48 protein-coding genes (2 of these 48 cut by a window edge) are annotated in these 56,705 nt (G+C 72.1%); 30 read left to right on the top strand and 18 right to left on the bottom strand.

Annotated elements, in window-relative coordinates; genetic code table 11:
* Positions 1 to 254, bottom strand: the 5' portion of a protein-coding gene (locus DFJ67_RS31480) for an SDR family NAD(P)-dependent oxidoreductase (protein WP_116071738.1). 631 nt of this gene lie to the left of the window's left edge; the window shows 254 of its 885 coding nt (coding positions 1-254); it begins with the start codon at positions 252 to 254; the stop codon falls past the left edge of the window.
* A 107-nt stretch (positions 255 to 361) separates the two neighbouring features.
* On the opposite strand from DFJ67_RS31480, the gene DFJ67_RS31475 reads away from it, so the two are divergent.
* Positions 362 to 3,043, top strand: a complete 2,682-nt coding sequence (locus DFJ67_RS31475) for an ABC transporter permease (RefSeq protein WP_239097517.1) — start codon at positions 362 to 364, stop codon at positions 3,041 to 3,043.
* Positions 3,044 to 3,092: 49 nt separating this feature from the next.
* On the opposite strand, the gene DFJ67_RS31470 is transcribed toward DFJ67_RS31475, so the two are convergent.
* Positions 3,093 to 4,859, bottom strand: coding sequence for a discoidin domain-containing protein (locus DFJ67_RS31470; RefSeq protein ID WP_116071736.1), 1,767 nt, complete (start codon positions 4,857 to 4,859; stop codon positions 3,093 to 3,095).
* A gap of 189 nt (positions 4,860 to 5,048) precedes the next feature.
* On the opposite strand from DFJ67_RS31470, the gene DFJ67_RS31465 reads away from it, so the two are divergent.
* Positions 5,049 to 8,132, top strand: coding sequence for a discoidin domain-containing protein (locus DFJ67_RS31465; protein WP_116071734.1), 3,084 nt, complete (start codon positions 5,049 to 5,051; stop codon positions 8,130 to 8,132).
* Here DFJ67_RS31465 and DFJ67_RS31460 read toward each other — a convergent pair.
* Together DFJ67_RS31460 and DFJ67_RS31455 are read right to left on the bottom strand one after the other, a co-directional pair.
* Complete coding sequence (locus DFJ67_RS31460; RefSeq protein WP_116071732.1) at positions 8,129 to 8,500, bottom strand: VOC family protein; 372 nt, start codon at positions 8,498 to 8,500, stop codon at positions 8,129 to 8,131. The two genes, DFJ67_RS31465 and DFJ67_RS31460, sit on opposite strands and share 4 nt — an antisense overlap.
* Positions 8,501 to 8,539: 39 nt before the next feature.
* Positions 8,540 to 9,109 carry a septum formation family protein gene (locus tag DFJ67_RS31455; protein ID WP_116071730.1) on the bottom strand — a complete coding sequence of 190 codons (570 nt, stop codon included), beginning with the start codon at positions 9,107 to 9,109 and terminating at the stop codon, positions 8,540 to 8,542.
* A 195-nt stretch (positions 9,110 to 9,304) separates the two neighbouring features.
* Here DFJ67_RS31455 and DFJ67_RS31450 point away from each other — a divergent pair, with 195 nt between their 5' ends.
* The 9 genes from DFJ67_RS31450 (at position 9,305) to DFJ67_RS31410 (ending at position 19,964) form a co-directional block, all read left to right on the top strand.
* Complete coding sequence (locus tag DFJ67_RS31450) at positions 9,305 to 10,432, top strand: hypothetical protein (protein WP_116071728.1); 1,128 nt, start codon at positions 9,305 to 9,307, stop codon at positions 10,430 to 10,432.
* Between the two features lie 84 nt (positions 10,433 to 10,516).
* Positions 10,517 to 11,788: an O-antigen ligase family protein gene (locus DFJ67_RS31445; protein ID WP_116071726.1), complete on the top strand. Its 1,272-nt coding sequence runs from the start codon at positions 10,517 to 10,519 to the stop codon at positions 11,786 to 11,788.
* Positions 11,778 to 13,172, top strand: a complete 1,395-nt coding sequence (locus tag DFJ67_RS31440) for a lipopolysaccharide biosynthesis protein (RefSeq protein WP_116071724.1) — start codon at positions 11,778 to 11,780, stop codon at positions 13,170 to 13,172. Before DFJ67_RS31445 ends, DFJ67_RS31440 begins: the two co-directional genes overlap by 11 nt.
* On the top strand, positions 13,169 to 14,266 hold the full coding sequence (locus DFJ67_RS31435; RefSeq protein WP_116071722.1) for a polysaccharide pyruvyl transferase family protein: 1,098 nt from the start codon (positions 13,169 to 13,171) through the stop codon (positions 14,264 to 14,266). The genes DFJ67_RS31440 and DFJ67_RS31435 overlap by 4 nt, the downstream gene beginning before the upstream one ends.
* A complete protein-coding gene (locus DFJ67_RS31430; protein WP_147315673.1) occupies positions 14,263 to 15,390 on the top strand; it encodes a glycosyltransferase family 4 protein in 1,128 nt (375 codons plus the stop codon). Before DFJ67_RS31435 ends, DFJ67_RS31430 begins: the two co-directional genes overlap by 4 nt.
* Entirely contained in the window at positions 15,387 to 16,211 is an 825-nt protein-coding gene (locus tag DFJ67_RS31425; protein WP_116071718.1) for a glycosyltransferase family 2 protein, read from the top strand. Before DFJ67_RS31430 ends, DFJ67_RS31425 begins: the two co-directional genes overlap by 4 nt.
* Positions 16,208 to 17,380 (top strand): glycosyltransferase, encoded by a 1,173-nt coding sequence (locus DFJ67_RS43410; RefSeq protein ID WP_203784212.1) that lies wholly within the window; start codon positions 16,208 to 16,210, stop codon positions 17,378 to 17,380. The genes DFJ67_RS31425 and DFJ67_RS43410 overlap by 4 nt, the downstream gene beginning before the upstream one ends.
* Positions 17,380 to 18,648 carry a DUF1800 domain-containing protein gene (locus DFJ67_RS31415; protein ID WP_116071716.1) on the top strand — a complete coding sequence of 423 codons (1,269 nt, stop codon included), beginning with the start codon at positions 17,380 to 17,382 and terminating at the stop codon, positions 18,646 to 18,648. Before DFJ67_RS43410 ends, DFJ67_RS31415 begins: the two co-directional genes overlap by 1 nt.
* Entirely contained in the window at positions 18,648 to 19,964 is a 1,317-nt protein-coding gene (locus DFJ67_RS31410) for a DUF1501 domain-containing protein (RefSeq protein ID WP_116071714.1), read from the top strand. Before DFJ67_RS31415 ends, DFJ67_RS31410 begins: the two co-directional genes overlap by 1 nt.
* A 10-nt stretch (positions 19,965 to 19,974) precedes the next feature.
* Here DFJ67_RS31410 and DFJ67_RS31405 read toward each other — a convergent pair whose 3' ends face one another.
* From DFJ67_RS31405 to DFJ67_RS31390, 4 genes are all read right to left on the bottom strand, one after another.
* On the bottom strand, positions 19,975 to 21,276 hold the full coding sequence (locus DFJ67_RS31405) for a sugar transferase (protein WP_203784218.1): 1,302 nt from the start codon (positions 21,274 to 21,276) through the stop codon (positions 19,975 to 19,977).
* A gap of 215 nt (positions 21,277 to 21,491) precedes the next feature.
* Positions 21,492 to 22,544, bottom strand: a complete 1,053-nt coding sequence (locus DFJ67_RS31400) for an LCP family protein (RefSeq protein ID WP_116071710.1) — start codon at positions 22,542 to 22,544, stop codon at positions 21,492 to 21,494.
* Positions 22,545 to 22,616: 72 nt separating this feature from the next.
* Positions 22,617 to 23,486, bottom strand: coding sequence for an expansin EXLX1 family cellulose-binding protein (locus DFJ67_RS31395; RefSeq protein ID WP_239097516.1), 870 nt, complete (start codon positions 23,484 to 23,486; stop codon positions 22,617 to 22,619).
* A gap of 142 nt (positions 23,487 to 23,628) precedes the next feature.
* A complete protein-coding gene (locus DFJ67_RS31390) occupies positions 23,629 to 25,164 on the bottom strand; it encodes a DHA2 family efflux MFS transporter permease subunit (RefSeq protein ID WP_116071706.1) in 1,536 nt (511 codons plus the stop codon).
* Between the two features lie 220 nt (positions 25,165 to 25,384).
* Between DFJ67_RS31390 and DFJ67_RS31385 the strand changes: the two genes are divergently transcribed.
* The 3 genes from DFJ67_RS31385 (at position 25,385) to DFJ67_RS31370 (ending at position 29,239) form a co-directional block, all read left to right on the top strand.
* The gene (locus DFJ67_RS31385; RefSeq protein ID WP_116071704.1) at positions 25,385 to 25,756 is read left to right on the top strand and encodes a hypothetical protein; all 372 of its coding nucleotides are present in this window, start codon (positions 25,385 to 25,387) and stop codon (positions 25,754 to 25,756) included.
* Positions 25,753 to 27,480, top strand: a complete 1,728-nt coding sequence (locus tag DFJ67_RS42985) for a caspase, EACC1-associated type (protein WP_170216070.1) — start codon at positions 25,753 to 25,755, stop codon at positions 27,478 to 27,480. The genes DFJ67_RS31385 and DFJ67_RS42985 overlap by 4 nt, the downstream gene beginning before the upstream one ends.
* Positions 27,481 to 27,550: 70 nt before the next feature.
* On the top strand, positions 27,551 to 29,239 hold the full coding sequence (locus DFJ67_RS31370) for a caspase, EACC1-associated type (protein ID WP_116071702.1): 1,689 nt from the start codon (positions 27,551 to 27,553) through the stop codon (positions 29,237 to 29,239).
* Here the strand turns inward: DFJ67_RS31370 and DFJ67_RS31365 are convergent.
* A complete protein-coding gene (locus tag DFJ67_RS31365; RefSeq protein WP_116071700.1) occupies positions 29,226 to 31,406 on the bottom strand; it encodes an MMPL family transporter in 2,181 nt (726 codons plus the stop codon). The genes DFJ67_RS31370 and DFJ67_RS31365 overlap by 14 nt on opposite strands.
* Before the next feature lie 143 nt (positions 31,407 to 31,549).
* On the opposite strand from DFJ67_RS31365, the gene DFJ67_RS31360 reads away from it, so the two are divergent.
* The 5 genes from DFJ67_RS31360 to DFJ67_RS31340 all read left to right on the top strand — a co-directional run bounded on the left by DFJ67_RS31360 (position 31,550) and on the right by DFJ67_RS31340 (position 35,875).
* Positions 31,550 to 32,170 carry a DUF998 domain-containing protein gene (locus tag DFJ67_RS31360; RefSeq protein WP_170216069.1) on the top strand — a complete coding sequence of 207 codons (621 nt, stop codon included), beginning with the start codon at positions 31,550 to 31,552 and terminating at the stop codon, positions 32,168 to 32,170.
* A gap of 71 nt (positions 32,171 to 32,241) precedes the next feature.
* The gene (locus tag DFJ67_RS31355; protein WP_116071696.1) at positions 32,242 to 33,387 is read left to right on the top strand and encodes an alpha/beta hydrolase; all 1,146 of its coding nucleotides are present in this window, start codon (positions 32,242 to 32,244) and stop codon (positions 33,385 to 33,387) included.
* A complete protein-coding gene (locus tag DFJ67_RS31350) occupies positions 33,384 to 34,463 on the top strand; it encodes a sensor histidine kinase (protein WP_116071694.1) in 1,080 nt (359 codons plus the stop codon). Before DFJ67_RS31355 ends, DFJ67_RS31350 begins: the two co-directional genes overlap by 4 nt.
* Complete coding sequence (locus DFJ67_RS31345; RefSeq protein WP_203784211.1) at positions 34,460 to 35,068, top strand: response regulator transcription factor; 609 nt, start codon at positions 34,460 to 34,462, stop codon at positions 35,066 to 35,068. The genes DFJ67_RS31350 and DFJ67_RS31345 overlap by 4 nt, the downstream gene beginning before the upstream one ends.
* Positions 35,069 to 35,110: 42 nt before the next feature.
* Complete coding sequence (locus tag DFJ67_RS31340) at positions 35,111 to 35,875, top strand: isocitrate lyase/PEP mutase family protein (protein ID WP_116071692.1); 765 nt, start codon at positions 35,111 to 35,113, stop codon at positions 35,873 to 35,875.
* Here the strand turns inward: DFJ67_RS31340 and DFJ67_RS31335 are convergent.
* A complete protein-coding gene (locus DFJ67_RS31335; RefSeq protein ID WP_116071690.1) occupies positions 35,872 to 36,444 on the bottom strand; it encodes a GNAT family N-acetyltransferase in 573 nt (190 codons plus the stop codon). The genes DFJ67_RS31340 and DFJ67_RS31335 overlap by 4 nt on opposite strands.
* Positions 36,445 to 36,762: 318 nt before the next feature.
* Here DFJ67_RS31335 and DFJ67_RS31330 point away from each other — a divergent pair, with 318 nt between their 5' ends.
* The 3 genes from DFJ67_RS31330 (at position 36,763) to DFJ67_RS31320 (ending at position 39,583) form a co-directional block, all read left to right on the top strand.
* A complete protein-coding gene (locus tag DFJ67_RS31330) occupies positions 36,763 to 37,110 on the top strand; it encodes a DUF3040 domain-containing protein (RefSeq protein WP_308442580.1) in 348 nt (115 codons plus the stop codon).
* A gap of 2 nt (positions 37,111 to 37,112) precedes the next feature.
* Positions 37,113 to 38,699 (top strand): non-homologous end-joining DNA ligase, encoded by a 1,587-nt coding sequence (ligD, locus tag DFJ67_RS31325; protein ID WP_170216068.1) that lies wholly within the window; start codon positions 37,113 to 37,115, stop codon positions 38,697 to 38,699.
* A 110-nt stretch (positions 38,700 to 38,809) separates the two neighbouring features.
* Positions 38,810 to 39,583 (top strand): D-Ala-D-Ala carboxypeptidase family metallohydrolase, encoded by a 774-nt coding sequence (locus DFJ67_RS31320; RefSeq protein ID WP_116071688.1) that lies wholly within the window; start codon positions 38,810 to 38,812, stop codon positions 39,581 to 39,583.
* Between the two features lie 508 nt (positions 39,584 to 40,091).
* Here DFJ67_RS31320 and DFJ67_RS31315 read toward each other — a convergent pair.
* Entirely contained in the window at positions 40,092 to 40,952 is an 861-nt protein-coding gene (locus DFJ67_RS31315; protein ID WP_116071686.1) for an SDR family oxidoreductase, read from the bottom strand.
* A 94-nt stretch (positions 40,953 to 41,046) separates the two neighbouring features.
* Here DFJ67_RS31315 and DFJ67_RS31310 point away from each other — a divergent pair, with 94 nt between their 5' ends.
* Positions 41,047 to 41,502, top strand: coding sequence for a MarR family winged helix-turn-helix transcriptional regulator (locus tag DFJ67_RS31310; protein WP_116071684.1), 456 nt, complete (start codon positions 41,047 to 41,049; stop codon positions 41,500 to 41,502).
* A 458-nt stretch (positions 41,503 to 41,960) separates the two neighbouring features.
* On the top strand, positions 41,961 to 42,698 hold the full coding sequence (locus DFJ67_RS31305) for a DUF899 family protein (RefSeq protein WP_116071682.1): 738 nt from the start codon (positions 41,961 to 41,963) through the stop codon (positions 42,696 to 42,698).
* Here DFJ67_RS31305 and DFJ67_RS31300 read toward each other — a convergent pair.
* Complete coding sequence (locus DFJ67_RS31300; RefSeq protein ID WP_116071680.1) at positions 42,695 to 43,555, bottom strand: arylamine N-acetyltransferase family protein; 861 nt, start codon at positions 43,553 to 43,555, stop codon at positions 42,695 to 42,697. The genes DFJ67_RS31305 and DFJ67_RS31300 overlap by 4 nt on opposite strands.
* Positions 43,556 to 43,629: 74 nt before the next feature.
* Here DFJ67_RS31300 and DFJ67_RS31295 point away from each other — a divergent pair, with 74 nt between their 5' ends.
* The gene (locus DFJ67_RS31295) at positions 43,630 to 45,216 is read left to right on the top strand and encodes an MFS transporter (protein WP_170216067.1); all 1,587 of its coding nucleotides are present in this window, start codon (positions 43,630 to 43,632) and stop codon (positions 45,214 to 45,216) included.
* 204 nt (positions 45,217 to 45,420) lie between these two features.
* Here DFJ67_RS31295 and DFJ67_RS31290 read toward each other — a convergent pair whose 3' ends face one another.
* Positions 45,421 to 46,530 carry a pyridoxal phosphate-dependent aminotransferase gene (locus DFJ67_RS31290; RefSeq protein WP_116071676.1) on the bottom strand — a complete coding sequence of 370 codons (1,110 nt, stop codon included), beginning with the start codon at positions 46,528 to 46,530 and terminating at the stop codon, positions 45,421 to 45,423.
* A gap of 182 nt (positions 46,531 to 46,712) precedes the next feature.
* Between DFJ67_RS31290 and DFJ67_RS31285 the strand changes: the two genes are divergently transcribed.
* Positions 46,713 to 48,110, top strand: a complete 1,398-nt coding sequence (locus DFJ67_RS31285) for an OFA family MFS transporter (protein ID WP_116076852.1) — start codon at positions 46,713 to 46,715, stop codon at positions 48,108 to 48,110.
* Positions 48,107 to 48,205, top strand: coding sequence for an MFS transporter small subunit (locus DFJ67_RS44775; protein WP_425321071.1), 99 nt, complete (start codon positions 48,107 to 48,109; stop codon positions 48,203 to 48,205). Before DFJ67_RS31285 ends, DFJ67_RS44775 begins: the two co-directional genes overlap by 4 nt.
* On the opposite strand, the gene DFJ67_RS31280 is transcribed toward DFJ67_RS44775, so the two are convergent.
* Both DFJ67_RS31280 and DFJ67_RS31275 read right to left on the bottom strand, forming a co-directional pair.
* The gene (locus tag DFJ67_RS31280) at positions 48,180 to 49,157 is read right to left on the bottom strand and encodes an SLAC1 family transporter (RefSeq protein WP_203784510.1); all 978 of its coding nucleotides are present in this window, start codon (positions 49,155 to 49,157) and stop codon (positions 48,180 to 48,182) included. The genes DFJ67_RS44775 and DFJ67_RS31280 overlap by 26 nt on opposite strands.
* Before the next feature lie 41 nt (positions 49,158 to 49,198).
* Positions 49,199 to 49,849 (bottom strand): O-methyltransferase, encoded by a 651-nt coding sequence (locus DFJ67_RS31275; RefSeq protein WP_116076851.1) that lies wholly within the window; start codon positions 49,847 to 49,849, stop codon positions 49,199 to 49,201.
* Positions 49,850 to 49,896: 47 nt separating this feature from the next.
* Between DFJ67_RS31275 and DFJ67_RS31270 the strand changes: the two genes are divergently transcribed.
* Entirely contained in the window at positions 49,897 to 50,739 is an 843-nt protein-coding gene (locus tag DFJ67_RS31270; protein WP_116071672.1) for an SMP-30/gluconolactonase/LRE family protein, read from the top strand.
* Positions 50,736 to 53,507, top strand: coding sequence for a glycoside hydrolase family 2 TIM barrel-domain containing protein (locus DFJ67_RS31265; protein WP_116071670.1), 2,772 nt, complete (start codon positions 50,736 to 50,738; stop codon positions 53,505 to 53,507). The genes DFJ67_RS31270 and DFJ67_RS31265 overlap by 4 nt, the downstream gene beginning before the upstream one ends.
* Here DFJ67_RS31265 and DFJ67_RS31260 read toward each other — a convergent pair.
* Both DFJ67_RS31260 and DFJ67_RS31255 read right to left on the bottom strand, forming a co-directional pair.
* Entirely contained in the window at positions 53,504 to 54,493 is a 990-nt protein-coding gene (locus DFJ67_RS31260) for an IS481 family transposase (protein ID WP_116071668.1), read from the bottom strand. The two genes, DFJ67_RS31265 and DFJ67_RS31260, sit on opposite strands and share 4 nt — an antisense overlap.
* A gap of 122 nt (positions 54,494 to 54,615) precedes the next feature.
* Positions 54,616 to 55,344: an SDR family oxidoreductase gene (locus DFJ67_RS31255; protein ID WP_116071666.1), complete on the bottom strand. Its 729-nt coding sequence runs from the start codon at positions 55,342 to 55,344 to the stop codon at positions 54,616 to 54,618.
* Positions 55,345 to 55,449: 105 nt separating this feature from the next.
* Between DFJ67_RS31255 and DFJ67_RS31250 the strand changes: the two genes are divergently transcribed.
* A complete protein-coding gene (locus DFJ67_RS31250; protein WP_116071664.1) occupies positions 55,450 to 55,632 on the top strand; it encodes a hypothetical protein in 183 nt (60 codons plus the stop codon).
* Here the strand turns inward: DFJ67_RS31250 and DFJ67_RS31245 are convergent.
* Positions 55,629 to 56,705, bottom strand: the 3' portion of a protein-coding gene (locus tag DFJ67_RS31245; protein ID WP_147315672.1) for an alpha/beta hydrolase. The gene runs 51 nt beyond the window's last position; only the last 1,077 of its 1,128 coding nucleotides appear in the window; the start codon falls outside the window, past its right edge — the gene reads right to left on this strand; it ends in the stop codon at positions 55,629 to 55,631. The genes DFJ67_RS31250 and DFJ67_RS31245 overlap by 4 nt on opposite strands.

Below are 56,705 nucleotides of genomic sequence, written 5' to 3'. Positions count from 1 at the left end.
AACGGCCCCCGCCAGCGGTCGGCGAACTCGCGCACCGACTCGAGGTCGGCCAGGTCGAGCCGCTCGGCGGTGAACCCAGCGGTCCGCTTCGGGTCACGCACCGCGATGGTGACCTCGGCGCCCGCGGCGGCCAGCGCCCGCGCGGTCTCCCGGCCGATGCCCGAGGAGCCGCCGGTGACCACCGCACGCTGCCCGCGGAGGTCGATGCCCGCCACCACCTCGGCCGCCGTGGACCGCGCGTCGAAAGCCATCATCTCGACTTCCCCGGCCTCGGGGATCGAAACCGGTAGGGCAGGCCCTACCCGGGGGACGCCCGCCGGCCGGGTGTCCATCGAGAGGGCTTTCGACCAGGCTTGAATCCATGATCAGCAGCCCCATCCCGCGCCTCGCCGCCGGCACGCTCGGCCGCCACAAGGGTGTCTACGCCGGCACCTTCGTCGCCGCCATCCTCGCCATCGCCCTGCTCGCCGCCGGCGGCACCCTGCTCTTCTCGGTGCTGACCGCGAAGCCGACCGCCAACCGGTTCGCGGCCGCCGACGTCGTGGTGTCCGGTGCCCGTGCCGTGGAGGCGACCAGCGTCAAGCAGAAGAAGAAGGGCAAGACCAAGAGCAAGACCAAATCCGAGCGACTGACCGGCGCGGGTACGCTGCCCGCCGACCTGGCCGGCAAGCTCGCCGCGCTCCCGGGTGTCGACGCGGCCGTGCCGGACGCGGCGTTCCCGGTGCGGGTCACCGTGGACGGTCGCCCGGTCCTCGGCGCCGACGACGCCCCGGTGATCGGGCACGGCTGGGCCTCGGCGACGCTGGCGCCGTTCACCCTGCGGGACGGTGCGGCGCCGGGGCGGGACTCGGTGGTGGTCGACGCGGACGTGGCCGGCCGGGCCGCGCTGGCGGTCGGTGACGAGTTGACCGTGACCACGAAGACCGGCGACCACCGGCTGACCGTGGCCGGCATCGCCGCGGAGCACCTGGCCGGTCAGGCCGCGCTGTTCGTCTCCGACGGCGCCGTCGAGGCCGTTTCGGGGCTGACCGGGCCGACCGCCATCGCAGTGCGCACGAGGGATGCCGCGGCGTTCGAGGCCGCGGCGGCACCGTTGGTCGCTGGCGCTCCGATGTGGACCGGTGTCGACCGGGTGCGGGCCGACCTGCCCGGCGCGCTGCCCGACTACATCGGCCCGATCTCGGTGTTCGGCATCCTGATCGGCGTCACCGCGTTCGCGGCGGTGTTCGTGCTGGTCGGCACCGTCGCCCTGGCGGTGCGGCAGCGGTTGCGGGAACTCGCCCTGCTGCGCGCCGTCGGCGCCACGCCCGGCCAGTTGCGGCGCCTGGTCGGCGTCGAGGCGGTGCTGCTCGCGGTGCTCTCGGCGGTCCCGGGCCTGCCCCTGGGCATGCTGATCGCCCACCTGATCGCGGGCCGCTTCCGGGACCTGGGCGTGGTGCCGCCGCAGTTCGTCGTGGTGCTCTCTCCCATCGTGCTGCTCCTGGCAGCGTTCGCCGGGCTGGTCCTCACCTTCGTCGCCGCGCGGCTGGCGGCCCGGCGGGCAGCCCGGATCGCGCCGGCACAGGCACTGACCGAGGCGGCGCTGGCACCGGCCGGCGGCGGCGTCCTGCGCACGGTGATCGCGGTGCTGACCGCCGGCGGTGCGGTCGCGGTGCTCGGTTTCGTCCCCCTCGGCGGCAACCTCGGCCTCGGCATGAGCTTCGTGGCCAGCGCGCTGCTGGTCTGCGCGGTCGCGGCCGGCGCGCCGCTGCTGGTGCGGCCGCTGACCGCCATCGCCGGCCGGCTGGCCCGGCTCGGCGGCGCGTCCGCCTGGCTGGCCGGCACCAACTCGCGGGCCCAGGCCCGTCGGGTCGCCGCCGTCGCGGTGCCGCTGGTGCTGCTGTTCGGCATCACCGCGACGATGCTGCTGACCGGGAAGCTGAGCGAGAACGTGGTGGCGAAGGAGAGCGCCGCCCGCAATGCCGCCGCGACCGTGCGGGTCGGCGATCCTGGGGGCCTCTCCCCCGCGGCGGCCCGCGAACTCGCCGCGACACCCGGCGTCAGCGGCGCGGCCATGACGATCCCGACCCGGGTGATCGCGGTCAGCGGCGGAAAGCCCGAGGACTACCCGGCCCAGGGCCTGGCGACGACCGGCAAGCCGGTCCTCGACCTGGCAGTGCGATCCGGTGCCCTGAGCGCTGAAGGCACGGCGCCGCCAGCCGGCACCCAGGGCGGCAACGACACCGCCGCGCCCAACGACCCGCCAACCGTGCCCGGCGGCGCCCAGGACGGCAACGACACCGCCGCGCCCAACGACTCGCCAGCCGTGCCCGGCGGCGCCCAGGGCGGTAAGGACACCGCCGCGCCCAACGATTCGCCAGCCGTGCCCGGCGCCGGGGTGGGCGACGGCACGTTCGCGGCCAGCGGTTCGCTGGCGACGGCTCAGGACTGGGCGGTGGGCGACGACGTGAAGCTGTGGTTGGCCGACGGCACCGCGACCACCCTGCGGTTGACGGCGATCTACGAGCGGGCCCGCGGCTTCGGCGACCTGGTGCTGCCCGCCGCGCTGGTCGCCGCGCACGACCCGCGCGGCCTGGTCTCCGCGGTCTACCTGCACACCGACGACCCGGCCGTCGCAAACAAGATCCGCGCCGGCTGGCCCGCCGCGACCACCCCCAAGGCCGGCGACGCGTCCACCCAGCAGGCCGCGTGGGAGCTGCTGGTCGCCATCGCACTGGTCTTCACCGCGGTCGCGGTGGTCAACACGTTCGCGATCGCCACGGTGGGCCGCCGGACCGAGTACGCCACCCTGCGCCTCACCGGTGCCACGGTCGCCCAGGTCCGCCGGATGGCCACCATCGAGGCCGGCATCGCGGTCGCGGTAGCGCTGTTCTGGGGCGTGCTGGTCACGTCGATCGTGCTGGGCGCCTTCGGCCTGGCCCAGGACGGCGGCCTGCATCTGATCGTCGACCCACTGCGCTACGCCGCCCTGGTCGGCACGGTGGTCGTCCTCGGCGTGCTGGCCGGCGCGGTGCCGATCCGGGCCGTGGTCCGCGGCCGCTGACCGCCGAGCGGCGACCCGGTCCGCGCACGCGGACCGGGTCGCCGCACCGTCACCAGCCGACGGCCACCAGCAGCCACTGCGGGTTGCCGTGCGAGATGAACGAGGACTGTTCGGCGTAGTCGTCGTACGGGAACCCGTACGCCTTGCCCCCGATCGCCCGGTCGTGCCAGAACTTGGCGTAGTAGTTGGCCGGCGGGGCCTGGTAGAACAGCGCCGGGTTGGACCACGACGACTGCGGCAGGTGTGCCACGTGCCGGTTCAGCGCGGCGCAGCCGCCGGCGTTGTTGGCCAGCGGGCCGGCACAGCCGAAGATGTCCGATGTGGACGCGGCCAGGCCGTTCTGCGACGCGTACGCCGTCATGTAGTTCTGGTATTGGCCCCCGGCACGGAATTGCGGCGAGTTGCCGGGTGACGGGATCCGGTAGGGCGCCTGGATGTCGGCGAGGTGCTTGAACTCCGCCGGCATCGCGTCGGCGAAGCGCTGGAACGTCACCGCGCGGTCCTCGGCGAACGTCGCCTCCGTCTCGCCGACCGAGGCGTCGTAGCCGTCGCGGGCGTGCAGCCGCATCGCGAGTTTCAGCGCGAACGCGTCGACCCGGGTGGTGTTGCCGTTGAACACCGCCGGCCCGACCGTGAACTCGATGAAGTCGTTGTATTGGCTGGTCGGCGAACCGAGGTAGAAATACATCCGGCCGGCGGTGTTGGCCGGCATGTCGAAGTAGGGCTGCTCGGCGATCGAGTGCACCTGGCCGTTGTAGCTCCAGTAGACCTGGCTGTCGGGGTAGCGGCCGTTGGTGCGGTTGAGCACCTTGACCATGACCACGTTCTGCGCGGCCGGGATCGTGGTGGTGTCACCCCAGAAGCCACCGGTCGGCGGCGGGTTCGTGGTCGGTGGCGGCGTCGGTCCACCACCGGTGGTACGCACGACGAACTCCCACAGCGAGTAGCCGTAGGCGGTGGCCCGCGCGGTGCCGTTCATCCGCACGTAGCGCCCCGAACCGGAGACGGCGAGGGTCTGGGTGCCGCCGGTGCCGGTCGTGGTCGAGTAGACGGTCGTCCAGGGACCATCGGGCCCGGCGGAAACCTGGACCTGGAAGGAGCGGGCGTACGCCGCTTCCCACTGGAGCACCACCTGGCAGAGCGTCTGGGTGCTGCCGAGGTCGACGCGCAGCCACTGCGGGTCGGCGAACAGGCTCGACCAACGGGTGCCGGCGTTGCCGTCGAAGGCCGCGGCGGCGCCCAGTGTCGCGTTCTCAGCTGACGACGCGGCCGCCGGCCGGTTGAGGGCGGCGTTGCCGGAACAGCCCGATGGGTCGTTGACCACGCCGTAGACCTGGAACTCCCAGAGCGAATAGCCGTAGGCCGTGCCGCGCGCGGTGCCGTTCATCCGCACGTAGCGGCCGGTGCCGGTCACGGTCAGCGTCTGGGTGCCGCCGGCACCGGTGGTGGTCGAGTAGATGGTCGTCCAGGGACCGCCGGCGGCACCGGCGACCTGGATCTGGAAGGAGCGGGCGTAGGCCGCCTCCCACTGGAGCACGACCTGGCCGACCGAGGTCGTGGCGCCGAGGTCGACCTGGATCCACTGTGGGTCGCCGAACGCGCTCGACCAGCGGGTTCCGGGGTTTCCGTCGACGGCCGCCGACGCCGGCGAGGCGGCGTTCTCGGTGGACGAGGCGGTGGCCGGCTTGCCCTGGGAGACCAGGACCAGTGCGGCGTCGGCGCGCGACCGGGTGGTCACGACGAACAGCGCGGTGATGAGGGTGACCGCGGCGAGCACGGCGAGTGCTGCGCGGCGGCGGGACAGGGCAACGGGCATCGCGACTCCTGCGGGGACGGAAGCAGGGTGAGAGAGCGCTCTCACGCGGAGACATTCGTCCCGCCGGGCGAGCTTGTCAAGAACCAATTCGACTACGGCGGATATTCGTGTCCTTGACTCCGTGCCGGGTGACCGCGAAGCTGTGGGAGAGCGCTCTCCAAATCGTCCGTCCCCGTATTGGAGTGCCAGATGCCCGCACCACCCCGTCGCCGGCTGCTCGTCGCCGGCGCGATCCTCACGCTGCTCGTCGCCGGCGGCTCCGCCGCCGTCTCGTCACCCGCCGCGGCCGCCGGGCCGTTGATCTCGCAGGGCAAGACGGCCACCGCCTCGTCGGCGGAGAACGCCGGCACCGCCGCCTCGGCCGCCGTCGACGGCAACGCCGGCACCCGCTGGTCGAGCGCCTTCACCGATCCACAATGGCTCCAGGTCGACCTGGGCGGCACCGCCGCGGTCGACCAGGTCGAGCTGGTCTGGGAGACCGCCGCCGCGCGGGCGTTCCAGATCCAGGTCGCCGCCGCGGCCGGCGGGCCGTGGACCACGATCTACTCGACCACCACCGGCGCCGGTGGCACGCAGACCCTCGCGGTGTCCGGCTCAGGGCGCTACGTCCGGATGTACGGCACCGCCCGGACCACCGGCTACGGCTACTCGCTCTGGGAGTTCCGGGTCTTCGGGACGATCGGAGGCGGTGGTGGCCCCACCGATCCGCCGCCGCCAACGGGCACCCCGATCTCCGCGTTCAAGCCGGTCAACGCGTCGTCGTTCGAGGGCGGCAACGCGCCCGGCGCGGCGGTCGACGGGCGCACCACCACCCGCTGGTCGAGCCAATTCGCCGATCCACAGTGGATGAGCATCGACTTCGGCGGCGTCGCGACCATCAACCAGGTGGTGCTCAACTGGGAGTCCGCGTACGCCAGCGCCTATCGCCTGGAAACCTCGAACGACGGGGTGGGGTGGACGCCGATCTACACCACGGCGGCCGGCCGCGGCGGCATCGAACGGCTCGCGGTCGCCGGCACCGGCCGTTACCTGCGCCTCTACGGCACGGCCCGGGCCACCGGCTACGGCTACTCGCTCTGGGAGTTCCAGGTCTTCGGCACGGTGGACACGAGCGCAAGCACCCCGCCGCTGCTCTCCGGGCCGACCCGGCCTCCGGCGACCACCGGCCAGTTCGCGCTGAACGCGCCGGCCGACGCGGCCATGGTCACCACCACCCGCCGTCCGGCCCTGTCCTGGGCGGCGGTCGGTGGCGCGGTCCGCTACCAGGTCTGGATCAACGTGAGCCGGACCGACTACGACTTCGCGGCGACCGGCAACCTGATCGACCTCTACACGAAGGTCGCCGAGCCGACCGGCACGTCCTACACGCCGAGCTGGGACCTGGCCGACCGGTGGACCTACAAGTGGTATGTGGTGGCGGTGCCGGGCTCGGGCGCGACCAGCACCTCGGCGATCCGCCGCTTCAGCGTCTACGTGCCGACCCTGGAGACGGTCGCCGACGGGATCAACATCGTCGCCGGGGCCCGCGATCTCGACCGCAACGGCACGATCTCGCCGTATGAGGACTGGCGCCAGCCGGTCGAGACGCGGGTCAACGACCTCATGGGCCGGATGACGGCCGAGGAGAAGGCCTACCAGATGTTCTACAACGCGCAGGCCTTCCCGCGCTCGGGCTGGCACTTCGGCCCGGCCGGCGCGCAGGACCTGCACAACACCCTGCTGGCTTCGGCCGGCACCCGGCTGGGCATCCCGTTCGTCTCGGCCGGCGACACGATCCACGGCTACCAGACCACGTACCCGACCCAGAGCGCCCTGGCCGCGGCGAAGGACTACGCGCTCGACTACAAGCTCGGCGACATGCAGCGCCGGGAGCAACTCGAGGTCGGCACCCGCGGGGTGCTCGGCCCGCTCGCCGAGGTCGGCACGAAGGTGCTCTACCCGCGCATCCAGGAGGGCAACGGCGAGAACGCTGTTGTCGCCGCGGCACAGGTGCGGGCGCTGGTGGCCGGGTTGCAGGGTGGGCCCGAGCTCAACCCGCGCTCGGTGCTCGCGACCGTCAAGCACTGGCCGGGCGAGGGCGCCGGCGGCGAGGCCCTGATCGTCTACGACGGGGTCACGATCAAATACCACATGATCCCGTTCCGGGCCGCGATGGAGGCGGGTGCGGTCAACATCATGCCTGGGTACGCCGGTTCGTCCCTACTGGACCCCGGTGGCCCTGGTGCCGGTGACAGCGCGCCGATTCTCGCGTACCTCCGGCAGAATCTGGGTTATCAAGGTCTGATCACGACCGACTGGCTGCCCTCGGGCTCCTGGATCGGCGCGGCGAAGGCCGGCTCCGACGTGATGGGCGGCGCCGACCCCGGCGCGGTCGGCTTCACCATCGCGGGCTTCACGGCCGGCGTGCCGGCGGCCCGGATCGACGACGCCGTCCGCCGGGTGCTGCGGATCAAGTTCCAGCTCGGCCTCTTCGAGAACCCCTACGGCGATCCCGCCAACGGTCCCTACCGGATGCACACGCCGGCCTACACCGCGCTGGCCAACCAGGCCTCACGCGAGGCGATGACCCTGCTCAAGAACGACGGCGCGGTGCTGCCGCTTCGGCTGAACGCCGGGGACACCGTCGTGGTCGCCGGCCCGCGGGCCACCGACACCTCCGCCTGCTGCATCTGGACGAGCTACTTCCACCAGGAGTACGGGTCGCAGACGATGCTCCAGGCCATCCAGGCCCGGGGTGCGCAGGCCGGGGTCAACGTGGTCAGCGGTGACGCGCCGTCACCCAAGGTGGCGATCGTCGCGGTCGGCGAGGGCTCCTACACGCACGCGACCCAGTGGGTGAAGGAGCAGCCCTACCTGCCGCCGGACCAGGTGGCGCTGATCCAGAACTTCCGCGCCCGGGGCATCCCGGTGGTGGTCGCACTGGTCATGCCGCGCCCCTACGTGATCACCGACTGGCACGACCAGGCCAACGCGATCGTCGTCACCTACCGCGGCGGCGAGGAGATGGGTCCGGCCCTGGCCAGCCTGCTCTTCGGTGACTACGCACCAACGGGCAAGCTGCCCTGGCAGTTGCCGCGCAGCCTGGCCGACGTGCTGCGACCCGGCGGCACGGATGTGCTGGCCGACGCCACCGAGGCCTGGGACCTGCCCTACGACCTGGGCGCCACCGCGGCACAGCGCACGACGCTGCGGTCCCAGATCGACGCCGGCCAGCAGCCGACGCCGACGGGTAACCCGCTCTACCAGTACGGAGCCGGAAGGAGCGGCTTCTAGGGCTTCTTCGTTTCCGTGATCGCGAGATTGTGGCCGTCAGGGTCGCGGAAGAAGCTCATCCACAGCTCGCCCTGATCGTCGCGGTGCACCACATGCGGCTCGTCGAGGAACCTGACCCCTTCCTCGACGAGCCGCTCCCGCTCGGCGACGAGGTCGACGACGTCGAAGTAGAGCGTCACCCGGCTGGCGAACGCCTCGGACTCGGGCACGCCGAGGTAGAGCCGGACGTCGCCGCTCTGGAAGAACGCCATCGACTGGCCCGGCACGTCGAACAGGAACGGCACCCCGAGCACATCCCGGTAGAACCGCACGGACCGCTCGAGATCGCTGACACTGACGTGGATCTGCGAAACCGCACCGACAGTCATGTGCCCAGCTCACCAGCCACACCGGACGCGCGCAAGCGCTCAGTGCAGCGACCCGCTGCGCTTGTTCGCCGGGTCGCCCGCCAGGCAGGTGACACCGCGGTCGCCCGCCCCCCAGGCGAGGATGTCGGGATAGAGGTAGTTGATCTCGATGTGCTCGTCGTCGACGAAGCCGGGCGCGTAGTCCTCGAACGCGTCGAAACATTGCGGTGAGATCTCCTGGTCGATCTCGTCCAGGTGCGGATACTCCGACCACTCCCGCATCCGCAGCGTCGCGAACACCTCGGCCTCGTGTGGCTGAGCACAGTCGACGACCATCACCTTGCCGATCAGGGCGCGGTCGTTGAACTCGTTGACACACTGGCCGCGGCTCAGTTCGATGACCTCGGCCCGGTCGCGGTCGGCCTTGATCTCGTCTTCGCCGTGCCAGAACAGGAACCCGCACCCGAGCAGGACGACGCCGACAAGCACGCCGAGGGCCACCCGCGCCGAGCTGACCGACGGGCCGCTCACCAGGTCGTCGCCGTCGGCGTTGCCGCCACGCCGCCAGCGGGCCAGACCGCGACGCGGCGGCGGGGTGGGGTCGAACATGCTCGGTGTCGGATCGCTCACGAGCGCCGACCCTAGGCGCCCCCGACGGCTAGTGGATCATCTAAATAGATCAACAATGCGGCCGGGGCGACAACCGATCGGTCAACGGTGCGATTTCCCGCACTCCGCCGCAAACCGGCCGTGGAGGTCCCGGCGGATCTCCCGGTGCGGTCCTGGGCCGTTAGCATCCTTGCGGTTACCGGGGAGGGTGGACACATGCGGCCGGAGATTCCCTATCGCGTGATCGGGCGATTGGGCACCTGCGACATCGGCACGGTCTGGCTGGCCGTCGACGACTTCGAGCATCAGGTCACCGTCGCGGTGCTCAACGAGGCGGTCGCCGCCGACCAGCAATGGCGAGACGCCTTCGCCGCCAGCACCACCGTGTCGACCGAGCCCGAGCAGCGCACCGGGTTTCTCCAGGCCGACTTCACCACGACCGAGCCGTGGGTGGCCTACCCGGGCGAGCAGGACCCGGGCGCCGAGCGCGTGTTCATCGCGCTCGGCCGCGACTACCGGTCCGACGCGCCGAAGGAGGTCTCCTACGACGACGAGCCGCCGGAGATCACCAGCCCGGCTCCCTACCAGGTCGAGCCGGCCACGCCGTTCGACGCCGGGCCCGACCCGTTCTCCTCGCCGGGCCGGCGGATCGTGCCGTCGACCCCGAAGAAGCGCCGGCCGCGCGGGCTGCTGGTGGGCATCGCCGTCGGCGTGGTCCTCCTGCTGGCCGCCGGCGGTGTCGTGTTCGCGGTCGTCAACGGCGGCGGCGGCGATCCCGACCCGACGCCCAGCACGGGCGGCACGGTCGCCGCGTCGCAGCCGACGACCGAGCCCGTGCACCCGGGCCTCGAACCGCCGCGGCCGGGCGACTGGCCCAACAAGTGGCCGGTGTTCGGGCCGACCAACCCGGTCCGTCCGGTCAACCTCGACGGTCTCGGCTTCACGCTGACCCTGCCCGCCCGCTGGGAGTGCGTCGCGGCCGCGGTCAGCCCGGGCAACGCCCGTTACAACTGTGGCCGCAACACCGACAACGGGCAGATCGGCGGCGAGCTCACCGTTCGCGCCTGCACCCCGGTGTGCGACGAGGCGCATCGCGACGAACTCCGCAAGGTCGAGGAGGCGTGGGGCGCCCAGTGGCGCTACGCCGGCGCCAACGCGACGCTCGCCGAGACGCTGACCCTCGACGGCGCCGACCGCTACGGGCTCGTCGTCATCGGCTACTGGGCCAGCACCCCGGGCAGCGCCATCGACCGGCAGCTCGTCCTGCGGATGACCGCGCCGCCCAACTGGGTCGACGACATCCGGCGGGTCGCCAACGGCGTACGCGATTCGACGAAGTTCTGACCGGTGCCATCGGGGCATCGACCCCTGTGGCAGACTCGCTCCGCGCGAGGCAGGCTCGCGTTCCACGGGGCTCGGGAGTTCGTCATGCCGTCCGGCACTTCGCAGGCGCACGTCGCGGCGCCGGCCGGCGAGCAGGCCGACGACCTGCGGGCCTGGCTGCGCGATCCCTGGCCGCCACTCGCGATCGGCCTGCTCGTGGCCACTGTCGCGGTCGGCCCGATCGCGCTGTTGCCGGCCGACAGCCCGATCTACTCCGGCATCGCCAACCTGCGCCCGACCGTCCACACCTACACGGTCGGGGTGGCGGCCGCGGTCGCCGTGTTCGCCTGGCGCGCGCCCCGCGCTGTCGGCCGCGCGCTGCTGCTGTTCGCCCCCTTCGTGGTCTGGCTGGCCGCGCTCGGCCTGTGGGCCTGGCCGCGGTCCGCGCTGACCGTCTCCGGGCTGATCGCCTTCGTCATGGGCATCGCCGCGTTCGCGGTCGGCGCGGCGGCCGGCCGGCTGCGCGCACCGCTGTGCTGGGCCCTCGCCGGCGTCGCCTGGCTGCAACTGCTCGCGGTCGGGCTCGCCGCGGTCGGCCTCCCGCTGCGCCGGGTCGAGGGCGCGCAGGCCCTCGACGTGCTCGGCCGCGCGACCGGCCTGACCGCACACCCCGGCGAGCTGTCCAAAGTGCTGTTCTTCTGCGGCCTGGCGGTCCTCGCCCTGCCGCAGCACAGCCGCTGGCAACGGTGGGCGACCTGGCTGACGCTCGGCGCGGTGTTCGTCGGCGTCTGGCTCACCCAGAGCCGCACCGTGCTGGTCGCCGTGGTGGCGCTGGTCGCCGGCTGCGTGCTGCTGGAGTCGATCGCCGCCGGCCGCTGGCAGCGACGCCAACTCGCCGTGGTCGGCATGACCGCGGCCCTGGGCGCGCTGTCGTTGCCCTGGTTGATCGCTCGCTTCGCCTCGGATCCGGGCGGCGGTGCCCGCGGCCACGTCGCCGCCGTCGCGTTCGACGCGATCGGCGACCACCCGTGGGCCGGCGTCGGCCCCAACGGCTACGTCGACGTGGTCGGCGAGACCGACCGGCTCACCCAGACCGGCGTGCCCGTGCACAACATGTTCCTGCTCACCGCGGCCGAGACCGGCATCGCCGGCGCGCTGCTGTTCTGGGCGCCGGTGTGTGCGGTGCTCGTGCTGGCCGCGGTCCGGGCCTGGCGAAGTCGCGGCGCCGACCTGCCGGCGCGGGTGCTGGTCAGCGCGACCCCCGGCATCCTGCTGATCGGGATGACCGGGTGGGGCCTGATGCAGGGGCCCTACCTGCTGCTGTTCCTGCTCGTGGTGGGCTTCTTCGGCGGCTGGCTGCGCTCCGATGACCGCTGACACCGCGCGCCGCCCGTCGCTGACGGTCGCGTCCGGACTGCTCGGCCTCTCCAGCATCGCCAGCCGGCTGACCACCCTGGTGGTGATGGCGCTGCTGGCCCGCGGCGCCGGTGCCGAGGCGGTCGGCTACTACGGCCTGGCCACGCTCAGCGCCTCGTTCACCGCGGCCGCGCTCTCCTTCGGCCTGGTCACCCACCTCACCCGCGAGGCCGCCGCCGGTCAGATCGCGCCCGACGAGGTGGCCCGACTGCACGCCGGCCGGTTGGCCCTGCTCGGCCTCGCCGTGCTGGCCGCGTGGCCGATCACCAGCGTCGCCGTCTCCCCCGCCCTGCGCGGCGCGTTCCTGTTGTTCTTCGCGGCGAGCCTGCTCGAGCAGTGGAACGAGACAGGCTGGGTGCTGGTCCGCGGCACCCGCCGGGCCTGGCGGGAGGCCGCCGTCAACGGGGGTACCGGAGCCCTGCTGGTCGCCGCCTGCGCGGTCGCCGCCACCCGGGGCGGGCTCACCCTGGACCGCGCCGCCGTGCTGGTGTTGGCCGCCGCCGGGCTGCGTTCGGTGGTGGCGCTGCTGGCGACCGGCGCCTGGCGGGTCCGCCCGGCCCGGGTCGACGTGCGGACGCGGCTGCGCGCCTCGCTGCCCTACTTCGCCGCCGACCTGCTCGGGCTCATCTACTTCCGGGGCGACGTGTTCGTGCTCGCCCTGTTCGTCACCGCGGCCGAGGTCGGCTCCTACGTCTCGGCCGCCAGCATCGTCGGGCCCGCGGTGCAGGTCGCCGCCTCGATGGGCGTGGGCGCGCTGGCGTACGCGGCACGCCGGGGCCTGGCCGGCGACGCCGCCGAGCCGCTCACCATCTACCGATTCTTCCGGCTTGCCGGAAACCTCGCCGCCGGCGCGCTGTTCATCGCCCTCCCCCTCGGCGTGACCATCCTGTTCGGATCGGCGCCCGACGTCGTCGCGCTCAGCGCGGTGCTCGGCCTGTTCCTGGCGCTGCGGTTCGCCAACTACGGCCTGTCGGCGATCCTGCTCGCCGAAGGACGCGCCGGTGGCCGGCTGCTCGTGCTGGTCTACAGCATCGGCGGCAACCTGCTGCTCAACCTGCTCCTCGACGGCCGCTACGGCTCGGCCGGCGCGGCCTGGTCCACCGTGCTCACCGAGCTGATCGTGGCGACGTCGATGCTCTGGTTCATCCGCGACCGCGGCCTGGTCCGCCCGGTGCTGGCCGGTGTCGGCATGGTCGCCGCCGCGGCGGCGGTGCTGGTCGGTGTCGGCAGGTTCGGGCAGACACCGGCGGTGCTGGCGACCGGCGCTCTGCTCTTGGTGCTGGCCGCCGGGCAGGCACTGCGCGGGCGCGGTGCCCGCATCCTCACTCCCGCGGAGGTGCGATGAGGATCGGCATCGCCGGTTGGTTCGGCTCCGACAACCTCGGCGACGAACTGCTGCTGCACGCGTTGATGGGCAGCGCACGCGCGGCCGCACCCGCCGCGAGCTTCGTCGTGCTCTGCCCCGAACCGGCGCGGGTGACGGCCCTGCACGGCGTCGACGCGATCCACCTGCCGACACTGCGCGCGAAGGGCTCCGCCAACCGGCAGGGCGTGGTGACCCGCGCCCTGCGCGGGTGTGACCTGCTGCTACTCGGCCCGGGCACGGTCTTCCAGGAGCGCTCCCCCAATCTGCCGTGGCCGGGCACGCTGCCGATGTTCGCCCGGATCGTCGCGATGGCCCGGCTCGCCGGCACACCGGTCGCCGTGGCGGGTGCCGGGGTGCGCGAGGGCGGCACGGTCGCCGGCCGCCGCCTGCTCCGGGTGATCGGCGCGGGCTGCGCCTCGGTCGGGGTCCGCGACGCGCGCAGCGCCGGCTACTTCGGCCGGTCGGCACGGGTGATCGGCGACCTCGCCTACACGCTGGCCCTTCCGGACCGGCCTGCGGTCACCGGCGACCGGTTCGCGGTCTCGATGCGCCCGCTCGCCCCGGCCGTCGAAGGGCCGCTGCTGGCCGCGCTCTCGGGCGCGACCGGCGCGCTCGCCACCGACGGCTGGTCCGGGGCGTTCCTGCCGATGGCGTACGGGCGGGGCGCGCAGGGCGAGGACGACGCCGTGCACGCCCGCGCGCTGCCCGACCTCGCCGACGCGGTGGCCAACCCGCTGGAGGGTGGCGGTCCGTTCGGGCCCGCCCTCGACGACTGGCTGCGCCGGCTCGGTGCGCACCGACTGGTGCTCGGCGTGCGCCTGCACGCGGTGCTGCTCGCGGTCGCGATGGGCGTGCCGACGGTGGCGATCGCCTACGAGCGGAAGGTCCACGACGCGTTCGTCGACCTCGGCCTCGAGCGCTACGTCGTCGGCACCGGCGTCGACGCGGGCACCCTGCACCGCACGGCCCGCGCCGCCGTCGACGACGCGGACACGTTCGCGGTGGCGGCGAAGCGGCTCGCCGAGCAGGGCGCGGTCGCGAAGGCGTTCGTCGCCGGGGTGGTGGCCGGGTGAGGGTGCTGCTGCTGTCGCCGTTCGCGCCACACCTCGACCACGACCACGCGGCCGTCGACACGGTGGTCAAGCTCGTGCCCCGGCTGGCGGCGAAGACCGACCTGTTCGTCTACTCGCCGCAGGTGACGCGGGCCGCCGAGCACCAGGGCTACACGCTGTTGCCCGGCGCGACGCCTTCGGGCCGGGCCACCGACCGGCTGGGCGCGAAGCCCGGCTGGCTGCGGCAGGCCTGGCCCCGGCAGGCCACCCGCGACGTGATCGGGCTGATCGCCCGGCTGCGGCCGGACGTGGTGCACGCCGAATACCTGCAAACCGCCGAGGTGGTCGGGCGGGTGCCGCATACCGTGCTGGGGCTGCACGACATCACCACCGACGTGATGGCCGAGTCGGTCCGGGCGGCGTCCGGCCCGGCCCGCGCCTACCGGCTGGCCGAGCTGGCCAGGACCCGGCGGTTCGAGCGCGCGGCGATCCGCGCGGCCGGCGCCGTGGTCACCCTCTCGCCCACCGACCGCGACACGGTCGCGGCCGACAACCCGCGGGTGGTGCTCGCCCCGCCCGGCATCGACGTGCCGGCTGAGCCGTGGCGCCCGCCGGTCCCGGATGCGCCGCCCCGGCTGGTGTTCTGCGGTGCGATGTGGCGGCGGGCCAACGCGCTGGTCGCCGCGCACCTGGTCGAGCGGGTCATGCCGCTGGTCTGGCTCGCCCACCCGGCGGCGGAGCTGCGGATCGTCGGGGCCCGGCCCAGCCCGGCGGTGACGGCGCTGGCCGGCCCGCGGGTGACCGTCACCGGCACCGTGCCGGACCTGGCAGCCGAACTGCGCGCCTCGCACGCCGCGCTGGTGCCATCGGTCCTGGGCGGTGGGGTCCTGCTCAAGGTGTTGCACGCGATGGCGCTCGGGCTGCCGGTGATCACCTCGCCGGCGCCGGCCGCGGCGGTCGGCGGCCCGCTCTACGTCGGCGCCACCGCGGACGAACTCGCCGCACACGTCGACGCCGTGCTCACCGATCCGCCGGGTGCCGCCATCCGGGGTGCCGCCGGGCGCGCGCACGTGGCCGCGCGGTTCCGTTGGGACGACACGGTCGCCGGCTATCTCGACGCCTACGCCACGGCGGCCGGGCGATGAGGGTCGCCGCGCTGGTCGTCGCGCACAACTCGGCCCGCGACCTGCCGGCAAGCCTGGGCAGCCTGGCTGGCCTGCCGCTGGACCGGATCGTGGTCGCCGACAACGCGTCCACCGACGACAGTGCCGCGGTGGCGGCGTGCTACACGCCGCACGTGCTGCGCCGGGCCAACGACGGCTTCGGCGCCGGCGTCAACGCGGCGGCCGCGAGCGCACCCGATGCCGACGCCTACCTGCTGTTCAACCCGGACGCCCGGATCGCGCCCGACGACTTCGCGACGCTGGTCGCGGCGCTCGACGGCGGTTTCGGCGCGGTGGCGCCGCGGATGCGCTACCCCGACGGCGGTTTCGGTGTGTCGGGCGGGTCGGCGCCGTCGATGACGAAGGAGTGGATCGCGGCGCTGCGCCTCGACGAGGCCGTGCCCGCGGGCGTCAAGCGGCGGCTGGCCGGGTCGGCGACACTACGCCGGGCGGTGCCGATGCTCTCCTACCTCGACGTCGCGCCGAGCGCGGAAACCCGCACGGTCGACTGGGTATCCGGGTTCTGCATGCTGGTCCGTGGCGCGGCGTTCCGCGCGGTCGGCGGCTTCGACGAGCGCTTCTTCCTCTACTTCGAAGACGTCGACCTGTGCGTCCGGCTGCGCGCGGCCGGGTGGCCGGTCGGCGCCGTCGGCGGCAGCGTCGCCGATCACCGGGAGAGCACCAGCACGGCCGCGGTCGGCAAGCGACGCGTCTACCGCGACGGCATGACCGTCTACTTCGGACTGCACGGCGGCCGGACCGAGCGGCTGGCCGCCCGCGCCCTGCGGAGGTTCCCCGGATGAAGATCCTGTTCGTCGCGCCCTGGATTCCGGCCGGCGTGCGGCCGCGCAGCCACACCATCCTCGAGTTGCTGGCCGAGGAGCACGAGGTGCGCTTCCTCGGCCTGGTGCACGACGCCGCCGAGGTCGCGCTCGCCGGCAAACTGCCGGTCGCCGACCCCGTGCTGGTCGCGAACCCCCGGTGGGCCCGGCTCGCCCGCAGCGCGCGGTCGCTGGTCGCCGGCCAGTCGCTACAGACCGGGTACGCGGACCCGCGGGGCCTGCGAGCGGCGCTGCACAGCACGTTGGCGGACTGGCGGCCGGACGCCGTGCACCTCAACGTGTTCCGCACCGCACACCTGGTAGAGGCGTGTGGCGACACCCCGGTGGTGATCGACCTCGACGAGTTCCGCAGTGAGTACTACGCCCAACTCGCCGCGACCGGCCCGAATCCGCTCTGGCGCGGGCTCGGCCGGGTCGAACAGCGCCGGATGCGGGCGCGCGAGGACGACCTGGTCGACCGTCGGGTGCCGATCATCGTCTCCGCGCCCGGCGACGACCGTCCCGGCACCTACGTCGTGCGCAGCCCCTGCGACTTCCCGCGCCGGGCGGCCGAGCCGGACGGTTCGCCGGAGGTGCTCTTCGTCGGGCGGCTCAGCTACGAGGCCAACGTCGTCGGGCTGCGCTGGTTCCTCGACGAGTGCTGGCCCGGCATCCGGGCGGCGGTGCCCGACGCGCGGCTGACCATCGTCGGCTCCGAGCCGCCCGCCTCGATCATGGCGCGGGCCGGCGACGGGGTCACCGTGCACGCCGACGTGCCCGACGTCGAGCCCTACTACGCCCGCGCGACGGTCGCGATCGCGCCGATCTTCCGCGGCACCGGCGTGCAGCTCAAGCTGATCCAGGCCCTGTCGGCCGGGGTGCCGACGGTGACCACGCCGACCGTCGCCGACCGGGCCGGCGTGCGCGACGGCGAACACGTGCGGGTCGCGCAGACGCCGGCCGGCTGGGTCGCCGCGGTGGCCGAGGTGCTGACCACGCCGGCGCTGGCCAGGCACCTCGCCGACGCGGGTCGCGAGTGGGTGGTCGCGCACCACGGCCGGGCCGCGGTGCGGGCCCAGCTCGCCGTGCCTTATTCCACACTGTCCGGGCCCGGTTCCCGCCCCGCCCCGTCATCGCATACATTGACGTGATGTCCGGCGGGGTGGCGCTTTTGTTGCGGCGCGCCGGTTTCGGCCCGACCGCAGCCGAGCTGGCCGCGGCGAAAGGCGCCGGCTACGAGGCGACGGTGAAGGCCCTGTTCCAACCGGCCGCGCCCGATGTCGGTGCGTCCGCGACCCCGATACCGTCGCTGCCCCGCGACCCCTACAGCGGGCTGACCAACCCGTCGGCGCAGCAGCGGGCGCGCGCCGACCGGGCCCGCGAGGAGCAGACCGCGCAGCTCACCCGCTGGTGGCTCGACCGGCTCACCGCCGCCGACCACCAGGCGCGGGAGAAGCTGATCTGGTTCTGGCACGGGCACTGGGCCACCTCGATCCGCAAGGTGATCCGCCCGACGCTGATGCTGCGCCAGCACCGCACGTTGCGGGAAAGCGAAGACTTCCGGGCCATGGCACACGCGATGGTCCGCGACCCGGCGCTGATCTACTGGCTCGACGGGCAGCTCAACGACCGGCAGGCGGCCAACGAAAACCTGGGCCGCGAGCTGATGGAGCTGTTCCTGCTGGGCATCGGCAGCTACACCGAGCGTGACGTCAAAGAGGCCGGCCGGGCGCTCACCGGCTGGAAGATCGAATACGACGACGTCCGGGCCCGCCTGTCGAGCACCGCGCACGACCCCCGCCGCAAGACGATCCTCGGCGTGAGCCGGGCGTTCGACGCCGACTCGCTGGTCGACTTCCTGCTCGGCCGCGACGAGTGCCCGCGGTTCATCGCGGCCCGGCTTTGGCATCGCTACGGCGCCTCCGAGGAGCCGATCCCGGCCGCGACGAGTGCGGCGGTGGCGGCGAAGTTCCCTGACCCGGCCGCGATGCTGGCCGCGCTCTTCCTCGACGACGCGTTCCAGGCCAGCGCCGGCAAGCAGGTCAAACAGCCGGTCGAGTGGCTCGTCGGCGCGGCCCGACAGCTCGGTCTGCGGCCCGGCAACTGGGACGAGGAGACGCTGCAGAAGGTGCTCTACAGCCTCGACCGCCTCGGCCAGGTGCCGTTCGCGCCGCCCAGCGTCGGGGGTTGGCCTTCCGGCGGATCGTGGCTCACGCCCGGCACCGCCCAGGTGCGGGTCGGCGTCGCCGACCGGCTCGCGAGCATGGTGCAGGTCGGCGCGCTGACGCCGGAGTCGCTGGCCGGCCTGCTCGGCGTCGAGACCTGGACCGACCGCACCTACACGGCGCTCAAGGGCGTGAGCGACGTCCGCCGGCTGCTGACGCTGGGGCTGGTCAGCCCGGAATACCTGGTGACGTGATGGCCCGCCTACCCCGCCTTCCGCGGCTACCCCAGCGGCTTCCCGGGCCGGACGACCCGTTGCTCGACTCGATGAGCCGGCGCCGCTTCCTGCGTGCGTCCGGCGTGATCGGCGCCAGCGCGCTCGCCGCCGGCGCCGCCGGCTTCGGCATCGGCGAACTGCTGTCCACGTCGACGCCGGCCAGCCGGGAGGAGGCCAAGACCCGGTCCAAGCTGGTCGTCGTCACGCTCTACGGCGGCAACGACGGGCTCAACACCGTCATCCCCTACGCCGACCCGGCCTACTACAAGGCCCGCCCGGAGCTGGCCTACAAACCGGAGCGGGTGCTGCCGCTCGACACCGCGCTGGCGCTCAACCCGATGCTGCCCAGCCTGCACCGGCTCTGGCAGAGCAAGCGGCTCGCGGTCGTCGCCGGCGTCGGCTACGCCCGGCCGGACCGCAGCCACTTCCGGTCGATGGACATCTGGCAGACCGCCAACCCGCTGCGCCCGGTCCGCACCGGGTGGGTCGGGCGCTGGCTCGACGGCACGGCCGCGCCGGTCGAGGCCGCGGTCAGCTTCGAATCGGTGTTGCCGCCCCTGCTGGTCGGCGAAACCCGCTCCGGCGCGTGCATCAGCGTCGGCGGGCTCACGCTGCCGTCCGGGCTGACCAGCGGCATGATCGGCGCACTCGGGCAACCCCAGGCCGGCGAGTCGGCCTTGCAGGCGCGTGCCGCCGTCTCCTACGCCGATCTGGTCAAGATGGACACCATGGTCCGCGACGCGTCGTCGTCGAGCAGTTCCCCGACGGCGGAGGCCGAGCACCTGCCGGGCACCGCGACCGGCGGCGCGAGCTCGCTGGGCGCGCAGCTCGCGTTGGTCGCCCGCTGCGTCGAGGCCGGCGTGCCGACCTCGGTCTACTCGGTCAGCCTCGGCGGTTTCGACACGCACGCCGAGGAGCGGGCCGGGCACGAGATGCTGCTGCGCGAGCTCGACACGGCGCTGGCGTCGTTCGTCGACCGGATGGCCGCGTCACCGGCGGGCCAGAAGGTCTCGGTCCTGGTCTACAGCGAGTTCGGTCGGCGGGTGCGGGCCAACGCCTCCGACGGCACCGACCACGGCACGGCCGGGCCGGTGTTCGTGCTCGGCCCGCAGGTGGCCGGCGGCCTTTACGGTGAGCAGCCCAGCCTCAAGGATCTCGACGACGGAGATCTGAAGTGGACGACGGATTTCCGCGACGTGCTGGGCTCGGCGCTGGCCACGGTGCTCGCCGCCGAGCCGGCCCGCTATCTCGACGGCTACCAGCCCACGCTGCTGCCGATCTTTCCCGCGGCGTGACCGCCGCGGGTCAGCGACCGCCGCCCCGGAACACCTCGCCGACGGTGCGGAGCATCACCTTGGCGTCGAGCCAGAGCGACCAGTTTTCGATGTAGTAGTTGTCGAACCTGGCCCGGTCGGAGATCGGCACGTCGCCGCGTAGGCCGCTGACCTGCGCCAGGCCGGTCAGGCCGGCCGGGACCCGGTGGCGCATCGCGTATTCCGGGTGCTCCGCGGAGAACTTGGCCACGAAGTGCGGGCGCTCCGGGCGCGGGCCGACGACGGTCATGTCGCCGCGCAGGATGTTCCAGAGCTGGGGCAGTTCGTCGAGGGAGGTGCGGCGCAGGAAGCGGCCGACCGGGCCGACCCGTTGGTCGCCCGCGATCGACCAGGTCGTCTGCGACTCGGCGTCGTCGGCGGGGCGCATCGAGCGGAACTTGAGCACTTCGAAGGTGTGGCCGCGGTGGCCGATGCGCTCCTGCCGGAACAGCACTCCGCGGCCACCCTCGGCGAAGACCGCGATCGCGCACACCAGCATCAGCGGGCTGAGCAGGATCAGCCCGATCACCGCGACCACGATGTCGGAACCGCGCTTGACCCACCACCGCGGGCCGGACAGCGTGGTGTGCCGGACGTGCACGACCGGGATCGCGCCGATGTGGTCGGCCATGCCGCCGCCCTGCGAGCGCGAACCCCACAACCGCGGCACCGCCCACAGGTCGCAGGCCGACGCGGCCGGCTGGCGCAGGATCTCCATCAGCGTCGCCTCAGGACACTCCGGGTGGGCCAGGATCAGCACGTCACACTCGGCGAGCCTGATCGCGGTCTCCAGGCCGTCGAGGGTGCCGAGCAGCGGCGGCCCACCGGGCCGGGGCCGCTCGTCGACGTGGCCGGCGAACCGCAGGCCGTAGCGCGGGTCGCGGCGCAACAGGCGGGCCAGCTCGACGGCGATCGGACCACTGCCGACGATGACCGTGTTGTGCTCGACCCAGCGCCGCCGCCGGGCCAGCACGGTCAGCACCCGCGAGACGACCCGGCCGGCCAGCACCAGCGCGGCCGCCAGCGCGAGCCCGCGGACGAAGCCGGTCACGTAGTAGACCGACTCGTGCCGCAGTGCCGCGACGATCGCGACCACCGCGCCACTGGCCAGGAGGCGACCGATCAGGATCGGCAGCTCGTCGAGGATGCTGATGTGCCGCCGGGCCGAGTAGAGCCCGCCGACCGCGAAGAAGAGGATGGTCAGCGCCGCGAAGGTCAGCGTGCCGCGCCAGTATTGGACCGTCCAGAGCAACGGCGCCAGCAACAGGGCGAGGTCGACGGGTGCTGTGAGCATCCAGGCCCGCAGCGCCCGGGTGCGGGTCGAGGCGGCCGAGCCGACATAGGGCAGCACCGCCGTCGAGACCGCGGAGTCCCACGGCTCCGCGTCCGTCCTGGGCTCACTGGCCGGGCGCGGTGCCGGCACCCGCGGCGTGGCCCCCGTCTCGACGGCAGGGTCGAGCCCCGGCGGCGAGTGCGTTTCCATCCCGCGTACCCCCGTCTGATCGTCTGTTATTTGGCGTTGGCCAGGATGTCTCGCACCGAGTCGCGCCGCACGGCGTCGTAGAGCGGCTTCGCCTTTGCCGGGTCGGCGAACACGACGCTCTCGCTGCCGACCATGCCGGTGCCCTTCGTGGGCGTGGTCAGGAAGGTCAGGTTGCCGCTGCGCAGGTGGCGCAGCTGCGGCGCGAGGTCGACGATGGACATGGTCTTGTCGACCGCCACCGCGTTGGCGGTCGCCTTGAGGAAGCTGTTGAGCTTGCCCGGGTTGGTCAGCAGACCACCTGACGCCGCCTTGTCGAGGATCGCCCTGATCACGTCCTGCTGGTGGCGGATCCGGCCGAAGTCACCGTCGACGAGTTGCTTGCGCTGCCGCGCGAAGTCGAGCGCGACCGTGCCGTCCATGTGCATCGTGCCCTTGGTGAACTTGCGGTAGGGCGGGTGGTGCGAGGTGAAGTTCTGGTCGACGTTGACGTCGATGCCGTCGAGCGCGTCGACGATCTCCTGGAAGCCGGCGAAGTCGATCAGCGTCACGTGGTCGATGCGAACCTTGGTGAACTCTTCGACGCTCTGCACCATCAGCGGCAGCCCGCCCCACGCGAACGAGGCGTTGATCTTCGCGTCGCGGTTGCCGTGCTGCCCGTTCTTCGATTTGGGCACGTGCACCCAGGTGTCGCGGGGGATCGAGATCAGCTGCGCGCTGGACCGGTCGGCCGGCAGGTGCAGCAGGATGATCGTGTCGCTGCGGGAGCCCTCGGTGTTGTCGGGATCGCGCGAGTCGCTGCCGAGCAGCAGGATGTTCATCGCGTCGGCGACGACCTTCTCGGGCCGCTGCTGGGTCGGCACCTCGGTGAACGCGTCGACCTTGTCGATGCTCTTCTCGACACCGCGCACGTAGAGCGTGGCGGCCAGTGCTCCGCCACCGGCGAGGACGACCAGCACCAGGCCGGTGATCAGCAGAAACAGCCGAAGTTTGCGGCGCTTGCGCTTCTGCGGGGACGGTGGATCAGACGCGGGCGGGGTGGTTTGCGTCTGATCGGCGTCGATGAGTTCCGGTCCAGCCATGGGGCTGATCGTACGCAGAGATGTGAAACCGTATCGCCCTGGATTGCCCCGTCCATAGTGAACCGCGCCACGTCAGTCGCAGCGGCTACCGAGGCGCGCTTCGGCCGCGCCGACGACCACGCCCGTGGGCTCGGCCGCGACCGTCGCGGATGGAGCGACGGTGGGCGTCGGCGACGCGGACGGGGTCGGTTTGGGGGTCGGTTTCGGGGAGACCTTCTTCTTTTCGGGTACGCCGGTGCCACCGCCGCCGAGGCGTACCCCTGGAGTCTGGGTCTTGCCCGGTGACATGGTGATGCCGGTCGCGGTGACCGACCGGCCGCGCACGTCGGTGACCCGGATGCTGAAGGGCCCGGAGCCGATCCCACTGTCGATCAGCCAGTAGTTGTAGTCCTCCTGGTGCGCGGCGCGGTAACTGCCGCCCGGGCCCTTGGCCTCGACCTTGCGCAGCGCGTTGCCGGTGTTGTCGACCAGGACGGCAAACCAGTAGGCCGACGCGCCCTCCTTGATCCGGAAGCTCATCGCCGGCGTCTTCGGGTTGGCCACCGTCGAGTAGCTGACCGGCACGATGCCCAGCACCGGGTCGGCGATCCGCTCGAACGCCTCGCGGCTCAGGTCGATATGCCCGGTCTCGCACGGTGGGCACTGGTCGACGACCTTGACCCGCACGCTGCCGTCGGGACCCTTGACATCGAGATAGCCACCGCACGCGGCGCCGCTGTCATACTCGGCCGGCGCGAGCGCCACCCACAGCCCGTCGGAGGGCGCGGTCGGGTAGGAGCAGTTGCCACCGATGTCGGTGTAGAAGGTGGCCTTTCCGCTGGTCGCACGCCCCGCCGCGCACGCCGACCCGGCACCTCGCAACGCGAACGCGCCCGTCAGAGCGGCGGCCAACGCGAGCGCGGCGCCGATCACCCACCAGCGCCGCAGCCATCCAAAGGTCACGGCGACCGATCCTGCCGCAATCCGGCGCCGCTGTCAGGTTGGGTTCAGCCACCGGCCGTCGCCCACCCGGCCCATTCCGCATGGTCATCCGGGCAGGGCGGCCGGCTCACCCCAGGTTTCGGGGTGAGCCGGCCGCCGCGCGTCAGTGCATGCCGACCGCGACCGGCAGCGCCTCGTCGGTCGCGTCGGGGGCCTTCTCGATGCGCTTGCGGGGCAGGAAGAACGCCGGGATCAGGCAGAGGGCCAACAGCACGACCGCGATCGTGTAGGTGTGCCCGAACGCGTCGGCCAGCGACGACTGACCCTGATCGAGCACCGCCGGCGCCACCTGGCTCGCGGGGACCTGGCCCTGCGTGACGGCGCTGTAGGCGGTGGCCTCCGGGCTGTTGAGCACCTGGTTGGTCAGGATCACCGACATCACCGCGGTGCCGATCGAGCCGGCGGTCTGCTGGATGATGTTCATCATCGTCGAGCCGCGCGCCACCTGCTGGTGGGTCAGCGACGCGAGGGCCGCCGACATGATCGGCATCATCGTCATGCCCATGCCGAGGCCGCTGACGAACAGCGCGCCGAGCAGCAGCACGTAGGACGAGTCGGCGGTGACCTGGGTGAACGCCGACATGCCGAGGGCGATCAGCACGATGCCCGGCAGGACCAGCTTGCCCGGCCCGATCCGGTCGGTGAGCCGGCCGGCCATCGGCATGGTCAGCATCGCGCCGAGGCCCTGCGGTGCGATCAGCAGGCCGGCGTGCAGGGTGGTCTCACCGCGTACCTGCAGGAAGTAGCTCGGCAGCAGCAGCATCGCGCCCATGAACGCGACCGTGAAGAGGCTCAGGGTGGTCGTCGAAATGGTCAGGTTGCGGTTCTTGAAGAGCCCGAGGTCGATCAGCGCGTGTTCCTTGCGCAGCGCGTGCAGCACGAAGGAGACCAGCAGCGCCAGGCCGATCAGGGCCGGGATCAGCACCTTGCCGGCCGCGACGGTGCCTTCACCGGGGACCGACGAGACGCCATAGAGGAACAGCGCGAGGCCGGGCGAGAGCAGCAGCATGCCGAGGAAGTCGAACGACTCCGACGGTTGCGGCTTGTCCTTGGGGAGGATCCGCAGCGAGAGCACGAAGGCGATGACGCCGATCGGCAGGTTGATCAGGAAGATCCAGTGCCAGCCCGCGGCCTCGATCAGCCAGCCACCGAGGATCGGGCCGCCGATGGGGCCGAGCAGCATCGGCACGCCGAGCACGGCCATTACCCGGCCGACCCGGTCGGGGCCGGCGGCGCGGGTCATGATGGTCATGCCGAGCGGCATCAGCATGCCGCCGCCGAGGCCCTGGAGTGCGCGGAAGACGATCAGCGGGCCGATGTCCCAGGCCACGCTGCACAGCACCGAACCACCGACGAACAGCGTCAGCGACAGCAGATAGAGCCGCTTGGTGCCGAAGCGGTCGGCGGCCCACCCGGTGATCGGGATGACGGTCGCGAGGGCCAGCGTGTAGGCCGTCATCGTCCACGCCACGGTCGCGTAGGTGGCGTTGAAGTCGCGCTGGAACGTCGGCAGCGCGACGCTGACGACGGTGATGTCGAGGATCGACATGATGGCGCCGAGCACGACGACGCCGGCTACTTTGAGCACACCACTATCGAGCTTGTCCGACCCAGCCGCGTCGGCGGCCTGCGTAGTCACGCGCGATCATCCCCCCAGGATCGATGCCCCCAATCGAGGCGAACCGATGGTCCCAGAACCCCGCGCGAGACCCGAAGTGATTTTCACGTTGCGTGGCGGTGCTCACGTTTTGCGCGCCGGCTGCATCCGCAATTGATCGGGTACGACCCCTTACTCGCCGTCATCAATACGACCGGAGGATGGAGTCCGGGTTGTCGCTTCCGACCGTTACTCTGTTGCGGTGACCGACAGTTTGCGGATCCGGCTCGATGTCACCGCCGACGTCGACGACGACGTGCTGGCCCGGATGACCGGCGACCTGCGCGACGAGTTGCTCGACCTCGACGTCGACTCGGTCGAGCGCCCATCCGGCGGCCCGGCACCAGACGGCACAAAGGCCGGCGAGGTGCTCACCGCCGGCGCCCTGCTGCTGGCCGTCGCACCGTCCGTGGTGGAGGGCGTGCTGGCGGTCCTGACCTCGTGGCTGTCCCGCCAACCCTCCGACGTCACGATCGAGATCGACGGCCAGACGTTCACCGGCCCGGTCACCCGCGAGCAACGCGACGCCCTGGTCGCCGCCTACCTTTCCCGGGTCGACGACGCCCGGCCATGACCCCGAGCGAGTCCTGGGCGGCACCGCCGCTGCCGGCCGGCCCGCGCAAGGCGCTGATCGTCGCCGTCGCCGACTACACCGACGCGGCGTTGCGCAAGCTGCGCTCCCCCACACACGACGCGACCGCGCTCCAGAGCGTGCTGGCCGAAACCGGTGGCTTCGAGGTGGCGGCGCTGGCCGACCCCGGCGCCGGCGACGTGCGCGGTGCGATCGTCGACTTCGTCGCCGACTGCGGCCGCGACGACCTCGCGCTGGTCTACTTGTCCTGTCACGGGTTGCTCGACGCCCGCCGCCGGCTGTGGTTCGCCGCCGCCGACACGGTGAAGGCGAAAATGGCGGCGACGGGTGTCGAGGCGACCTGGCTGATGGACCGGATGGCCGACTGCCGCGCCCGGCAACAGGTCGTGGTCCTGGACTGCTGCTTCAGCGGCGCGTTCGCCCAGGGCGCCAAGGGCGACGACGAGGCCGCGCTCGAGTCGCAACTCAAGCCGCGCGGCACGGTGGTGCTCACCGCTTCCGGCGCGACCGAATACTCGTTCGAGGGCGAGCATCTCGCCGACGCGCCGCAACAGTCCGTCTTCACCGCAGCGCTGGTCGAGGGCCTGCGCACCGGTGCCGCCGACACCGACAACGACGGCCTGATCTCGGTCGACGACGCTTTCGCGTTCGCCAGCGACCGGCTGGCCGGCACCGGCCAGACACCGCAACGCTGGTCCTACGCCGCCGAGGGCCGGATCATCCTCGCCCGCAACCCGACCGGCATGCGGGTCACCGCGGCACCGATACCGTCCGACATCAAGGCCCTGCTCCAGCATCCGTTTCCGGCGGTCCGTGCCGCCGGGGTCGACACGCTCGGCGAATGGCTCACCGGCGACCAGCCCGGCCAGGTGCTGGCGGCCCGCGCCGAACTGCGCCGGATCGCCGACGACGACCTTCCCCGCGTCGGCGACAAGGCCCGCACGCTGCTGGGCGAGCCGACGCGCGAGCAACTCCTCGCCGCCGCCGAGGCGGAGACAGCGCGCCTGGTCGAGGCCGCTCGGGTGTCGACGGACGAGGTCACCGTCGCGGCGAGACAAGCGGCCGACCAGACCATCGCGGCCGCGAAGCAGGAGGCCGGCGAGATCATCGCAACCGCGAGACAGGAGGCGGCCGGGCTGCTGGCGGAGGCGACCCAGCGCCTGGCGGACGCCGGGAAAGAGGCCGACGCGCTGGTCGCGGGGGCCAAGCGTCGGGCGGCAGCCGCCGAGACCGTGCGCCCGTCGCCGGCCAAGCCCTCCGCGCGAGAAGTCCCGGCCTCAGCGGTGCAACGACCGGAGGTGTCCCGGAGCGCCAGCGCGCGCAAGCGCGCGGCGAAGACGTCGGCGCTCCTCGACGGTGTCGCCCTGCTCTGGGTCGGCGAACCCCCGCTCGGCCACGAGCTCGGTTTCGACACCTGGACGAACCGCGGCGCGATCGTGCGCACGGCGGCCAACCTCACGGACGCGCTCCGCGACGTTCAGCGATACCCGATCAACGCGCTCATCTGGAACGTCGGATGGGGACTGCCTCGCTGGTCGCGCCTCAACGATCTCCGCGGATCCGGCTACAAAGGACGGATCATCGCCTTCACGCAGAGCGTCAGCGCCGACCTGGTGGATCCGGCCGCGCACGTCGGCATGGACGGGATCGCCCGCAACGCCCGAGAGCTCGAGCAGTGGCTCAGCAGCGTCGCCGCCAAGCTCTGACCGTCATGAGTCGGCCGCGTTACCGGTACCCTGACCCGGTGCTGACCAGCCGGCCCTTCGACGCACGGCCATGACGGCGAGCCAGCAGTGGGTGGCGCCGCCGTTGCCGGCCGGGCCGCGGCGGGCGTTGATCGTCGCCACCACCGAATACCGCGACGCGGCCCTGCGCCAGTTGCGCTCTCCCGCCCATGACGCGGCCGCGTTGCGCGAGGTGCTCGCCGATGCCGGCGGCTTCGAGGTCCAGTCGCTGACCGACGCGACCGCCGGTGACGTGCGCGGTGCGATCGCCGACTTCACCGCCGCGTGCGGGCGCGACGACCTGGCGCTGGTCTACCTGTCCTGTCACGGGCTGCTCGACGCCCGCCGCCGCCTGTGGTTCGCCGCCGCCGACACGGTCAAGACCAAGATGGTGGCGACCGGCGTCGAGGCGTCCTGGCTGATGGACCGGATGACCGACTGCCGCGCCCGGCAACAGGTCGTCGTGCTCGACTGCTGCTTCAGCGGCGCCTTCGCCCAGGGTGCCAAAGGCGACGACGAAGCCGCCCTCGAATCGCAGCTCAAGGCCCGCGGCACAGTCGTGCTGACCGCGTCCGGCGCCACCGAGTACTCGTTCGAGGGCGACCCGCTCACCGACGCGCCGCAACCGTCGATCTTCACCGCCGCGCTCGTCGACGGCCTGCGCACCGGCGCTGCCGACACCGACAACGACGGGTTCGTCTCGGTCGACGAGGCCTACACCTACGCGCACGACCGGGTGGCCGCCACCGCCACCGGCCAGACGCCCCAACGCTGGTCTTTCGGCGCCGAAGGACGCATCATCCTGGCCCGCAGCCCGGCCGGCATGCGCGTCACGCCCGCGCGGATCCAGGCCGATCTTCGGGTCCTGCTCGACCATCCCCGCCCGGGCATCCGCGCCGCCGCGCTCGACACGCTCGCCGAGTGGCTCGCCGGCGGTGACCCCGCCCAGATCCTGGCCGCCCGCACCGAGCTACGCCGGATCGCCGACGACGACCTGCCCACCGTCGGCAACAAGGCCCGCGCGTTGCTCGGCGAGCGACCGACGGCCGCGGCCACGGCCACGTCGACGGCCACTGTCACCGCCGCGGCTGCGGCGTCGGCCGCGGCCGAGGAGACCGGGAGCGAGAGCGCGAGCGCGATCCTGGAGAAGGCCAGGCGCGAGGCGGAACGCATCCGCGCCGACGCGGAACGAGCCGCGGCCGACACCGAAGCGCGTGCCCGGGCCCTCGAAGACCGCGCGGCCGGCATCGTGTTGGCCGCCCGACGCCGGGCGGACGAGATCGCCAAGCAGGCGACCGCCGCCGGCGGGCGGCAGGACCTCGTCGGCATCCGGCTGCTCTGGATCGACGACAACCCGGGCAGCAACGAGTTCCTCGTGCGCAACTTCACCGCGCGGGGCGCGATCGCCTACCCCGCCATGACCACCAACCAGGCCGTCCAGCTGCTCGGCGAGTTGGGGTTCGACGCCCTCATCTCCGACATCAGCCGCGACGGGAAGGAGGTCGGCTTCGACGACCTCACCCGGTTCCGGGCCGCCGGCTACGCGGGCCCGGCGATCTTCTTCACCTCGCGCACCACGCCCGAACTCCGCAACCGGGCCAAGAAGTCCGGCGCCGACGGCATCGTCTCCTCGCCCGACGAGCTCAGCGACTGGCTCCTGCGGATCCGCGCCAGCGCCACCCCGCGCGAACCACAGAGCGGCTTCTTCGCCCGGATGCGCGAGGCGTTCAACGACTCGTGACGTCAACCAGTTCGGGAGCGGGCGAGACCGCATCCAGGCGCCGGCGCAGCTTCGCGCCCTCCACGTCGACATCCGGCAGGATCCGGTCGAGCCAGCGCGGCAACCACCACGCGGACCGACCCAACAGCGACATCACCGCGGGTACGAGCGTCAGCCGCACCACGAACGCGTCGATCAACACGCCGACCGCCAACGCGAAGCCCATCGACTTGATCACCGGGTCGTCGAGCAGGATGAACCCGGAGAACACGGCCGTCATGATCAACGCTGCCGCGGTCACCACCCGGGCGCCGTGGCCCATGCCGTTGACGGTCGCGCGCACCGGCGTGTCGCCGTGCACGAAGTCCTCGCGCATCCGCGACACGAGGAACACCTCGTAGTCCATCGCCAGCCCGAACAGGATGCCGATCAGCAGGATCGGCAGGAAGCTGACCAGCGGCCCGGCGGTGTCGAGGCCGACCAGCCCGGCCAGGTGCCCCTGCTGGAACACCAGCGTGGTCAGGCCGAACGTGGCACCGACGGTCAGCAGGAACCCGAGCGCCGCCTTGATCGGCACCAGCACCGACCGGAAGACCACCCCCAACAGCAGGACCGACAACCCGACGACCAGCAGGAGGTACGTCGGCAGCGCGCTCGACAACTTCGCCGACACGTCGATGCCGACCGCGGTCTGCCCGGTCAACGCGATGTCGGCGCCCCTGACCGCGTGCGCCTTCGCGCGGATGTCGTGCACCAGCGCCTCGGTCGCCGGGTCGGTTGGCGCCGTCTTCGGCAGCACTCCGACCACGGCGGTGCGCCCGTCCTGGCTGACGTTCGGCGGCGTGACAGCTCGCAGGTTCTCCGTACCCGAAAGGCGCTGTGACACGTCGGCCACCGCGGCGGTGGTGGCCGCCGGGCTGTCGCCGCTGACGACCAGCGCCAGGCGGCCGGTGAAACCGGGCCCGAAGCCCTCGGTGATCAGGTCGTTGGCGGCGCGGGTCTCGCTGCCCACCGGCGCGGTGCTCGCGTCGGGCAGGGCGAGTCGCATGTCCAGCGCCGGCAGCGCGAGCGCGCCGAGGCCGAGCACGCCGACGATCAGCAGCGGCACCCGCATCCGGATCACCTGGCGGGCCCAGCGGAAGCCGGCCGGCTCGCGGGTCACCACCTGGTCGAGGGTGACCGCCTTGCGGGGCAGCACCCGCCGGCCGGCGAAGCCGAGCAACGCCGGGAGCAGGGTGATCGCGACCAGCACGGCGACCGCGACCGTGCCGGCGGCCGCGAGGCCCATCACGGACAGGAACGGGATGCCGACCAGCGCGAGCCCGGCCAGCGCGATGATCACCGTGCCGCCGGCGAAGAGCACCGCGGAACCGGCCGTGCCGAGCGCCCGCCCCGCCGCGTCCGGCGGATCGACACCGTTGCGCACATGCTGCCGGTAGCGGGACGTGATGAACAGCGAGTAGTCGATGCCGACCGCGAGCCCGAGCATCAGCGCCAGGATCGGCGCGGTGCTGGTCAACCCGACGACGCCGCTGAGCGCGAGGAGCCCGGCCATGCCCGCGCCGACCCCGATCAGCGCCGTCAGCATGGTCATGCCGGCCGCGACCAGGGAGCCGAGGGTGACCACCAGGACCACCAGCGCGATGAGCACACCGATCCCCTCGGTGCCACCGATGCCCGGCGAATCGTGCATCACCTCGCCGCCGTGCTCGACCTGGAGCCCGGCCTGTTCGGCGGCGGCCCCCGTGTGCGCGTACGCGTCGCGCTGCACGTCGGTGACCGCGTCGTCCTGCGCCAGGAACTGCACCTGGACCAGGGCGTGCCGGCCGTCCGGCGAGATCGCGCCGGCCTGGTAGGGGTCGACCGCACCGGCGACGCCGGGCAGCTTGCCGGCCTCCTGCACCACGGCGGCGACGGCGGCGTGCGCGGCCGGGTCCGCGAGCGTGCGGCCGGCCGGCGCGGCGATCACGATGGTGCCGGTCGTGCCGCTGGCCGCGGGGAACTCGCGGGCCAGGGTGTCGATCGCGCGCTGCGACTCGGTGCCCGGCATGGTGAAGTCGCTCGAGGTGGGCTTCATGAACGCGGCGGCGGCACCGCCGAGGGCGACGAGCACGACCAGCCAGAGGGCGACGACGAGGCGGCGGCGCTGGAAGGACGCGCGGCCGAGGCGGTAAAGAAGGGTGGCCATGTCTCCTCGTCTGGGGGATGGAGCGAGGTGGCCCGACCCTGCCCGCCCAAGCTGAGTAATCATTCCCAGCTTGTGGCTGATGTGAGGAACGTCCCATTCGCGTTGTCCCGCCAGAAAGCCGTAAACCATGCCAAAATGACGCGGTGCGTCCGGTGCCCGGCTGGGCCGTGATCACGGCGATCCTGGCCCCGGTCTTCCTGCTTGGTGGTCTGGTGCTGGCCACCGCCCGCCAGTCCGCCACCTACAGCTCGACCCGCGACACCATCAGCTCGCTCAGCGGGTTCGGCGCGACCAACCGCTGGATCATGGTGTTCGGGTTCATCGGGCTGGGCCTGTGCTTCGTCGTCACCGGCATCGGGCTGCGCCCGGCCGAGCTGCCGGGACGGGTCGCGATGGTCTTCGGCGGGTCGGTCACCGTGCTCTCCGCCTTCGTCCCACAGCCGGAGAACGGCACCTCCGCGGCGCACGGGCTGGTCGCCGGCGCCGGCTTCGTCGCGCTCGCGGTCTGGCCCGCGTTCGCCTTCCGGCTGGAGCCCGACGCGCCCTGGTCGCTACGACCGACCGCGTCGTTGCTGGCGACCGGATTCATGATCGGCCTGCTCTTCTGGTTCGCGACCGAACTGTTCAACCGCGGCAGCCAGATCGGCCTGACCGAGCGGTTCCTCGCCGCCGCCGAGTCGATCTGGCCGCTGGTCGTCGTGCTCAACGCCCGCCAGCTCAACCCGCCGGTCGCCGAGGCCGCGGTGCCCGAGGAGCCCGTGTAGGACATTCGTCCCGCCGAACCCGGGACATCGACATCTGCCGGTGGTGCCCCGGTCCTCCGTACCGTCAGATCATGGTCATGGGTGTCCCGCTCGGTTATCTCATCGGAATCGTCGTCGTCGGCGTGGGCGTGTGGTTCGCGCTCGCACCGCCGCGCCGGCCCCGCCCGCTGCGGGAGGTCGGCTTCCGCTACGGCCTGGTGGTCAACGAGGTGCCGTTCCTCTTCGCGTACGGGCTGCTGGCGTCCTTCGTTCTCGCGCTCGTCGACGGCGACCTGACCGGACCGGGCGGCTGGCTGACCGCGGGGCTGACCGCGCTGCCCCTGGCCGGCCTCGGCGTGCTGGTCGCGCGGGCCACCACCACCCCGGGCACGGTCGACGCCGCGTTGGAGGAGGCGATCGGGGTGCGCCCCCGGCACCGCAACCGGCTGGCCCGGATCCTGCTCGCACCGTTCCCCGGCAACCACGCGATCGAGCGGATCGGCAACCTGAGCTACGGCGACCACGCCCTCAACCGGCTCGACGTCTACCGGCACCGGTCCCGGCCGACCGGCGGCCCGGTCCTGGTCTTCCTGCACGGCGGCGGCTACTTCAGTGGCAGCAAGCGGCGCGAGGGCAAGCCGCTGCTGCACCGGCTGGCCGGGCAGGGCTGGGTGTGCATCAGCGCCGACTACCGGCTGCGGCCGTCGGCGGGCTGGCCGGACCACCTGGTCGACGCGAAGAAGGTCATCGCCTGGGCCCGCGAGCACGCGGCCGAATACGGCGGCGACCCCAACCAGATCTACATGGCCGGCAGTTCGGCCGGCGGGCACCTGTCCGCGATCTGCGCGCTGACCCCGAACGCACCCGAGTTCCAGCCCGGCTTCGAGTCGGTCGACACCACGATCGAGGCGGCGATCCCGCTGTACGGCTGGTTGGGCGGCTACTACGACGACCCGCCGATCATGTCGACGCCGATGGACTACGCCAACCCGGACGCGCCGCCGTTCTTCGTCGTGCACGGCGAGCGCGACTCGCTGGTGCCGGTGCAGATGGCCCGGGACTTCGTCGCCGACCTGCGCGAGGTGTCCGCCAGCCCGGTCGCCTACGCCGAACTGCGCGGCGCGCAGCACGTGTTCGACATGTTCCACTCGCTGCGCAACGAGGCCGTCATCGATGGCATCGAGGCGTTCACCACCTGGGTCCGGTCCCGGCGCGACGCGCCTACGATGACGCGATGACGGTCGAGCGCGAGCCAACGCTGGACTGGCTCGCTCGCCACCCAGGTCCGTGGTTCGGCCTGGTCTGGGCTCCGGTGCTGCTCGTCGCCCCGCTGGTCGACGCGATCACCGGCGCCCAGCCTGGCCGCGCCGGCTACCTGGTCGCGCTCGGCGTGGCGTTCACCCTGACCGTCCTGCGCACCGGCGAACTGCCCTTCGCCCTGCTCACCGTGCTGTGCACGGGCTACCTGGTGGTCTGGCGCACCGACCGGGAGTTCATCTTCCCGCTGCTGGCCATCGCGGCCGGGCTCGCCGTGCGCCAACGCTGGGCGCTCGGCGTGGTCACCGGGCTCACCGTCAGTGGCGCGGTCGCCGCCGGCATCGAGAACCGGTCGCTGGACACGGCACTGTTCCTCGCCTTCGCCACCTTCATCGCCGGCGTGGCCACCTTCCTGATCCGCTACCTGATCGGCATCGTCGCCGAGCTGAGCGCGACCCGGGAGCAGCTCGCCCTGGCCGCCGTGGCCAACGAGCGCCTGCGCTTCTCCCGCGACCTGCACGACCTGCTCGGCCACACCCTCTCGGTGATCGTGGTGAAGGCACAGGCGGTATACCGGCTGCTCGACCGCGACCCCGCCGCGGCCGCCGAGCACGCCCGCGACGTGGAGGCGATCGGCAGGCAGGCCCTGACCGAGGTACGCGAGACGGTCAGCGGCTACCGCGCGGTCAGCCTCGGCGAGGAACTGGCCAACGCCCGCGCCGCCCTGGCCGCCGGCAACGTGGTGGCCGATGTCGCACCCGCACCGGCCGACCTCGGCGGGCAGGTCGACGCGCTGCTCGGCTGGGTGGTCCGGGAGGGCACCACCAACGTGCTGCGCCACGCGTCGGCGAGCACCTGCCGGATCGCGGTCTCCCGCGACGAGGAGACTGCCCTGGTGGAGATCGTCGACGACGGTCCGCTGGGCGGGCCGGTCGGTATCGGCGACGGCACCGGCCTGCGTGGGCTGCGCGAACGCCTGGAAGCGGTCGGCGGCTCCCTGACAGCGGCCGCGACCCCGACCGGCTTCCGCCTCATCGCCAAGGTCCCGGCGCTGTGACCATCCGCATCCTGATCGCCGAGGACCAGGGCATGATGCGCTCCGCCCTGGCCACCCTGCTCGACCTCGAAGACGACCTGACCGTGGTGGCGACGGTAGCCCGCGGCGACGAGGTGCTCGCGCGGGTCCAGGACACCGCCCCCGACGTGGTCCTGCTCGACATCGAGCTGCCCGGCCGCAGCGGCCTCGACCTGGTGCCATCGGTGATCGCGGCCCACCCCGGCTGTCACGTGGTCATGGTGACCACCTTCGCCCGCCCCGGCTACCTGCGCCGCGCCCTGGAATCCGGCGCCCGGGCGTTCCTGGTCAAGGACGACCCGGTGGAAGACCTGGCGGCCGCGATCCGGCGCGTACTGGCCGGCGAGATCGTCGTCAACCCGGCGCTGGCCGCACAGGCCCTGACCGCCGCGCCGAACCCACTGACCGACCGCGAACGCGAGGTCCTGGCCGCTTCGGCCGGCGGCGCGACGATCGCCGACATCGCGTCCCGCCTGCACCTGTCGACCAGCACGGTCCGCAACTACCTGTCGGCGACGATCGGCAAGACCGGCGCCCGCAACCGCGGCGAGGCACTGACCCGGGCCCGGGAGCATGGCTGGCTCTGAATGACGCCGCAGCGCCCGGCCCGCCCGGTAGCGTCCAAAGACATGACGTTCCGCGAGCTGCACGACGGCGCGCTCCCCCTGCTTCTCCCCAACGCCTGGGACGTCGCCTCGGCTTTGGCGTTCGCCGAGGCCGGCTTCCCCGCGATCGGCACCACAAGCTTCGGCGTGGCGGCGGCCAGCGGCGTCCCCGACGGCCGGGGCGGCACCCGCGAAGCCTCCCGAGCCCTGGCCCACGCCCTGGCGCCCCTAGCGGTGTTCGTCTCGGTCGACGTCGAAGACGGCTACTCCGACAACCCCGACGAGGTGGCCTCCTATGTGGCCGGCCTGGGCGTGGCCGGCGTCAACATCGAGGACAGCACCGACGGCCGCCTGGTCGAGCCGGAGGCACACGCCGCCAAGATCACGGCAGTCAAGGCCGCCAATCCCGACGTGTACGTCAACGCCCGCACCGACACCTACTGGCTGGGCGAGGACGCCACCCTGTCGGCGACGCTGGAGCGGGCCGCGGCCTACGTGGAGGCCGGCGCCGACGGCATCTTCGTGCCGGGCGTGACCAAGCCGGCCGAGCTGCGCGAGCTGGCGGTCAACCTGCCGGTCCCGGTCAACGTGCTGGTGATCCCGGAGCTGACCCTGGCCCACCTGGCCGACCTGGGCATCCGCCGGGTGAGCACCGGCTCGCTCCCCTATCGGGCGGCCCTGGACGCGGCGGTCGCGGTGGCAACGGCGGTCCGCGACGGCCAGTCACCGCCGTCGGCTACTCCGTACCCGGTGATGCAGGAGCGTTTGACCCGGTACGCACGCAGCTAGCCGTCGGAGGCCAGCCGCGCGTGCAGGTGCATGTCGTGCCACCCGTCGGCGTGCTTGGCCTCGCCGCGCTTGGTCCCTTCCAGCACGAACCCGGCCCGCTCGGCCACCGCACACGACGCCGGGTTGGCAGTCGAGTGTGCGACCTCGATCCGGTGCAGCCCGAGGGTGCCGAACGACCAGCGGGTCAAGGCGCCGAGCGCCCGCCCGGCGACCCCCGCACCCCGCGCGGCCGGCAACACCCAGTAGGACACCTCGGCGAGCCCCTCGGCCAGATCGATCCGGCGCAGGCTGATCTGCCCGACGACCACACCGTCGCGCTCGACGGCCCAGCCGGCGCCGCTCTCCCCTTTCCACCGCCCGGACCAGGCGGCGATCCAGGCATCGGCTTCGAGGGCGTTCATCGACCGGCAGTGCCAGTGCTGGATGTCCGGGTCGGCATAACCGGCGAGCACGGCTTCGCGGTCATCGGCCCGCCACGGCCGCAAGCGAAGCTCACCGGCGTCGATCTCGGGCTGGGCGATGTCGGCCAGCGCGCCGGCTGGCACCGCCGGGGTAGCGAGGGAAGGCACCCCGCGACCCTATCCACGCAGGTCAGCACCCCCACCCACCAGGCCCTTCAGGAGACTTTGCTCTGCTGCCAATAGGCCACACCTAACGGTTAGAGGTGGGGCCTATCTGGCAGCAGAGCAAAGGCTGACCAGGCATTTCACGAGCGTTTGCTCTGCACCCCTGTAGGCACCGCCTAACCGTTAGAGGTGGTCCCTACAGGGGTGCAGAGCAAGGGCTGGCGCCCGATTCGCGCGGTTCCGCACGGCTATGGGTGCGGGCCCAGGCGCGGGCGCACGGCATCGCGGAGATCTGGGGAAGCGAGATCCCGTTCGGGCGGAATGAACCTGGGCGGGGCTGGGTATGGGCGGGTTTACGGCACGACGACGGTGTGTACGGAGGCGATGGCCGTGCTCAGTCAGAGCGACCGGCAGCGCTTGGCCGAGATCGAACGCCACCTGGCGTTGGAGGATCCGCGCTTCGCCCGGCGAATGCGATCGCGGCGTCCGCAATGGTCGAGGTTGCTCGCGCCCATCCTGATCGTCGTCGCGGTGTTCGCCCTGACGCCGATGCTGCTGATCCTGTGGCACCGGCCCGGGGTCGCGGCGCTCGGCATCTGTGTCGCGCTCGGAGCCATGACCTGGCTCGTCGGGCGCAGCGCCAACCCGCGCTGGCGACGACGGCTCTAGCCGTGGCGACCGCCAAGGAGAAGCTGGGCACCTACCAGCGCAAGCGCGACTTTGGCAAAACCCCCGAACCGTCCGGCGCGGCCAAAACCCGGCGCAGGAACAGGGAACTCCGCTTCGTGGTGCAACGCCACCGCGCTCGCAACCTGCACTACGACGTACGCCTCGAGGTGGATGGGGTGCTGGTGAGTTGGGCGGTGCCGAAGGGGCCGACCCAGGCTCCCGGGGTACGGCGCGGCGCCTACCACGTCGAAGACCACCCGATGGAATACATCGACTTCGAGGGCGTCATCCCGTCCGGCGAGTACGGCGGCGGCGACGTGATCGTCTGGGACATCGGCACCTGGGAGCCACCGGAGGACGAGGACCCGGCCAAGGCGATCGCCGACGGTGAGCTGCACGCCGATCTGCACGGCGAGAAGCTGCGCGGCCGGTTCGTGTTCGTGCGCACCCGCGCCGACGACTGGATCCTGCTGCACAAGCGCGACGAGTACGCCGAAACCGGCTGGGATCCCGAGCAGCACCCGCGTTCGGTGCTCTCCGGGCGTACCAATGATGAGGTCAAAGCCGACCCTGAGCGCTTGTGGCGGTCAGACCTGCCGGCGGCGCGCGCCAGCATGCCCATCAAATCGAATGCCGCGACCGACGCGGACCCCGACGAGATCGCCGCGCTCGACAAGTTCAAGGCGTCGGGCACCTGGCACGTCTTCGGCCGCGACCTGAAGGTCACCAACCTCGACAAGGTGCTGTTCCCGGGCAGCGGCCGGCGTAAGCCGGTCACCAAGCGCGACTTCCTGCGCTACACCGCGCGGATCGCGCCGACGGTGCTGCCCTACCTGACCCGGCGGCCGCTCAATCTGCACCGCTACCCCGACGGCGCCGGCACGAAGGGGTTCTGGCAGAAGGAGCGCCCGTCGCACGCGCCGGAGTGGCTGGGCCAGTGGGACAACCCCGACGCCAATCCCGGCGAGACCGTGACCTACATGGTGGCCGACGAGCCGGCCGCGCTGATCTGGGCCGCCAACTTCGGCGCGCTCGAGTGGCACGCCTGGACCTCGCAGGTCGACAAGCCGGACCGTCCGACGTACGCCCTGATCGATCTCGACCCGGGCCCGGCGACGAAGTGGACCGACCTGGTGACGCTCGCGAAGCTGCACCACGACGCGCTCGACCATCTCGGGTTGCTGTCCCGGGCCAAGCTCACCGGGCGGCGCGGCATTCAGATCTGGATCCCGATCGCCAGACGGCCGTCGTACGCGACGACGCGCGCCTGGGTCGAAAAGCTGTCGAGGTCGGTCGGCGAGGTCGCGCCGGAACTGGTGAGCTGGAAGTGGCAGAAGGACGAACGCGACGGCCTGGCGCGGCTCGACTACACGCAGAACGCGGTCAACAAGACGCTCGTCGCGCCCTACAGCCCCCGGGCGGCGGCCGACGGCCCGGTCTCGGCGCCGATCCACTGGGACGAGCTCGACGACCCCAAGCTCAAACCCGACAAGTTCACCATGCGTACGATTCTCGACCGGCTGGCGTCCGAAGGCGACCTGTTCCGCGACGTGCTGACCGCCCGGCAGAAGCTGCCGCCGCTGAAGTGATGAAGATTTCTTTTATGCGCTTGCAGGCCAGCGCAGATTATTGACGAGTTCAGCTTTCATAGAGATACTCCCATCCGTCAATGTTTGTCGACTTGACGGGAGTCGCTCGCATGCGCCATTTCCTCACCCGGGCCATCGCCGCCGTCTCGCTGCTCGTAGCGTCGACGGCGGTCGGCCTGATCACCACCGCCGGCGCCGCGCAGGCCGACGGCTGCTACACCTGGGGCCGCACGCTGTCACAAGGAATGTCCGGCGAAGACGTCCGCCAGTTGCAGATCCGCGTCGCCGGCTACCCCGGCACCGGCGGCGTGCTCGGCATCGACGGCGCCTTCGGCCCCGCGACCCGCTCGGCGGTGATCCGCTTCCAGCAGGCCTACGGCCTGGGCGCCGACGGCATCGCCGGCCCGAACACCTTCAACCGCATCTACGCGCTACAGGACGACGACTGCACCCCGGTCAACTTCTCCTACGCCGAACTCAACGACTGCAACACCACCTGGGCCGGCGGCAACGTCTCGGCGGCCACCGCCCGCGCCAACGCGCTGGTCACGATGTGGAAGCTGCAAGCCATGCGACACGCCTTGGGCGACCAACAGATCCGGGTCACCAGCGGCTTCCGCAGCCAGGCCTGCAACGCCGCGGTAGGCGGCGCGTCCAGCAGCCGCCACCTCTACGGCGACGCGGCCGACCTGGGCGCCGGGCCGCACTCGCTGTGCACGTTCGCGCAGACGGCCCGCAACCACGGGTTCGCGGGCATCCTGGGCCCGGGCTACCCCGACCACAACGACCACACGCATGTCGACGGCCGCCCGAGCCGCTTCTGGTCAGCCCCGAATTGCGGCGTGGCCGGCCGCACCATGCGCGACCCCCTCGGCGACAACTAACCGCGCGCGCCCCCGGGGGCGCCCAGGTCCTGGGTGCCCCCGATCGGCGCGACTGCTGCGCTCCACGGTGGTCACGCCGGCGATAACCGACCGACGCTTTGGCGGCGCCGATTGCGGGGGTGCGCCCCGATCGGCGCGTCTGCGCCGCTCCACAGTGGTCACGCCGACGACAACTGACCGACGCTTTGAGGACGCCCATTGCGGTGCCCCCGATCGGCGCGACTGCTCCGCTCCACAGTGGTCACCCCGACGACAGCTGACCGACGCTTTGGGGACGCCGGTTGCGGGGGGGGTCCCCCCGACCGGCGCGTCTGCCCCGCTCCACGGTGGTCAGCCCCGACGACAACTGACCGAACGCTTTGGGGGCGCCGATTGTGGGGTGCCCCCAATCGGCGCGTCTGCGTCGGTCCACGGCAGTCACATCGCGAGACGCCATAGAGGCCGGCGTTCGGGCGCGCTCCGTCGGCGGGTTGGCGTCCGTCCATGAGGTCACATCGGACCGGGCGTCCTAGGATGACAGGGGCTGGAAGGCGCCGGCGTTGCGCTCGCACCAGTCCGCGAACGTCCGCGGGTCGCGGCCGAGGAGGCGTCGCACGGTGTCGGTGCATACCCCGACCGTGTCCGCGCGCATCAGCGTGAGGCCTTCGATGAGGGCTTCGGCCAGGGCTGGCGGTGCGCCCTGCGGGTAGCGGAACCGGACCGCCTCGGCCGGGGTGGCCACCGTCCGGACCTCGATGTCGCGGCCCGCCGCCTTGGCCAGGATTTCCACCTGCTCCGCTACGGTGAAGGGCTCGCCGCCCGTCAACAGGTACTCCTCTCCCACATGACCTTCCTCGGTCAGCGTGACGGCGGCGACCGCGGCGATGTCGGCGGGATCGATCAGTGCGGCCCGCCCGGGGCCGACCGGGTCGAGGACGTAACCGCCCGTCTGGATGGTGGGTAGCCAGTCGAAGGCGTTGGTGGTGAAGCCGCCGGGTCGCAGGAACGTGGCGGGGATGCCGGAGGCGCGGATCAGCTGTTCGCGCTGGTGGTGCCAGCGGCCCATGGCCGGAATCGGGTCGTAGGTCACCGCATACGACGACAGCAACACGATGTGCCGCAGTCCGGCCGCCTGCGCCGCGGTGATCGCGTGTTCGGTGTGCTCGAGGCCGATGCCGGGGACGAGCAGGAACAGCCGCTCGACGCCGGCGAAGGCGGGCGCCAGCGTCGCGGGGTCGTCGAGATCGCCGACGGCGCGCTCTACCCGCTCCGGGAGGTCGGCGGCGCGGGTTGCATCACGCACCAGGATGCGAACGGCCGCACCTCGGGCGTCGAGTTCCCGGACGAGTTCGCGGCCGACGCGGCCGGTGGCTCCGGTGACCAGTAACATGGCGACTCCGTAAGGTCGTTTACCGGTTAACGTTTCTCGTTCCGAACGTTAACCGGTTAACGATCTACCGTCAACCGGCCATCGGAGGCGCGCGGTGCCCGAGTTTCTGGACATACAGAGCAAGACGACGAAGGTGATCCGAGCCGCGGTCGACGCCGCGCTGCGCCGGCATGGGTTGCGCCTCGGGCAGGACCACCTGCTGGCAGCGCTATGGGAGCAGGACGGCCGAGCGCCGGGCGAGCTCGCCGCGGCCACGAGGGTCACGACCCCCGCCGTCACCAAAGTGGCCGCCCGATTGGCCGAGGCGGGCCTGATCACCCGGCGGCGCGACGAGCACGACAACCGCCTGGTGCGCTTCTGGCTCACCGACGCCGGGCGCGCGCTGCGGGTGCCGATCGAGACGGAACGGCGCCTACTGGAAGAGAAGATCACCGAAAACCTCACGGCGACCGAACGCAAGCACCTGATGAGCGCGCTGGCAAAGATCCACCAGTCGGCGACGGACCTGCTGCGCGACGATCCAGCCGACGACGACCCGACCGACGCCTGACCGCATCACGCCCAACCAGCACCGCGCGCGCTGCGCTGCGCAGCGCGGTGCGGTGCAGGCGCGGTCAGCGCGGTGCGTCGCGGGCACGGCCCACGCGGTGCGTCGCGGGCACGGCCCACGCGGTGCGTCGCGGGCACGGCCCACGCGGTGCGTCGCGGGCACGGCCCACGCGGTGCGGCCAGCGCAGCGCGGTGCGGGCGCGGTCAGCCCGGTGCGTCGCGGGCGCGACCAGCGCGGTGCGGCCAGCGCAGCGCGTCGCGGCCGCGCCCAGCCCAGTGCGTCGCGGCCGCGGGCGCGGTCAGCACCGCGCGGGCACCCCCAGTGGCCTCCCCATCGGCGCGTTCGTGACCCACTCCACAGTGGTCACACGCCGTAAGGCGTCCTAGGATGGGATTCTCTGGCGCCTGACTTTGGGCACCGGGCTGTTTGTTGCGGTGCGATTGGGTTAGACAGGTCGGATGACCGAGAAGCCCACCGCTGAGCGTGCCCTACCGGAGATCGCCGATCGGCGGGACTGGCAGGCGAGGATCGACGAACTCCGGGTCAGGGAAAAGGCGCTCACCAAGGCCGGCGACGCGCTCGCCGCCGAGCGGCGTCGGTTGCCGATGGTTGAGGTTGATGCGCGGACTCCGCTCGTCGGAGCCGACGGAGCGGTGCCGTTGATTGACGTCTTCGATGGACGGTCGCAGTTGATCGCCTACTTCCAGATGTGGCACACCGGTAAGCCGGCGGCGCAGCAGTGTGTCGGGTGCACCTTCTCGACCTCCCATATCAATGAGGTCGGCTATCTGCACTCGCGCGACATCAGCTATGCGACCTTCTGTCAGGGGCCCTACGAGGAGAGCGCGCGTTATCGGGACTTCATGGGCTGGACCGTGCCCTGGTATTCGGTGCCCGCGGAGTCCGTGGGCCCCTTGGTCGCCGATCGGCACTTCGGCATCCTGGTCAGCTATCTGCGCGACGAGGACAGGGTCTACGAGACCTACTGGACCACCGGGCGGGGCAACGAACTGATGGCGCCCTCCTATGGGTTGATGGATCTGACCCCCTATGGCCGGCAGGAGCTCTGGGAAGACTCACCCGACGGTTGGCCGCAGCACTTCGATTCGCACGGCGGACAGTTTCGGCTGGACGGGCGGCCGACCGCCCAGTGGTCGCGGATCAACGCCGGGCGCGACGACAACCTCGGCAGTTAAGGGCGGCCAGCGGCGACCCAGGACTCATGGGAAGCGCGGACGCGGTCCCATAGCTCGGCGCGCTCCGGCGGGGTGACGTCGTCGACGCCGATGTTGAAGAGGCCGGTCAGCATCCCCCACCATTCTTCTTCGTTGGTGACCTCGCGGCTCGCTACGCCGGTCGAGGTCACCGTGGTCAATCTCAGGCCGCGGAGGATGTCGGCGCCGGCCGCGTGGCGGCGTTGGGCGGTCAGCGTGCGGACGAACGGCGATGCCTCGGATGTGGTCAGTTCCTTGTGCATCGCCGTGAAGTCGGTGGGTGTCGCCGGGCCCGAGGCGAAATCCATGCCCTGGAAGCCGCCGGTCGGGTCGTGGGTCAGGCGCCAGCCATCCGGCACCACCGACGACGGGTCGAGGCGGAAGCGGTAGGGGCCCTGGCGGAACGCGCCGGGTGCGAGTGGGACCGGGTCGTGCAGGCCGTCGCCCAGGCCGACGTCGGCGAACCAGACGCCCGCTGGGCACGACGGTGTGGGCAGGCCGTGGACGGTCAGGACGAGGTGGTTGCCGTTGGCGCCGACCGGCTCGGTCGTCGCCCGGCCCTGGACGCCGCCGACGTGCCAGCGCACGTCGTAGCCGAGGGACGTCAGCAGCGCCGACAGCCCGCCGTTGAGGTGGTAGCAGTAGCCGCCGCGGCCCAGGCCGGTGATGCGGTCGGCGGACTCGGCCGGGTCGACGGTCGTGGTGCGGCCGAGGTGGATGTCGAAGGTGGTGTAGGCGATGCGTTCGGCGTGGGCGCGGTGCAGCGCGGCCAGGGCCTCGGCGCTGGGTGGCTCCGGGCGCAGCCCTAGGCGGTGCAGGTAAGCGGAGACGTCGACCATGGCGGAGACCGTACAACTGGGGTCTGACGGTTTTTCGGCCCAGCGAGGGGTAAGCGGCACGAATGCCGGGGCGCATGCTGATCGCCCGACTGTCGGCCGCGCTCGGTGGGCCGGTTCGTGCCCGCGTGATCATTCTGTTGGCGCTGGTGCTGGCGTTGAACTCGGCCGACAGCGGCACGATCGGCGCGGTCGGTGCGCCGCTGGAGGCCGACCTGGGCATCTCGCACGCCCAGCTCGGGCTGTTCGCGACGGTCTCGTCGGGGGTCGGCGCCGTCGCCGCGCCGGTGGCGGGGGTGCTGGCCGACCGGACGCTCCGGGTACGGCTGCTGGTCGTCACCATCGTCGTCTGGGGCATATCGATGGTGCTCGGCGGCCTGGCCCCGGACTACACGCTGCTGTTGCTGTCGCGGATCGCGCTGGGTGCCGCGGTCGCCGCCGCCGGGCCGATCGTCGCGTCGCTGATCGGCGACCTGTTCCAGCCCGGTGAGCGCGCGAAGATCTACGGCTGGGTGCTCACCGGTGAGCTGGTGGGCGCCGGGCTGGCGCTGCTGGTCGGCGGCGACGTCGCCGCCTGGCTGACCTGGCGCGCGCCGTTCCTGGGCCTGGGGGTGCTCAGCCTCGGGCTCGCGGCGGCGATCTGGCGGCTGATGCCCGAGCCCCGCCGCGGCGGCGCGAGCCGGTTGGCCGCCGCCGGCCCGCACGCTGCCGCGCTCCGCGACGGACTCGCCGCAGGCGAGCAACACCCGGCCGGCCGCCACGACGGCACCGCCGCAGATAAGCGACATCGCACCGACCGTCACCAGCACCCCGGCGGAAACGAACGGCACGCCGCCGCCGGCAACCAGGACCCCGCAGGACATGAATGGGACCCGGCCACCGGGCACCGCCACTCCGGCGACCCGCGTGAGGAGATCGTGCACGCGGGCATACCGCCGGAGTCCGATCGGGTGCTGCGTGCCGATCCGGACCGGATGACGTTCTGGCAGGCGGCGCGATTCGTGCTGGGCATCCGGACCGTGCGCACGCTCATCATCGCCACCGCGATCGGCTACTTCTTCTTCGCCGGGCTGCGGACCTTCGCCCTGATCTTCGCCCTCGACCGCTTCGGCCTGTCGCAGGGGCTGGTCAGCCTGGTCGTCATTCCGATCGGCATCGGCGCGGTTGTCGGCACGGTGTTCGGGGGACGGCTCACAGACCGGGAGGTACGCCGCGGCCACACCCGGGCCAGGATCACCGTGCCGGCGGTGGCCTACTCCGCGGCCGCGCTGCTCTTCCTCCCCGGCCTGCTGGCCGGCAACATCTGGATCTCGCTCGGCTTCTTCACCCTCGGCGCGCTCTGCCTGGCCGGCGCCAACCCACCGCTCGGCGCCGCACGACTCGACATCGTCCCGGCCGCGCTGTGGGGCCGCGCGGAGAGTGTCCGCACGGTCCTGCAACTCGCGGCCGAGGCGGCCGGGCCGATCGCGTTCGGTTTCACCGCCGACGAGCTCGGCGGTGCGGGCGGCCGCGGCGCCGGCCTGCGCGAGGCGTTCCTCATCATGCTGGTGCCGCTGCTGCTCAACGGGCTGCTCCTGCTGCGCGCCCGGCACACCTACCGCACCGACGTGGCGACGGCCGCCGCCGCGCAGCCGGCCAGCGAGCCGGTCAGCGGCCGACCATGACAGCCGACCCGACCCGACCCGGCCAACAGCCGACGCGAGCTAGCCAGCGGGCGACCACAACAGAAAACCCAAGCCAGCCAACAGCCAACCCAAGCCAGCCAGGCAGCCAGGCAGCCAGGCAGCCAGGCAGCCAGGCAGCCAGGCCCAGCCAGCGGCCGACCAGGAGAGCCGACCACGAAAGCCGACAAGGACAGCCGACCCTAATCAGTGGGCGAGCGCGAGCGCCGACCCCACCCGCTCCAGCCCCTCCGCAAACAGATCGGGCGGCAGGTGACCGAACCCGACCCGGAACACCCGATCCGACTCGAAGAACCACGAACCCCGCGCCACCCGGGTATCCAGCGCGGCCAGCGACGAGTAAAACAAATCAGGCGACACGGAGGGCGCCAACCGCAGGCAGCACAACGCACCGGCATCCGGCGGGAGCAGCGCGACCAGCGGCTGCGTAGCGGCCCACGACGACAGCGTCGCCAGCGCGGCCCGCAACACCGCACGCCGCTCCCCCAGCACCCGCGACCGCTGCCGCAGCACCTCCACCGCCAGTAGCTCGTCAACCCCCGACGCGCTGATCAGCGTGTTGAACTTGACCCGCCGCAACCGCTCATACAGCGACACGGAAGTCGCGGTCAGCCAACCGACCCGCAGCCCGGGCGCCCCGTAGGCCTTCGACAGCGACGACGTGGTCACCACCTGCGGCCCAAGTGAAGCGGCCGACGCCGGCACAGCATCGTCGTCGTAGGCACCGTCGCGATAGGTCTCGTCGACCAACACGACCGCGTCCGGCGCCACACGCGCCAGCCCGGCCACCAGGTCGGCCAGGTCGGAGGCAGCCATCCGTACCCCTGACGGGTTCTGGGGTGACGCGAGCGAGACCAGCCGGGTCCGCGGCCGCACCGCCGCCAGGACCGCCTCGACATCCAGCCGGTAGCCGGCGTCGAACGACAGCGGCACGGCCGTCACCTCGGCCCGCAGCGACTCGAGGACCGCCCGGGCCGGCGGAAAGCACGGCGTCGTGACCACCGCGTGGTCGCCGGCCTCCAGCGTGACGAACGCCAGCAGGAACATCGCACCGACGCCGCCGGTGGTCAGCAGGACCTGGTCGGGGTCGACCCCAAGATCTTTGGCCACGAGGGTACGCAGCTCCGCGTCGCCGGGCGTCGTCCCGTACCCGATGGACAGCTTGTCGAGGCGCTCCCGGGCAGAAGGCGTCAGCAGCTCGCCCAGGAGCAGGGGCGGGCTGGTGCTCTCGGCCAGGTCGTAGCGGCAGGGTACGTCGACGAGGTCGGCCATCGGCGCCGGCGGGAAGCGGTCCATCCTCCGATCCTGTGCACGAGGACCGGTCCGGCGGCAGAGCCAATCGCCGCACGGTGGCCCGACCGGTCGCCGATCCGGTCCGACCGCCCGGCGCGCGGGCGCAACCGGTCGCTTCGAAATGCGGTCCATTGATGATCGTCTTAGGATCGAAACGGTTCAAGCGGCAGGAGGCAACGATGGCCCTGTTATCCGCTCTCGATCGTGAGCACACCGTCGCGCCGCCGGGGTTCAGCAGGTGGCTGATTCCGCCGGCGGCGCTCTCCGTCCATCTCTGCATCGGCCAGGCGTACGCGACCAGCGTCTACAAGAACTCGTTCGTCGCGCATTTCGGCGCCAGCCAGACCGCGATCGGCATCATCTTCAGCATCGCGATCGTCATGCTCGGGCTGTCGGCCGCGGTCGCCGGCACCTGGGTGGAGAACAACGGACCGCGCAAGGCGATGTTCGTCTCGGCCTCGTTCTGGGCGACCGGCTTCCTGGTCAGCGCCCTCGGCATCGCGACCGAGCAGCTCTGGCTGGTCTACCTCGGCTACGGGGTGATCGGCGGGATCGGTCTCGGCATCGGCTACATCTCGCCGGTGTCGACGCTGATCAAGTGGTTCCCGGACCGGCCGGGCCTGGCGACCGGGCTGGCCATCATGGGCTTCGGCGGCGGTGCGCTGATCGCCGGGCCGGCGTCCCGACAACTGCTCTCCCTTTACGACAGCGGCTACGACCCCAACGTCGCCAGTTCGGTGGCGTCCGGCGGCGCGCTGGTCGCGCTGTTCCTCACGCTCGGCATCGGCTACTTCGTGATCATGATGTTCGGCGTCGTCAACGTGCGGGTCCCGGCCGAGGGCTGGCGGCCGGACGGCTTCGACCCCGCCACCGTGGCCGCGAAGCCGCTGGTCACCACCGCGAGCGTGTCGGCCGCCAACGCGATCCGTACCCGATCGTTCTGGCTCCTCTGGATCGTGCTGTTCTGCAACGTGACCGCCGGCATCGGCATCCTCGAGCAGGCCAGCCCGATGATCCAGGACTTCTTCCGCGAGGGTACGACCTCGACCGTCGCGGTCTCCGCAGCTGCCGGCTTCGTCGGGCTGCTCTCGCTGTTCAACATGGCCGGCCGGTTCGCCTGGTCGTCCACCTCGGACCTGATCGGCCGCAAGCCGATCTACATGGTCTACCTCGGCGTCGGCATGGTGCTCTACGCGCTGCTGGCCTCGGTCGGGCACTCGGCGACCGCGCTGTTCGTGCTGCTGGCCGGCGTGATCCTGTCGTTCTACGGCGGCGGGTTCGCGACCGTGCCGGCCTACCTGCGCGACCTGTTCGGCACCTACCAGGTCGGCGCGATCCACGGCCGGCTGCTGACCGCCTGGTCGGCCGCCGGCGTCGCCGGTCCGCTGATCATCAACGGGTTCCTCGACGCGCAGGGCAAGCCCGGCACGCTGACGGCCGACGCCTACCGGCCGGCGCTGTTCACCATGGTCGGCGTGCTGGCCATCGGTTTCATCGCCAACCTGCTGATCCGGCCGGTCCCGGAGCGCTACCACGAGCCAGGAGATGCCGGGCAACCAGCCGTGAAGGAGATGGCGGCATGAGGAGCAGACTCGTGGTGTCCTGGACGTTGATCGCGATCCTGCTGGGCTATGGGGTGGTGCAGACCGCGATCACCGCGGCGAAGCTGTTCCAGTGACCGGCGGCGGCGTCGGCCTGGGCAGGTAGGTGCCGCGGGCGACCGCGACCAGCGTGCGCAGGGCGATGCCGCCGATCAGCAGGGTGATCAGGCCGATCACCAACCAGCTCAATGCGAAATGCGGGCTGGGCCGGCCCACGTTGATCCAGACCAGCGTGACGGTGGCGGCCGTGGCGAAGGCGAAACCGAACGACCAGAAACCAGGACTGAACTTCAGCCGCAGGTACGCCGGCAGGAAGCGGAACTGGGCCACGAAGATCAGTACGCCGTAGCCGGCGATGAACGCGGCGACCGTGTCGATCCGGCCGCCGTTGAGCGCGAAGTAGGCGATGCTGGCCACCGGCGCCGGCGCCACCTCGATGGCCAGCGTGGGGATCAGCGGCGGCGGCAGCAGCGGGCTGATGAACAGCCGGTTCATGATGATCGACCCCATCACGAACCAGCAGATCACGCCGAAGCCGAACATGAACTCACCGAGCCGGCGCTGCCCCACGCTGGTCGCGGCGGCCGAGGCGATCAGTCCACCGGCGACGGTCGGCAGGAAGTAGCCCGGATGGATCTTCGGCGCGTCCACCGGCGCGTAGATCCATTGTCCGGTGATCCACCCGCCGTAGAGGACGGTGAGCACCAGGAACACGTCGACCACCACGACGGCGGCCGTGTGGGCGCGGGGCTCGAGCCCCTGGTAGGCACACAACATCGGGACGATCGCCGCCAGCGCGATGAACGGCTGGCCGATGTTGTCGACCAGGTCGGCGCGCACGTCGCGCGGGCGGCTGAAATACAGCACGCAGGTGAGCAGCCAGACGAAGGCGGCCAGGATCAGCAGCGCGTCGGTCACCCCCGCCGGGGAGATGCCGTAGGACTGCGCCGTCCTCCAAACCCCCGCCAGGCCGGTCAGCGCGAACGGCATACCGAAGATGTTTGGTGGCACTTTGACCCGATTTGCCACGCAGTGAACGTTACCGGGCGAGGGTGGCCTCGCGGCGAAGATCAGTGCTTGCGGATCAGGGTGACCCCGTCGCGCACGGGCAGCATGACCACGCTGACCCGCGGGTCGGCCACCACCTGGTCGTTGATCGCGCGGATCGCGACGTCGCCCGGCCCGGTCGCCGACGGGTCGACCACGCGGCCGCCGCGCAACACGTTGTCGAGCACGATCAGACCGCCCGGCCGCACCCGGGTGACCAACTCCGCGTAGTAGGCGGGGTAGCCGTCCTTGTCGGCGTCGATGAACGCGAAGTCGATGGTCTCCTGCGCCGGCAGCGCCCGCAGCGTCTCGATGGCCGGCGCGATCCGCAGGTCGATCCGGTCGGCGACGCCGGCCCGGTCCCAGTAGCGGCGGGCGATCGAGGTCCACTCCTCGCTGACGTCGCAGGCCAGCAGCGTGCCGGACGGGGCAAGGCCGCGCGCGATGCAGAGCGACGAGTAGCCGGTGAACACCCCGACCTCGACCGCGCTGGTCGCGCCGACGAGCTGGGTCAGCATGGTCAGCAGCTCACCCTCGTCGTGCGAGATCTGCATGCCGGCCGCGTCGGGGAAGGCACGCGTGGTCTCGGCGGCCAGCTCGCGCAGCAGGTCGTCGGACGGCGACGAGTGGGCGAGCAGGTAGTCGCTGATCGCGGGACTGGTGATATCGGGCATGATCCCCACCCTAAGGCCTGGCTGCCGCATGGCAGGATGAGACCGTTATGAAGATCAACGTGGAACAGGTCACCGACCGGCTCGCCGGGCACGGTGAGGGTCCGGCGTGGGACGCCGCGACCGGGCGGCTGCATTGGGTCGACATGCTGGCCGGCGACATGCTCTCGATCGATCCGGACGGCGGCGCGGTCACCCGTACCCCCGTCTCGTCGGTCGTCTGCGCGATCCGCCCGCGCCGCGGCGGCGGTCTGGTGCTGGCGGTGGAACGCGGCTTCGCGCTCCTCGACCCGGGCACGGAAAAACCGCGGATCCTGCCGGAACTGTGGCCCGCCGGATCGGTGCGGATGAACGACGGCGGCTGCGACCCGCTCGGCCGGTTCTACTGTGGATCGATGGCGACCGACGAGAGCACGGGCGCCGGCAAGCTCTACCGCCTCGACGCCGACCTGACCGTGACGGTCGTGCTCGACGACGTGACCATCTCCAACGGGCTGGCCTGGTCGCGCGACGGGCAGACCGCCTACTACATCGACTCGGCGACCCAGCGGATCGACCTGTTCGACGCCGACCTGACCAACCGTCGCCCGTTCGTCACCGTGCCGAAGGAGACGGGCACGCCCGACGGGCTCTGCCTCGACGCCGAGGGTGGCGTCTGGGTGGCGCTGTGGGACGGCGGCGCGGTGCACCGCTACGGGCCGGACGGTAGCCTCGACGCGGTGATCCCGATGCCGGTGGCGCGGCCGACCGCGTGCGCGTTCGGCGGGCCCGACCTCGCCGACCTCTACATCACCACCTCCCGCCCGTCGGCCGACGACCCGGCGCCCAGCGGCGCGCTGTTCCGGGCCCGGCCCGGCGTGACCGGCTTCGCCGACTACGGGTTCGCGGGATGAGCGACTACCTGACCGACTTCGGCCGCCCCAAGGGGACGGTGCCACCGCGGGCCGCGCTGCACAGCGACGCACCGTCGATCGACCTGTCCGGCGCCTGGCGGTTCCGGCTGAACCCGACCGCGACGGCCGGCGACGACTTCTGGGCCGCCGGCTACGACGACGCGGGCTGGGACACGCTGCCGGTGCCGTCGAGCTGGCCGATGCATGGTTACGGGCAGCCCGCGTACACCAATATCACCTATCCCTTCCCGATCGACCCGCCGCACGTGCCCACAGAGAACCCCACCGGTGACCACCGGCGGGTGTTCGACGTGCCGGCCGACTGGGCCGGGCAACGGGTGCTGCTGCGCTTCGAGGGCGTCGACTCGTGCGGCCGGGTGTTCGTCAACGGCGCCGAGGTCGGCGTCACCCAGGGCAGCCGGCTCACCCACGAGTTCGACGTGACCGCGCACCTGCGCCCCGGCGCCGCCAACGTGCTGGCCGTGCGGGTGCACCAGTGGTCGGCCGGCAGCTATCTGGAAGACCAGGACATGTGGTGGCTGCCCGGGATCTTCCGCGCGGTCACCCTGCGGGTCCGGCCAGCGGGCGGTCTCGACGACGTGTTCGCGCATGCCGCCTTCGACCACGCGACCGGGCAGGGCACGCTCCGAGTCGATGCCCCAGCCGGCGCGCTGCTGTCGGTCCCGGAGCTCGGGCTGCGTGATGTCGCCGTCAACACCGACCACGTGCTCGAAGCGGTCGCGCCGTGGACACCCGAGACGCCCACGTTGTACGCCGCGTCGGTGTCGACGGAGACCGAGACGGTTTCGCTGCGGCTCGGCTTCCGCACGGTGGCCGTGGTCGACGGGCTGCTGACCGGCAATGGGCGGCGGATCTTCTTCCGCGGCGTCAACCGGCACGAGTTCCACCCCGACCTGGGCCGGGTGGTCCCGCCCGACGTGGTGCGGGCCGAGCTCCAGCTGATGAAGGCCCACCACGTCAACGCGATCCGCACCAGCCACTACCCGCCGGACGCGGCGCTCCTCGACCTCTGCGACGAGCTGGGCTTCTGGGTGATCGTGGAGAACGACTACGAGACGCACGGCTTCGAGCAGAACGGCTGGCGCGACAACCCGACCGACGACCCGCGGTGGACCGACGCGCTGGTCGACCGGATGCGCCGGACGGTCGAGCGCGACAAGAACCATCCCTGCGTGGTGATGTGGTCGCTGGGCAACGAGGCCGGCGTCGGGCAGAACCTGGGCCCGATGGCCGAGGCCGCCCGCGCGATCGACCCCGACCGGCCGCTGCACTACGAGGGCGACTGGTCGAGCACGCACACCGACGTCTACAGCCGGATGTACCCGCCGCCGGACGAGGTCGCCGAGATCGGCGCCGCCGAGACCGGCCTGCCGTTCGTGCTCTGCGAGTACGCGCACGCGATGGGCAACGGCCCGGGCCTGCTGACGACCTATCGGGAGCTGTTCGAGACCTACCCGCGCTGCCAGGGCGGCTTCATCTGGGAGTGGATCGACCACGGCATCCGGCGCGGCGACCACTTCGCCTACGGCGGCGACTTCGGCGAGCCGGTGCACGACGGCAACTTCGTCATCGACGGCCTGGTGTTCCCGGACCGGACACCGTCGCCCGGGTTGACCGAGCTGGGCGCGGTCTTCGCTCCGGTCCGGCTGGACGCCGACGCCGGCGGCCTGACCGTCCGCAACGGCTACGACCACCGCGACCTGACCGGCGTCACGCTCGAGTGGACCGTGTCGGTCGACGGCGACACGGTCGCGTCCGGGCAGGTGGAGGCCCCGGCGCTGGGCCCCGGGGAGTCGCACCCGGTTGCGCTTCCGCACGTGACGCACGGATTCGGCGAGGCCTGGCTCACCGTCACGGCCCGGCTGGCCGGCGCCACCGTCGGGGCCGGGCAGGTCCGGCTGCACGAGGCCGCACCCCGCCCGCGCCGGTCCGGGCGCCGGTTCGCCCGCAATGCCCTCGGCCCGGCCCAGTTCCGCGACGGCGACCTGGTCGCGCTCGGCGGGCTGGCCCTGCGCGGCCCCCGGCTCGACCTGTGGCGGGCGCCGATCGACAACGACATCTTCGGCCCCGACCCGGTCGCCGACCGCTGGCGGGCCGCGGGCCTGCACCGGCTCACCCACCGGGTGGTCGACGTCGACGCGTCGGCCGACGCCTACGTGGTGACCAGCCGGGTCGCGCCGGCCGGCACCGACCGCGCGCTGCTGGCCACCTACACCTGGACCGCCGACGACGACGCGGTCACGCTGGCCCTGCATGTCGAACCGACCGGCGACTGGGCCGTCCCGCTCCCCCGCGCCGGCGTGGCGCTGGCCGTGCCGGGCCGCCTCGGCGCGGTCGAGTGGTTCGGCGGCGGCCCCGGTGAGGCCTATGTGGACTCGTCGGCCGCCGCGCTGGTCGGCCGCTACCGGTCCACGGTGGATGGTCTGCAGACGCCCTACGTGCGGCCGCAGGAGAACGGCAACCGGACCCGGGTGCGTCAGGCCCGGCTGACCGACCCGACCGGCGCCGGCCTGGAGATCCTCGGCCATCCGACGTTCGAGCTGACCGCCCGGCGCTGGAGCACGGCCGCGCTCACCGCCGCCACGCACACCAACGACCTGGTGCCGGGCCCCGACGTGCACGTCCATCTCGACTACGGCCACCACGGCCTGGGCACCGCCGCCTGCGGCCCACCGCCGGCACCGGAGGCCTGGCTGCGCGCCGAGCCCTTCGACCTGGTGGTGACGCTCCGGGCGGTAAAGCCCTAGATGTGCTGTCCAGCCAGGTTGGTAAGGCGGGTGATGGGTGGCTGGCCGCCGATCGCGGTGTGGGGTCGGTGGTGATTGTAGAAGTGCAGCCATCGGGGTAGGGCCGCGCGGCGGTGGTGTTCGGTGGGGTAGAACCGATCGATCGCCCAGGCGTTAAGGGTGCGGTGGAACCGTTCGATCTTGCCGTTGGTCTGGGGCCGGTAGGGGCGGGTCTTCTTGACGGTGATGCCGAGCTGGGTGCAGGTCTCGCGCCAGAGGCGGGAGCGGTAGGCCGAGCCGTTGTCGGACAGCACCCTTTGCACTCGGACGCCGCGGGCGGCGAACCAAGCCACTGCGCGGGTCAAGACTGCAGCTGCGGTTATGGCGGTCTCGTCGTTGTGGATTTCGGCGTAGGCGACGCGGGAGTGGTCGTCGATGACGGTGTGGACGTGGGCGGTGCCCATCTTCGGGTTGCGGTAGGCGCTGCGGGGCTTGCCGGTGGTCGCGGCGCGGTGTCGCTTGCCTTGGACGCGGCCGACGTATCGCCAGCCGCCGCCGTCGGGGATGTTGCCGAGTTTCTTGACGTCGACGTGGATCAGGGCGCCCGCGGTGTCGTGTTCGTAGCGGCGGATCGGTTCACCGGTGCGTCGATCGATGTGGGAGAGCCGGTTGATCCGGGCACGGACCAGGACCGCGTGCACGGTGGAGGCGGCCATCCCGAGACGGGCGGCGATCGCGACAGGGCCGAGTCGGTGCCGCCACCGCAAGTACACGATCTTGCGGACCAGGTCGCGGCGGGTGCGGGTCGGGGTGTGGAGTGGGCGGCTGGACCGGTCCTGCATACCCGCGGCTCCCATCGCGAGATACCGGTCGACCCACCGTTTCGCGGTGCGGTAGGAGACATCGAATCGGCGGGAGGCCGCGGAGACCGTCCAGCGCTCATCGACGACCAGGCGGGCGAGTTTGAGGCGTGCTTTCGGGGTCAGGGCTGCGTTAGCGTGTGCCACGAGGCCTCCAGGTCAGGTGAAGCGGTTCTTCGACAGCTCCACTTCACGACCGGAGGCCTCACCCTTTCAAGACCTAGATCGTCTCGTCACACAACCTTGACCAACCTCCCTGGACAGCACACCTAGACCAGCACCGCGCCGCCGTCGACGAGCAGCACGGTGCCGGTGGCCATCGGCTGCTCCATCGCGTAGACGTAGGCCAGCGCGACGTCTTCCGGCTCGCCGGCCCGGCCGACCGGCAGCGACCCGGCGAGCTGGTCGAACATCGCCCGCTGCTCGTCGTCGCTCATGCCCGCCGCCCACATCGGGCTGCGGGTGACCCCGGGCGCGATCGCGTTGACCCGCACCGGCGCGAGTTCCAGCGCGAGTTGCCGGGTCAGCGCCTCGATGGCACCGCAGATGCTGGCGCCGAGCGCCCAGCCCGGCGCCGACCGCTGCGAGGCGTTTCCGCCGGTCAGCACCACGCTGCCGGCCGTGCTCAGGGTGCCGGCGGCGCGCACCGCCCGGATCACGGCCAGCGCGCCGAACAGCCGGGTCGCGTAGAAGCGGGCGGCCACGTCGGTCGTGAGGTCGGCCAGCATGGTCAGCGCCAGCGGCTCGCCGGCCGTGTAGACCAGGTGATCGATCGCACCGGCCCGCTCGGCCAGCCCGGCCACCGAGGTCGCGTCGGTGAGGTCGACGGTCGCGCCTTCCGCACCGGCCGGCAGCGCGCTGAGGGCCCGCTCGACGCGGTCCCGGTTGCGCGACGCCACGACCGGTGTCGCGCCCCGCGCGGCGACCGCCTGGGCGACCGCGAGGCCGAGCCCGGACGTGCCGCCGACCAGCAGCACCCGCTGCCCCTCCAGTGCCATGGCTCCAGCCTGGCCGGTGCCGGGCGGTCATGGGGCGGGATCCACCAAATGGCCGGTCAAAGGGTGGCCCGGCGGCGGCAGAATGGGTGGCACAGGGAGGTCGCGATGGCCGACGACGGCGAGCACGTGGTGTTCAGCGACGAGGAGGCCGCCTTCCTGCGGCACGTCCGGTTCGGCGAGCTACCGCCCCGGGTGCTCCCCGAAGACCTGGTCGAGCTGCACGAGACCGACCCGCCCCAGGCCAAGCCCGACAACCACCTCGACGACAGCCACTGGCGCTCTTCCTAGCCGACGCGGTCCAGGAAGGATCGCACCGCGCTCGCGTAGCCGGCGGGATCGACGTTCCACGACGCCACGTGGCCGCCGCCGCGGGTCGAGACGAGCGTGACCAGCTCGGGGCGGGCCGCGGCCAGCGCGTGCGCGCGGTCGGTGCGCACCAGCAGGTCGTCTTCGTCGACGAAGAGCAGGGTGGGCACGGTCAGCTCGCCCGGGTGCTGGTCGAGGCGGGCCAGCGAGAGCCGGCCGCGCCACTCGACGAAGCGCTTCGCCGACCAGGTCACCGGCGCCGGCAGGTGGCGCAGCTCGGCCTGATAGTCGATCACCGCGCGCCAGGAGAGCACCGGGCTGTCCAGCACCACCGCGCGCACGAGTGCCGCGTCGGCCACCGGCAGCCGGCGCAGGGCGGTCAGGGTGATGCCGCCGCCCATCGACCAGCCGAACACGACGATGCCGGTGGCGCCGTGCTCGCGGGCGTAGCGGATCGCCGCCGCCAGGTCACGCCATTCGGTGTCGCCCAGGTGGTAGTAGCCGTCCGGGCTGGCCGGCGCGTCGGGGTCGTTGCGATAGCCGATCACCAGCGTGGTCAGCCCGGCACCGGCCACGGTCGGCAGCACCCGCAGCGCCTCGTGCTTGCTCGCACCCCGGCCATGCAGGGCGATCGCCCACGCGCCCGCCCGCTCGCCGTCGGGTGCGGGCACCAGCCAGGCCGGCAGGTCGCCGAGCTGGCCCGGCACCGGGACGGCCGCGAAGTCCAGCCCGAACGCGGCCTTCGGGTCGGTGCTGAACACGTTGTAGTCGACGGTGGCCGCGAGGCCCGGCCGCAACTCGCCCTGCTGGCGCTCGACGATCTCGCGAACGACGGTGTCGCCGTCGACCTCCACGCGCGCCGACAGCCGCACCGCGCCGTCGGGCCAGGCCAGCCCGACCTCGACCGGCTTGGCGGTGTCGAGATCGCGGCTGAGCGTGACCGTGTCGCCGGCCACGCCGAGCACCCGCACCGGCAGGTCGCGGCTGTGGTCGACACCGAGCAGCTCACCGGCGAAGTAGTAGCCGGCGCCGGCAGTGCCGAACGCGCCGGTCAC

The organism is Asanoa ferruginea (genome assembly GCF_003387075.1).
GTDB classification, from domain to species: domain Bacteria; phylum Actinomycetota; class Actinomycetes; order Mycobacteriales; family Micromonosporaceae; genus Asanoa; species Asanoa ferruginea.
This window is presented reverse-complemented; position numbering and strand designations above follow the sequence as displayed.

What these genes read in the sequence shown, in the direction of transcription:
- DFJ67_RS31475 (WP_239097517.1), top strand. Translation starts at nt 362, where the DNA reads ATGATCAGCAGCCCCATCCCGCGCCTCGCCGCCGGCACGCTCGGCCGC.
- DFJ67_RS31470 (WP_116071736.1), bottom strand. Translation starts at nt 4,859, where the DNA reads ATGCCCGTTGCCCTGTCCCGCCGCCGCGCAGCACTCGCCGTGCTCGCC.
- DFJ67_RS31465 (WP_116071734.1), top strand. Translation starts at nt 5,049, where the DNA reads ATGCCCGCACCACCCCGTCGCCGGCTGCTCGTCGCCGGCGCGATCCTC.
- DFJ67_RS31460 (WP_116071732.1), bottom strand. Translation starts at nt 8,500, where the DNA reads ATGACTGTCGGTGCGGTTTCGCAGATCCACGTCAGTGTCAGCGATCTC.
- DFJ67_RS31450 (WP_116071728.1), top strand. Translation starts at nt 9,305, where the DNA reads ATGCGGCCGGAGATTCCCTATCGCGTGATCGGGCGATTGGGCACCTGC.
- DFJ67_RS31445 (WP_116071726.1), top strand. Translation starts at nt 10,517, where the DNA reads ATGCCGTCCGGCACTTCGCAGGCGCACGTCGCGGCGCCGGCCGGCGAG.
- DFJ67_RS31440 (WP_116071724.1), top strand. Translation starts at nt 11,778, where the DNA reads ATGACCGCTGACACCGCGCGCCGCCCGTCGCTGACGGTCGCGTCCGGA.
- DFJ67_RS31435 (WP_116071722.1), top strand. Translation starts at nt 13,169, where the DNA reads ATGAGGATCGGCATCGCCGGTTGGTTCGGCTCCGACAACCTCGGCGAC.
- DFJ67_RS31425 (WP_116071718.1), top strand. Translation starts at nt 15,387, where the DNA reads ATGAGGGTCGCCGCGCTGGTCGTCGCGCACAACTCGGCCCGCGACCTG.
- DFJ67_RS43410 (WP_203784212.1), top strand. Translation starts at nt 16,208, where the DNA reads ATGAAGATCCTGTTCGTCGCGCCCTGGATTCCGGCCGGCGTGCGGCCG.
- DFJ67_RS31415 (WP_116071716.1), top strand. Translation starts at nt 17,380, where the DNA reads ATGTCCGGCGGGGTGGCGCTTTTGTTGCGGCGCGCCGGTTTCGGCCCG.
- DFJ67_RS31410 (WP_116071714.1), top strand. Translation starts at nt 18,648, where the DNA reads ATGGCCCGCCTACCCCGCCTTCCGCGGCTACCCCAGCGGCTTCCCGGG.
- DFJ67_RS31405 (WP_203784218.1), bottom strand. Translation starts at nt 21,276, where the DNA reads ATGCTCACAGCACCCGTCGACCTCGCCCTGTTGCTGGCGCCGTTGCTC.
- DFJ67_RS31400 (WP_116071710.1), bottom strand. Translation starts at nt 22,544, where the DNA reads ATGGCTGGACCGGAACTCATCGACGCCGATCAGACGCAAACCACCCCG.
- DFJ67_RS42985 (WP_170216070.1), top strand. Translation starts at nt 25,753, where the DNA reads ATGACCCCGAGCGAGTCCTGGGCGGCACCGCCGCTGCCGGCCGGCCCG.
- DFJ67_RS31370 (WP_116071702.1), top strand. Translation starts at nt 27,551, where the DNA reads ATGACGGCGAGCCAGCAGTGGGTGGCGCCGCCGTTGCCGGCCGGGCCG.
- DFJ67_RS31365 (WP_116071700.1), bottom strand. Translation starts at nt 31,406, where the DNA reads ATGGCCACCCTTCTTTACCGCCTCGGCCGCGCGTCCTTCCAGCGCCGC.
- DFJ67_RS31355 (WP_116071696.1), top strand. Translation starts at nt 32,242, where the DNA reads ATGGTCATGGGTGTCCCGCTCGGTTATCTCATCGGAATCGTCGTCGTC.
- DFJ67_RS31350 (WP_116071694.1), top strand. Translation starts at nt 33,384, where the DNA reads ATGACGGTCGAGCGCGAGCCAACGCTGGACTGGCTCGCTCGCCACCCA.
- DFJ67_RS31340 (WP_116071692.1), top strand. Translation starts at nt 35,111, where the DNA reads ATGACGTTCCGCGAGCTGCACGACGGCGCGCTCCCCCTGCTTCTCCCC.
- DFJ67_RS31330 (WP_308442580.1), top strand. Translation starts at nt 36,763, where the DNA reads ATGAACCTGGGCGGGGCTGGGTATGGGCGGGTTTACGGCACGACGACG.
- DFJ67_RS31320 (WP_116071688.1), top strand. Translation starts at nt 38,810, where the DNA reads ATGCGCCATTTCCTCACCCGGGCCATCGCCGCCGTCTCGCTGCTCGTA.
- DFJ67_RS31315 (WP_116071686.1), bottom strand. Translation starts at nt 40,952, where the DNA reads ATGTTACTGGTCACCGGAGCCACCGGCCGCGTCGGCCGCGAACTCGTC.
- DFJ67_RS31305 (WP_116071682.1), top strand. Translation starts at nt 41,961, where the DNA reads ATGACCGAGAAGCCCACCGCTGAGCGTGCCCTACCGGAGATCGCCGAT.
- DFJ67_RS31300 (WP_116071680.1), bottom strand. Translation starts at nt 43,555, where the DNA reads ATGGTCGACGTCTCCGCTTACCTGCACCGCCTAGGGCTGCGCCCGGAG.
- DFJ67_RS31295 (WP_170216067.1), top strand. Translation starts at nt 43,630, where the DNA reads ATGCTGATCGCCCGACTGTCGGCCGCGCTCGGTGGGCCGGTTCGTGCC.
- DFJ67_RS31290 (WP_116071676.1), bottom strand. Translation starts at nt 46,530, where the DNA reads ATGGACCGCTTCCCGCCGGCGCCGATGGCCGACCTCGTCGACGTACCC.
- DFJ67_RS44775 (WP_425321071.1), top strand. Translation starts at nt 48,107, where the DNA reads ATGAGGAGCAGACTCGTGGTGTCCTGGACGTTGATCGCGATCCTGCTG.
- DFJ67_RS31275 (WP_116076851.1), bottom strand. Translation starts at nt 49,849, where the DNA reads ATGCCCGATATCACCAGTCCCGCGATCAGCGACTACCTGCTCGCCCAC.
- DFJ67_RS31270 (WP_116071672.1), top strand. Translation starts at nt 49,897, where the DNA reads ATGAAGATCAACGTGGAACAGGTCACCGACCGGCTCGCCGGGCACGGT.
- DFJ67_RS31265 (WP_116071670.1), top strand. Translation starts at nt 50,736, where the DNA reads ATGAGCGACTACCTGACCGACTTCGGCCGCCCCAAGGGGACGGTGCCA.
- DFJ67_RS31255 (WP_116071666.1), bottom strand. Translation starts at nt 55,344, where the DNA reads ATGGCACTGGAGGGGCAGCGGGTGCTGCTGGTCGGCGGCACGTCCGGG.
- DFJ67_RS31250 (WP_116071664.1), top strand. Translation starts at nt 55,450, where the DNA reads ATGGCCGACGACGGCGAGCACGTGGTGTTCAGCGACGAGGAGGCCGCC.